The sequence below is a fragment of the Halalkalibacter nanhaiisediminis genome (assembly GCF_007830185.1).
In the GTDB taxonomy this organism is placed as follows: domain Bacteria; phylum Bacillota; class Bacilli; order Bacillales; family Bacillaceae_D; genus Halalkalibacter; species Halalkalibacter nanhaiisediminis.
In genome coordinates this window covers 173,015-230,685 of the sequence record NZ_VLKZ01000006.1, presented here as the reverse complement: position 1 = coordinate 230,685, position 57,671 = coordinate 173,015, and the positions used below count along the sequence as shown (strand labels likewise).

The window sequence follows — 57,671 nt, the reverse complement described above, 5'->3', positions numbered from 1 at the left end:
TCCTGACTAGAGGAGCATTCAGAGCTGCTGCTGAGAGCCAAAGTGGACCTAGTGAAACATTGACTGCGATGAATAATGCTCTTTATGAAGATTTAAGGGGACTTGGTTCCTTTGTAACGATTTTTTGTGCCGATTGGGATCCGAAAACAGGCATTCTGACTTTCTCAAGTGCTGGTCATAATTTACCATTAGTAGTTCGTAATCACGAAATCATCGACATTCCAAAAGTGTCAGGGGTTATGTTAGGTGGATTGCCTGATCAAAAATATGATGTACAAAAAATGCAGCTAGAAGATTTTGATACTGTTTTCTTCTATACAGATGGAATTATTGAAGCAGAGAATAAAAACAAAGAACAATTTAAGTTAGTTCGTTTAAAAGAAGTGTTAACAGAAAATATTTGTCTAAATGTCGATCAAATTAAGCAAAAAGTGATCCAAGCTTTGAAGAAGTATATAGAGGAAGTTCCTCAAAAAGATGATATTACGATGATTATTTTAAAGACAAAAAAAGAAGCACCAGATCTAGAACAAGGTAGTTCACCGAGATCAGATTAGTCATGGAAGGTGGTTTGTTTTATGAGTAGTATTCTATCAAAAGGAAAAGATGTGACGGAAGCAATAAACCTTGCATTGGAAATATTAGATACTACTAGGGAAGAAATAGATATAGAAATTATTGATCCTGGCAAAAAGAAGGCGTTTGGATTAGGAAACAAACCAGCAGTAGTGAAAGTAACGAAATTATCAAAAGTCTCGATGTCACTTGAAACGAAGCAAACTAAAACAAAAGAGCCTGAAACCAAGGAACTCGTAAAAAAGAAAACCGAAATGCTACAAGCTGAATTGGATTTGAAATCAATATTTGACGAAACGACATTGTTTGATGGTATTACAATAGATGATAACACTATAGATCCGATTCAGCATTCAACTGCTCCATTTATTCAAGACAAAAAAATAGATGTTGAATCATTAAATGGAAAGGTATGGGTAAAGGATGGCATCATTCAATGTAAAGACGATGAGCGTTCTTTTCCAATCATTGTTATCCCTGATGATATTAGTGCTTATCTTAATGAACAGCAAGTGTTTGGATCGATTTTAATTAAAGAAAAGGATTCAATTCGAGTTTTAGTGGAGAATATCGTCCAGGATACGACATGGGAGATTGAGGTCGATACGAGGGGGACACAAGCCTTATTAAGAGTAACCCCTGGTTTCACTAGGTATCGAACATTAGAGGATCAAGAGCCAGCACGTAAAATCACCTTTAGTATTGCAGAAAGTGTAGAAGTGAAAAATACGCTTAATAAAAATGATATCTTGAATGAATTAAAACAAATGGGTATTGTTTATGGAATTAACTATATTGAATTGGAGCTTGCTTGCCACGCAACAGAACCAAGTGTCTTTCAAATTGCCAAGGCATTACTTCCAATAGAAGGAACAAATGGACAATTTGTCGGGCGTATTAATGTAAACGAGTACAAGCACCAACCACAAGAACGATCTGATGGGACTGTTGATTTCCGTGAATCACAGCAAATCTCTATTGTTGAGGAAGGATTCGTTATCGGTGATGTCATCCCACCAGTACCAGGTAAACCTGGGATGAATGTAAAAGGAGAACCATTAGAACCAGCTCCAGTGTTTCCAATCTATTTAAAACCAGATAAGAGCGTCTTCTATTTGGAAGCGGAAGGGCAAGTCATTGCTACTGAATCTGGAAGGCCTAAAATTGACAAACAAGGGTTAATGGTCCGCGTTTCTGTTGTGCCAAAATTATATCACTCAGGGGATGTAGATTTGTCAACGGGAAATATTCGATTCATCGGTGATGTTGAAATTACTGGAAGTGTAGAAGAAAACATGATTGTTGAAGCTGAAGGTGATCTTTTCATTCATGAAAGTGTGAATAATGCAAAGTTATCTTCGGGTCAATCACTTTATATCAAACAAAACCTTATTGCGAGTGAAGTCACAGCAGGAAAAAGTAATTTAGTTCTTTCCGAATTAGCTCAAATGATAGGGGAGTTGAAAGATAAACTACAAACCATTATTTTTGCGATTGAGCAATTATATGAGACACCTTCTTTTAAAAAGTCAGACTTTTCGGTTATGGGCCTTAGCTCATTATTAAGAATATTAATGGAGAGAAAATTTAATTCATTTCAACCACAAGTGAAAAAACTAATAACAACAATAAATCTTGCCCGTGAATTTTTAGGTCAAGAATGGATTGAGTTAAGCGAGAGGTGTCAGAAAACATTTCTATTCATACATCCAGATATAGTAAGAAGTACAGAAGACTTACAAGAATTATATAGAAGTATGGATGATTTGTATCATATAAGTATTGTACCAACTCAAGAACAGGTATCTGTTTCAGCTAATTATGCTCTGAATTGCCGTATCTACTCTAGTGGTGATATTTCAATTATTCAAGGCTGCTATAATTCTAACCTTCATGCTGGTGGAATGTTACATGTAAAAGGTTATGTGTTAGGAGGTACTATTTTTGCTGGAGGTGGGGCAAACATTGCAGAAGTCGGTTCAAAGGCGGGCATTAGAACAAAAATCATTGTACCAATCAATCAATCAATCGTAATAGGTGTTGCAATGGAAGATACAGTCATTCAAATTGGTAAAAGAGTATACCAATTTCCAATTACAACTTATAATGTATCGGCAAAAATTGACAAGCAGGGTGAAATATTGATTCATTCTTAAAGAGGAGGCTACTAGTAGATGTTTACATATGATATAAACGTGGAAAGTCCTGACAAGGCAACAGTATTGTTTAGTGGCGATATAGATATTGATGGTACAGAAATCATGGCTGAAGAGATTCCATCAAAGCTTCATGGATATGATAAGATTGAGTTTAATTTTAAAGGTGTTTACTTTTTAGATTCAACGGGAATAGGATTGTTTATGAAACTTGTTGAACAAGTTAAAGAACAAGGAATTGAGGTTTCTATCACGAATATTAACGAAGATGTAAATGAATTATTTGAATTGCTACAGATTCCGAAAATTTTAGGAGAAGATTTATTTCAATAGAGATAATAAAATGGTGACTCAAGTTTCAATCTGAGTCACCATTTCTTTTTATTTCTTTTTAATTTTACCTGTCCATTTTTTAAAGCCACCTTGAAGTTCATAAAGATCCTCGACCCCACGCTTCTTTTTTAGAAACTGTGCCGCTTGTTTACTACGCGCTCCTGATTGACAATAAAGGTAGACTGGTTGATCATTACGGATTTCATTCATCCGTTGGCGTAGCTGAGACATGGGTATATTACGTGCACCTAAAATGTGTCCACCTTCGTATTCCCGTGGTTCACGAACATCAATGAGCTGAGCTTTCCGGTACCCCTTTACAAAATCTTCCTGTGATAAAGATGTTAAATATTTTGGTTTGTAAAAGCGTTTAAATACGAAATACACGACAAAACCTAGAAGAATAATCCATAAGAATTCCATTCGTTTATTACTACACTCCTTTACGTACTTCAATCCTTTGTGTTCGTTACTAAAGCCCATCCAGATACAAGCTGCTTCCACCTTTCTTATTATAAGGGGCGCCATCTAATTACGCAATGGCTTCACTTGTCGCTATGCAGATAGCTTGGCGAGATCTCATGACTTTGATAAAATGAATGAGTGAAAAAGATGACGGAAAGAAGCGATGTAGATGAAAGAAACATGGCGATTTATAGATTCGGGTGCCTGTTCACCTGCATATAACATGGCGTTGGATGAAGCTCTGCTTGATTGGCACAGTAAAGGCTTGATCCCACCCACGATTCGGTTTTATAGTTGGAATCCAGCAACATTATCCATTGGTTATTTTCAAAAAGTAGAAAAAGAAGTTAATCTTGATAAAGTTCGAGAATATGGACTAGGCTTTGTCCGTAGACCAACTGGTGGAAGAGGGGTTCTTCACGATCAAGAGCTAACCTATAGTGTCATTGTTTCGGAAGCTCACCCTGAGATGCCAGCAACAGTGACAGAAGCATATCGAGTAATATCAGAAGGGATTTTAGAAGGGTTTAAGGACGTGGGTCTAGATGCTCATTTTTCGATCCCGCGAACAGATGAAGAGAAAAGCGCTCTTAAAAATCCGCGTTCAGCTGTTTGTTTTGATGCTCCTTCTTGGTATGAATTAGTAGTTGAAGGGAGAAAGGTAGCTGGTAGTGCTCAAACAAGACAAAAAGGAGTCATTTTGCAACATGGCTCCATTATTCTCGATATTGATGAGGACAAACTGTTTGATTTGTTTAAATATTCAAGCGACCGTCTTCGTGAACGAATGCAAAAAAACTTCAAGAATAAAGCTGTTGCCATCAATGCTTTAAGAGATCAACCATTATCAATGGCCGAAGCAAAAGAAGCCTTTCGTAAGGGTTTTGAAAAAGGATTGAATATTGAGTTAGAGCCGTATACGCTAACAGCTCAAGAAGAAGAGCTTGTATGGAAAATTGCACACGATCGATATGAGCAGGATGAGTGGAATTTTAGAAAATAAAACAAGGCAGTGAGTTTATGTAAGCTCACTGCCTAATGTATTTTAAAAAGAGGTCACTTAACCTAGTTCTTTGGAAGAGTGTCATGGAACTTTGTTTGAAGATCTTTTGTTACAGGTCCAATGGAGTATGTTGTCTGGACTTGACCATTGATTGATGTGATTGGTGTGATTTCCATTGTTGTACTTGTGATAAAAGCTTCATCAGCATGAATAAGGACATCAACTGGAAACGGTTCTTCAATGACTTTGTACTGATGTGTTTGTGCTAGTTCAATCACTAGCTGTCTTGTTATTCCATTTAAGATTAAGTTTGTTGCTGGATGGGTGTATAGAACGTTATTTTTAACGAGAAAAAGATTCGATGATGAGCCTTCGGTTATTGTTCCGTCCCTATGCATCAATGCTTCTTGGCACTTGTTATCAGTTGCTTCACGTTTAGCCATAACATTGCCTAATAAATTAATCGTTTTAATGTCACAGCGAAGCCAACGAATATCATCTGTTAACCATGCGTTAATCCCTTTCGTTTGTACCACGTGATTTCTGGTGAACGGTTGTGTGAAGCCTGTTAATACGGGTGTGCTTTCTCTAGAATACAGGTGATTACGAGGCTCGATGCCACGAGTCATTTGAAGATAAATGAGCCCATCTGTTAGCTTATTTTTATGTAGAAGCAAGTCTATTAATTCATTAAGCTTAGCCTCCGTATACGGTAGATTCATATCAAGTTTTTTTGCGCTTGCAATAAATCGTTTGATATGGTGCCAAGATGCAAAAGCTTGCCCGTGATAAACACGAATGACCTCATATATGCCATCACCAAAATAATAGCCTCTGTCATCGATATGGACATAAGCGTCTTCTTTACGTACTAAATCTTGATTTTGTAAAATGTATGTCATTGTCATTTCTCCTTCTTATGTCGATAACAACATTCGAACACTTGGAAAATATTTTGTCAATGCTTTCGTCGAAAATCGTCAATCCATGACAGGGCAAGTAGTTGAAAATATCATCAATCTGGCAACAGACGAATTGATTCAATTTGTCGGGAAAACGTTCATTAAAATCTTTAAAACTCATGTATCCTTCCTTTTTTAGTCCCTTTCAAAGTTGACAAATTTAGTAGGAAGAAGATTTAACACTATATATGGGTGTTTTATTAAAAAACGAGTACAATATGTTGATTATTTGTTGATGATTATGGTAAGCTTACCGATGAAATTAATTAATACTAGATTAAACATGTCAAGAATTTTTAATTAGTTATGTGAAAACAGATAAACAAGTATAAAGAAAGAGGAGGAGAGGCGAATGGCGATGACGATGTCGAATGCGATGCGTCTAAATGTGGAAAGATTAAATAAGGATATTGCACAATTTCCACAAGTGCATCCTATTACGGAGGATATGCACATCACTAAGAAGGGCGTATCTCGTCTCGTAATGCTAGACCGCTATACATTTAAGGACACGGAAAAAAAGACTCTAAAAGAAGGGGATTTTGTCGTCTTAACGGTTAAGGCCGATCCAAAATTTCCTGCGAGAGGCTACGGATTTGTCGTTGAGCTTGATCGTGATCAAAACCGTGCGAAGGTGCTAGTCGATGAAGATTTCCGTGGGGTGTTAGAAGGCGAAGAAGCTGAAACTGGTCTCGTCAATCGTTCTCTTGATACGATTGAAAAGCCACTTGAGATGTATTATGAGCAAATTGCTAAGCGTAATGCGACAGGACTAGCTTCTGTTGAAACAGTTGAAGAAAAGCGTCAAGAAGCTTTTGAACAATTTTATGAGCAGCTTGTCTCGATGAATTTTATCCCTGCAGGACGTGTTTTGTACGGAGCGGGAGCACAAACGGATGTCACATATTTTAACTGCTATGTGATGCCATATGTGCAAGATTCTCGTGAAGGGATTTCTGAACATCGCAAGCAAGTCATGGAGATTATGAGTCGTGGTGGTGGTGTTGGAACGAATGGTTCGACACTTCGTCCGCGTAATACGCTGGCAAGAGGAGTTAATGGGAAATCTTCTGGTTCGGTTTCATGGCTTGATGATATTGCGAAATTAACGCATCTCGTCGAACAAGGCGGTTCAAGGCGTGGTGCCCAAATGATCATGCTTGCAGATTGGCATCCAGATATTTTGGAGTTCATTATCTCTAAAATGCAAAATCCACGTATTTTACGCTTTTTATTGGAAAATACAACGGATGAACACATCGAAAAACTTGTAAAAGACAAGTTAAAATTTACGCCATTAACAGTTGTTGAAGAATCAATGTATCAAGGAATTGTTAATTATAAAACGATTGAAGGACAAGGCGGATTTGATCCGAAAGTCATTCAAGACGCAGAAGAAAAGCTAAGTGTTGGCGGTACATATTCAGTGAATAATTCAGAATTCTTAACGGGAGCTAATATTTCTGTTTGTTTAACGAAAGAATTTATGGAAGCTGTTGAGAACGACGGTGAATATGAACTGCGCTTTCCAGATGTTGAGAATTATGGTGAAGCTGAGATGAAAGCTTATAACGAGACATGGCATGAAGTTGGCGATGTGCGTGAGTGGGTTAAGCGTGGTTTTGGCGTAAGAACGTATCGCATCATTAAAGCGAAAGAATTATGGAATTTAATTAATATTTGTGCAACATATAGTGCTGAACCAGGTATTTTCTTTATTGATAATGCAAATGACAAAACAAATGCAAAAGCGTACGGTCAAAGTGTCGTAGCTACGAACCCATGTGGTGAGCAACCACTTGCACCTTATTCTGTTTGTAACTTAGCTGCGATTAACTTAGCTGAAATGGCTAACAAAGAGATAAAACAAGTTAATTTTGATAAGTTGAAGCGAACAGTTGAAGTTGGTGTTCGTATGCAAGACAACGTCATCGATGCGACACCATATTTCCTTGAACAGAACACAAAACAAGCTAAAGGTGAACGCCGTGTAGGACTTGGTGTCATGGGCTTACATGATTTACTGATCTATTGTGAAACAGTTTACGGTTCAGAGCAAGGTAATCAGCTTGTTGATCAGGTCTTCGAAACGATCGCGACAACGGCTTATCGAACAAGCATTGAATTAGCGAAAGAAAAAGGAAGCTTTCCGTTTCTTATTGGAAAAACAGATGAGGAGACAGCAGAGCTTCGTAAAGCCTTTATTAACACAGGCTATATGAAGGAAATGCCAGAAGACATTCGTGAAGATATTCTGAAATATGGAATTCGCAACTCTCACTTATTGACGGTTGCTCCTACAGGAAGCACTGGAACGATGGTTGGTGTATCAACTGGCCTTGAACCATATTTCTCTTTCTCTTATTTCCGTAGCGGCCGTCTCGGTAAGTTTATTGAAGTAAAAGCAGAGATTGTCGACGAATACTTACAGGCTCATCCAGAAGCAGATGCGAATCAGTTACCTGAATGGTTCATTTCGACAATGGAACTTTCACCAGAAGCGCATGCAGATGTTCAATGTATCATTCAACGTTGGGTAGATAGTTCTTTATCGAAAACCGTTAATGCACCGCGTGGCTATACGGTTGAGCAAGTCCAAGGTGTGTATGAGCGCCTATATCGTGGTGGAGCCAAAGGTGGAACGGTGTATGTTGATGGAAGTCGTGATGCTCAAGTACTTTCATTAAAAGCAGAAGATAATATTTTTGACGAGCAGCCAACGGCGACAAAGGAGCAAAAAGTTGTTTTAGTTAACACTGTTACTGATGTGAGATCAACAGATGTTACGATTGGCTCTGAAGTTGGTAATACATGCCCAGTTTGCCGTGAAGGTACGGTTGAGGATATTGGTGGTTGTAACACGTGTACAAGCTGTGGTGCACAGCTGAAATGTGGATTATAAGGTTGGAGAAAAGCTTGGGGAGACCTAAGCTTTTTTTTCGCGTTATGTTTTTTTCATGATTAAGTGCACATGCTAAGAAAAAAGAGGTGTATGTGCATGAAGGCTTTTACGCCACAACTCGTCTATATCGAACCTGGTGCCCTAAAATATCCCCTTGGTCGACAATTAAAAGAAAAGTTTGAAGGTCAAGGGATCGAAATTCGTGAAACGACTTCGCACAATCAGGTTCGTAATATCCCTGGAAACAATGAGCTTCAGCAATATCGTAATGCAAAGTCGACCCTTGTCATCGGTGTTCGCAAAACATTGAAATTCGATACATCCAAGCCTTCTGCTGAATATGCGATTCCACTTGCTACAGGCTGTATGGGGCATTGTCATTATTGTTACTTGCAGACAACACTTGGAAATAAACCTTATATTCGTACCTATGTCAATCTCGATGAAATTTTTGAAGCTGCTAATCAATATATGAAAGAAAGAGAACCAGAAATAACACGATTTGAAGCAGCTTGTACATCAGATATTGTCGGTATTGATCATTTAACACATTCTTTAAAAAAAACGATTGAATTTATTGGCGAGACAAACTCAGGCAGGTTGCGTTTTGTGACAAAATATCAACATGTTGATCATTTACTTGATGCTAAACATAATGGCAAGACACGATTTCGTTTTAGTGTGAATTCTGATCATGTCATCAAACAATTTGAACCAGGGACTTCATCGTTTCTTGAGCGAATAGAAGCCGCTGGAAAAGTCGCAAAGGCAGATTATCCACTTGGCTTTATCGTTGCTCCGCTCATTTTGCATGATAAATGGAAAGAAGGATATCTTGAATTATTTGAACGATTAGAAGCCATCCTCCCTCCATATGCAAGAAAAGATTTAACGTTTGAGCTAATTCAACATCGCTTTACAAAAACAGCTAAAAATATTATTCAAAAACGCTATCCAAAGACGAAGCTGGAAATGAATGAGGATGAGCGAAAATACAAATGGGGACGTTATGGCCGTGGAAAGTATATTTATAAAGATGAAGAAGCAGGAGAATTAAAAGAAACCATTCAATCATACATTGATCGTTTTTTTCCAGAAGCGAAGATGGAGTATTTTACTTAAGGCATTATAACGAAGAAATTGAATTCATTTTATAATCATTATTGTCCAGCTCCTACATTTTGGTGTAGAATGAAAGTGTTGCACATTTTCAGATAAACACATGACAAATGACCAAGAATGGTCAACAAGTGTGGTAGCCGATTTATGCTTTTCTTGATTGGTGAACAAATTGGAGGGGACCCTATGCCAACACCTAGTATGGAAGATTATTTAGAACGAATTTATATGCTGATTGAGGAGAAAGGTTATGCACGTGTCTCCGATATCGCAGAGGCATTAGAAGTTCACCCTTCATCCGTTACAAAAATGGTTCAAAAGCTAGATAAAAGTGATTATTTAATTTATGAGCGGTATCGTGGGCTTATTTTAACGTCAAAAGGAAAGAAAATTGGTAAACGATTAGTATATCGACATGAATTACTTGAAAATTTCATGCGTATAATCGGTGTCGATGAGACGCATATTTATAAAGATGTTGAGGGAATTGAACATCATCTTAGCTGGGATGCGATTGATCGTATTGGTGATCTTGTCCAATACTTTGAGGAACAAGAAAAAAGAGTTGAGGATTTAAGATACGTTCAAAAACGAAATGAAGAAGTGGAATCATAAGAAAAGCGAAAGCGCCTTGACCAGCCGCGACAAGTGCTGGAGGCCTGTCAAATGTGTTGGTTGGTCTTTGGCAACTATTTACAGGCTGAAGCAACCTCGAGCGTCTCAGTCAATTTTCTATTTTTTTAAAAAGGGCATCCGTAAAATGCGGATGCTCTTTTAATGTGAAAAAAGAATAAAAAATATAGGCACGTCCTCCTTTTAATTTTACATAGGCTGTAAAAGGAGGCGATTTGGATGAAAATAGATGGGGTGTTTGCTGGTGGTGGTGTTAAGGCCTTTGCCTTCATTGGAGCATTGCAGGTCATGGAGGAGAAGGGATATGAATTTGAACGAATAGCAGGAACTAGTGCTGGTTCGATTATTGCAGCATTTATAAAGGCTGGCTACTCTAGTGCAGAAATGTTTTCTTTGTTAGATGATCTTGATGTAGAATCATTTAAAGATGAACGTATGTCTTTTCTCCCAGTCCCTATTGCAAAGTGGATTCATCTTTATTTTCGATTAGGACTATATAGAGGAGATGCTCTAGAAGCATGGCTTAGGCGTGTATTGCAAGCGAGAGGAATACAAACATTTGGAGACCTGCCAAAAGATTCTCTACGAATTATTGCCTCCGATTTATCAAAAGGCAGACTACTTGTTTTACCTGATGACCTAAAAAGTTACGGGATTATTCCAGAAAAATTTTCGGTAGCACGAGCTGTTCGAATGAGCTGCAGTATTCCATATTTTTTTGAGCCAGTTAAAATCTATGATCGAACAGGTGATGGGGAGAGCTCCTATGTTGTTGATGGGAGTGTGCTAAGTAACTTTCCGATGTGGCTTTTCATGGATGGTAAAGTAAAAAAGTGGAAAAGACCTGTTGTTGGATTCCAATTAACTCCTGAACTTAGTGAAATTCCAACGAATTCGATTTTTAATGCGATTTCAATGTTTCGAGCATTATTTGAAACGATGAGCTCAGCGCATGACTTACGTTATATTTCTAAGGATCATGCAGGGAATATTGTTTTTATTCCAGTTCTAGATGTAAAAGCAGCTGATTTTGAATTAACAGAAATGCAAAAAGAACAATTAATTGTTTTAGGTAGAGAAGAGACTTTGCAGTTTCTGACTACATGGGGACGTTAAAAAGAAAAGTCGAGCATTAAAAAAATGCTCGACTTTTCTTTTTGCTTTTTTTTCCCTCAATCACTGTTAAATGATGAGCTTCTTTTCGATTTTTAGCGGGGCGTGCAGATTTATGTTTCACCGCTTGATTAGGCTTTCGCTTTTGAATAAAAGCTGGAGCAGTAGCGGAACTAGAAGCAGATGTGTTAGCTCGCTTTGTACTTGTACGTTTGGCTTTACGTAACTGGGAACGAGTTGGACCTGAACGCTGTGGAAATAAGCTTGTTCCGTATCGCTTGGCCATAACCCAACGGTAAATGAGAAAAATCACGGCAATAAATCCAACAATCATTAGTATTCTTGTTAAAAAACCTAATGTGTTAAATAAAAGTTCGAACCCGAGTCCAACGAAAGCGAAAATCAGGATAACCGGAATGATGTACCTCATCAATGAACGTATCAATCTGCACACCTCCAAGTAGTAATGATAATCAAAGGTTAAACAACCTCAGTAGCTTCTTTATTTTCTTGCTCATAATTTGCTTCACGTTTAAGCATTTCATTAAATGATGCAATTGCTACCTCTACTTGATCGTCCTTTGGTTCTTTTGTTGTTAATAGTTGAAGAGATAATCCTGGGTAACCAAGCCATTTCAGCACTGGGATTTCTCTTACTTTATTCGTTAACTGCAGCACTTCATAAGAAATGCCAAGAACGACAGGGATCAAAGCTATCCGGTGAAGGAGTCTCTCCCAAATATTATCAAAAGGGACCATTAAATAAACAAACACCCCAACAATAACAGTAAACAAAATGAAGCTACTACCGCAACGGTAATGAAGTCTGGACTGACTTTGTACATTCTCAACCGTTAAAGGTAGATCACGTTCATACGCATTAATGACTTTATGTTCAGCCCCGTGATACTGAAAGACACGTCGAATGAGTGGCGTGAGTGAAATGAAATAAATATAAGCGAGTAGGAGTACGAGCTTAATTAATCCTTCTAATAAATTTTGTGCGACATGCCCGGGAAAGATAAAACTTAGACTCTCAGCAATCACTGCTGGAATGGCGGTGAAAATGAGCTTTCCAAATAGAAACGACAGGATTCCAATGACAGCAACACCAAATATCATCGTAAGCTTTGATGATTGCTCAGCTGGAACAATTTTATCATCATCAGCTGGATCAACATCATAACGGTCTGTCGAGAAATTTAAATGTCTTGTACCTACACTACTTGCTTCGATAATGCCCACAACACCGCGAAGGAACGGAATTTTTTTCAGTTTTTGCACCCATGGTTTTGGGGTTTTCTTAACTTCAAATGAATCATAAGATCCATCCTTCCGTCTAATCGTTGTAACGGTCGTATGCTTTCCGCCGAACATAACCCCTTCAACGACGGCTTGCCCACCGTAAGCGGGCTTTGTTTGATTTGACATGATGACACCAGCCTATCTACTACTATAATATATTCTCTATTCTACATGATTTCGAGAAAATCCTCTATTGTAAATACTCTGGTTCAGTTGTCAATAGACATTCTTACTTTAACTATACCCAATTAATAAGCATTTCATTCTTTGGGAATTTAGTAGATTGTCATGATTTTTCATCTTTTACACGGGACATACTACGACTGGAGGTGTTTCATCATGAAAAATCACGTACTTGAACAAAACAAACAAGAAGAACAAATGTCATTTGTTGCAAAAGTGGCTTTAATTGGATTGTATGGAGGGCTTATTTGGTCATTGGTTGGGTATTTCGCCTTCTTTTTTAATTTTATTCGCGTTGGACCTGCTTTAGTATTAATGCCTTTTGCATTAGGTGCGTGGAAGGACACCTATGTTGGTCAATTAGTTGGAGTCGCAGTTATCACTGTCCTTTCAATAGGTGTGGCCTATCTTTATAAATTAATTCTACAAAAATTTCATAAGCTTTGGGTTGGCGTAGCATTTGGTCTTACTTTGTGGATTCTCGTATTTTATCTGCTCAATCCAATCTTTCCTGGTCTTAAATCGGTCGCTAACCTTGATTCAAATACGATTATTACATCCATATGTTTGTATGTGTTATATGGTGTTTTCATTGGGTATTCGATTTCTTATGAGTACGCAGAGCAGCAACGTCATAAATAATAAATTAGTCTTCTCTCACTTCGATTCGTCAATCACTTTATGCTACAATAAGGAAAATACATGCAAAAGAAAGATTGGCAAATGTAAATAGAACGACATCATACTTGTTGGAGGAGAAAAAGATGAATCGAATCGAGAAGTTACGAGCTCAATTTCGTGAACGTGATATTGATGCTTTACTCATTACAAGCCAATACAATAGACAGTATATGACCGGATTTTTTGGAACGGCAGGTGTTGCTCTTATCTCCGAGAAAGCTGCGATTTTTATTACTGATTTCCGTTACGTGGAACAAGCGAAGGAACAGGCAAAAGGGTATGAGATCATTCAGCACACTGGACCTATATTTGAAGAAGTCGCAAAACAGGTTGAAAAACTAGGAATGAAAAAGCTAGGGTTCGAACAATCACATCTTACATATGAAGCATACCAACTTTATGCTAAATTTATTGAATCTGCTTCACTTGTTCCTATAGCTGGACTTGTCGAAGGGATTCGACTAAAAAAAGATGAAGATGAAATAAATTTAATCCAAGATGCTGCCAATATTGCCGATGCAGCTTTCGACCATATTACAACGTTTATTCGTCCAGGTATAACCGAACTAGACGTAGCAAATGAATTAGAATTTTTCATGAGAAAGCAAGGAGCTAGTAGTTCTTCTTTTGATACTATCGTTGCATCTGGTCTGCGCTCAGCCCTTCCACACGGTGTCGCAAGTGAGAAAGTGATTGAAAAAGGTGAACTCGTCACGCTTGATTATGGTGCGTACTATAAAGGATATTGTTCTGATATAACGAGAACTGTCGCTGTTGGAGAAGTGAGTGAAGAGTTGAAAGCTATTTATCAAACAGTGCTTGAAGCGCAACTTCGGGGCATGGCAGGGATTAAACCAGGATTAACTGGAAAGCAAGCAGATGCACTTACAAGAGATTATATTACAAAAAAAGGATATGGTGACTATTTTGGTCATTCAACTGGTCATGGTCTTGGTATGGAAGTTCACGAAGGTCCAGCTCTTTCGATGAAGTCAAGCACTGTACTTGAGCCAGGGATGGTTGTAACGGTGGAACCAGGGATTTATATTGCAGGTGTCGGTGGAACGCGAATTGAAGATGATACACTCATTACCGAGGATGGAAATCGCACGTTCACACATTCGCCTAAAGAATTATTGATCCTAGGTGAGTAGTCCCGAATTTTCTTGAGAAAGTTTTCCCAAGCTGTGGTATAGTAAGGGATATGACTGAACATCTGAACATATCAGATGGAAAGATGGAGGAATTAATAAATGATTTCAGTAAACGATTTTAAAACAGGTTTAACAATTGAAGTAGATAACGGACTTTGGCAAGTAATGGATTTCCAACATGTAAAGCCTGGAAAAGGAGCGGCATTTGTTCGCTCAAAACTACGTAACTTGCGTACTGGTGCAGTTCAAGAAAAAACATTCCGTGCTGGTGAAAAAGTTGCGAAAGCACATATTGAAAATCGTCGCATGGCGTATCTTTATGCAAGTGGCGATATGCACACATTTATGGACAATGAATCTTATGAGCAAATTGAGTTATCAACTGCTCAAATTGAACATGAACTTAAATTCTTAAAGGAAAACATGGTTGTTCAAATTATGACTTATCAAACTGAGACTCTTGGTGTAGAAGTTCCAAATACAGTAGAACTAGAAGTAACAGAAACAGAGCCTGGTATTAAAGGTGATACAGCTTCAGGTGGAACAAAGCCTGCAATACTTGAAACTGGTTTATCAGTTCAAGTACCTTTCTTTATTAACCAAGGTGATGTTCTCATTATTGACACACGTAGTAGTGCATATGTATCACGTGCTTAAGCACGTTCAAAATGAAAAAACGAGTTGGTTCAATGATGAACTGACTCGTTTTTTTGTTTGAAAGAAAATTTCACATGATGTCAAACGTCTTACTTTAGAAGAGTAAGATCACCTTTTAATATGAGAAGAGTGTCTCAATTGGTCAGCAATCACCTTTAGAGGCACTCTTTTTTGTTCTGAACTGGTTTGTCCGCTCATAAGGTTGTACAAAGCGTTTTTAGTTGAGGTGGCTCTATGAAAGCATGGTTTTATTCATTTGAAATGGCCCTACTTGCAATGGTCGGTTTAAGAGTTCTATCTGGTCTTATTGAATTAACAGCAGCGGGCCTGATGCTTCGGTTTAATAGCGTTGAAAAAGCAGTAGGTCTAAACGCAATGCTTGTCATAATAGGTCCAACGATTTTTATTACATCGATCGCGATTGGACTTGTTGGGATGTCTGATCGATTATCTTTATCAAAGTTAGGCTTTATTGCAGCAGGGGTCTTACTTATTTTGATTGGAATTCGAAAGTAATGAAGGGTGGTAGGGTGATGTTAACTGAAATTATCCCAATATTACCAGAAAGCATTCGTCAATTGTTAAGACAACTGAACCCTCATATCTGGGAACGAGTTGAAGAAATTCGTCTTCGTGTAGGCCGTCCGCTAGAAGTGATTGTAGCTGGAAAACCTCATTACCCTATTGAAAATAAAGACTACTATATCGTCAAAGCAGACGATGCTAAATATTTGCTAAGTCAGCTAAGCCAGTATTCCCTGTATGCGTTTGAAGAAGAGTTACGTCGGGGTTTTATCACGATCCAAGGTGGGCATCGTGTTGGTCTTGCAGGAAAAGTTGTACTAGAACATGGACAAGTGAAAACATTACGCGATATTAGTTCATTTAATATTCGAATCGCTCGTCAAACAATTGGTGTAGCAGAGATCCTTGTTTCGCAATTATATGATAGAAGATGGCTTAATACGTTGTTTATTGGCCCACCACAAGCAGGAAAAACAACGATGCTTCGTGATCTTGCGCGCTTAATTAGTGAAGGAATGCCTAGTAAAAATATTCCACCATTAAAAGTAGGCATTGTCGATGAGCGTTCAGAAATTGCGGCAAGCATGAAAGGCGTACCGCAGCTTGAACTTGGCATGAGAGTCGACGTACTCGATGGTTGTCCAAAGGCTGAAGGGATGATGATGTTAATCAGATCGATGAGCCCGGATGTTCTCATTGTTGATGAAATTGGTCGTAAGGAAGATGTCTTTGCTGTACAAGAAGCACTTTATGCAGGGGTGAAGGTGATGACAACAGCTCATGGTTTTACAGTTGAAGATATTGAACATCGACCAGAACTCAACGTTTTATTTAAGCTCCAGGCATTTGAACGATGTGTAGAATTGACTCGAACGACAAGACCAGGGGTGGTAAGGCGGATACGGAATCAACACCGAAAAGATGTGATGATGACGTGAAGCTCATTGGTGCTGTTATTATCATCCTTGCCACAACATGGGTGGGTTTTGAGTGGGCAAAAAGATTAAGTGAACGACCGAGACAGTTAAGACAATTAAAGGTAGCCATTCAATCACTAGAAGCAGAAATGATGTACGGGCTAACGCCTTTAGCAGAGGCGAGTAATCATATTTCTAAACAATTGCCAAAACCTATCTCTTTCTTATTTGCGCAATTTTCCGATCGACTATTGAATAAGCAAGAAACTGCATACGAGGCTTGGGAGGAGAGCATTCGTGAGGTGTGGCAGCACACCTCTTTGCTTGATAGCGAAAGGGAAGTAATGATGCAATTTGGTTCGACGCTTGGACAACATGACCGTGAGCAGCAGCAGAAGCAAATTAAATTGACGCTTGCTCATCTTGAAAGGGAAGAACAGGAAGCTAAAGATAGGCAAAACCGTTATGAGCGAATGATTAAAAGCTTAGGATTTCTAACTGGTTTGTTAATTGTCATCTTGATGCTTTAGAGATAAGGAGAGGAGGAGACGTCTTGGTGTATGATGTGAACACCATTTTTCAAATAGCAGGAATAGGAATCGTTGTAGCGATGATTCACACCGTATTGAAGCAAATGGGAAAAGAAGATTGGGCTCACTGGGTAACGTTAATTGGCTTTGTCGTTGTTCTTTATATGGTCGCAACTATTGTCGATGATCTGTTTCAAAAAATTAGAGCCGTTTTCCTTTTTCAAGGGTGAAGGAGTGAGTTGCAATTGACATTATCCAAATTGTCGGATTAGGGCTTGTTGCAACGTTCCTAGCCCTAGTTGTGAAAGAGCAGAAGCCATTATTTGCTTTCATGCTTACTGTATTTGTTGGTATTCTTATTTTCCTTTTTCTTATTGACGAAATTACAAAGATAATTGGCATGCTTGAAGGTATTGCAACTCAAGCAAATATGAATATGATTTATTTCCAAACGATTTTAAAGATCATTGGGATTGCCTATATAGCTGAATTTGGAGCACAAATTGCAAAAGATGCAGGACAAGCAGCCATTGCTTCTAAAATCGAGCTAGCAGGAAAAATTTTGATCTTAGTGATGGCAATTCCGATTTTAACAGCCGTTATCGAGATGGTCCTCTCGCTGCTCCCGAGTTAAAGAGTCCTGACAAGTTTATGAGTAGAGAGGAGGGAGAGTAAAGTGATTAGATGGTTCATAACACCAATCATTGTCATAATAACATTCATTGTTGCTTATGGTGAAGTTGCTTTAGCAAACGACGAGCCATTGAACGAGGATGGCTTTGTTGAACAACAAATAGAACAATTGCAACTAGATGAGATTCGTATGTACTGGGAAGAGATCTCAACAGAATATGGTGGCTTTCTTCCAGAAAGTCAAAAAGGATCATTTGTGGAGTTTGTTCGCGGTGATAAGCAATTTTCTTTTAAAGAATGGGGAATGGGACTCGTTCGTTTTTTATTACATGAACTGCTTGTAAATGGTAAGCTACTTGGCTCATTGATTTTGCTAACGGTATTTTGCATGATTTTGCAGTCGCTCCAAAATGCTTTTGAGCAGCATACGATTAGCAAAGTTGCTTATGCCATTACATATATGGTTTTAATGATTATTGCCTTAAATAGCTTTCATGTTGCGATCAGCTATGCATCATCAGCCATTAATAATATGATTCACTTCATGATTGCTCTCTTGCCTTTACTGCTCGCCATGATGGCTTCAATCGGTAATATCACATCAGCAACCTTGTTTCATCCGCTTATTATTTTTTTAGTTAATACAAGCGGCTTGCTCATAATGAATGTCGTTCTTCCACTCTTATTTCTATCCGCTGTTCTTGGTATCGTGAGTACATTGACTGATCATTATAAAGTGACAAAACTTGCGACATTTTTGCGTAATATCGCTGTCGGAACACTTGGTGTTTTTCTGACAGTGTTTCTTGGGGTCATCTCTGTTCAAGGAGCATCAACTGCTGTTGCAGATGGTATTACGGTTCGAACAGCTAAATTTATTGCTGGTAATCTTGTCCCTGTCGTCGGTCGAATGTTTACAGATGCAGCAGATACGGTCATGAGTGCCTCTCTTTTGCTAAAAAATACAATCGGGGTAGCTGGGCTTGGTATTTTACTTATGCTATGTGCATTTCCAGCGATGAAAGTATTGTCCCTGGCGATTATTTTTAACTTGTCAGCCGCTGTTCTTCAACCATTGGGTGGGGGGCCAATCATTGAATGTTTATCGATTATTGGAAAAGCTGTCATCTTTGTTTTTGCTGCTATGGCGATTGTCTGTTTAATGTTTTTCCTAGCAATCACCATTATGATCGCAGCTGGAAATGTATCATTAATGATGAGATAGAGAGGAGGAAGTCACCACGTGGGCTTTTTGACAGAATGGCTAACGAATATAATCCTTTTAATTTTACTTGCGACAATTCTTGAGTTAATGCTACCTAATTCTTCGATGCAACGATACGTGAAAATGGTCGTTGGCCTTTTGCTACTCGTCATTATGCTTCAACCGCTCTTATCTATCATGAGAGAAGATGTTGATACGTGGCTCTTTTCTTTATCAAATGACACAAGACAAACTGAACAATTAGTAGCAAATTCAATAAATTCACAAAAAAGAGAAATAGAGCTCGGACAGCGTGCATATATTTCTGAACAGGTGGCTGTCCAATTAATGAACCAAGTGGAAGAAGCACTTAGGGATGAATATGCTCTAATGATCGTCCATGCCAACGTCGAGCTTGCAAATAATGCGACAACGAGTGTAGAGGAACAGCAGATTAAAGCGGTTCATGTTTCTGTTCGGTCCAAAGAAGGTGAAGCAGATGGCAAAGTGAACGAAGAACTAGGTGGCATTCAATCCGTTGAAGTCGTTCATATTGACACATCCGAAAACAATCCAGCCAAACCAATGGAAATGAGCGAAGACTTAGAGCATGTACAAGAGTTTCTTGCACAGTATTGGCACATCCCTAAAGAAACGATCTTAGTTGCGTGGGAAGGGGGGAGAAGAGCAGGATGAATCATGATGAAAAGAAGGATCGACAGTGGCTGCAAACTCTATTTAAGAAGCCAGAGGATGGAAAGAAACGAAGATTGCCTCTTCACTATATATTGCTTCTGGGCTGTGTGGGCATTGCGCTCATGATTACTGGGAACCTTCTAACCACTCCAACAGAGGACATGTCACAAACCGTACCCGCTTTTAATGAAGAAAAAGAAGAAGATGAACCAGTTTTTAAATCAAATACTCAAGCTGAACCGTATTCCATGGAAGACTATGAAATTCGCTATGAAAATCAGTTGAAAGAAACGTTAGAGCAAATTGTTGGGTTATCTGATGTATCTGTCATGATTAATTTAGCAGAGACAGAGAGACATGTGTATGAAAAAAATGTCAATTCAAATCAACAAAATACCGATGAAACGGATCGAGAAGGTGGAACACGAAAAGTAGAAGATCATTCTCGTGATGAGCAACTTGTTATTGTCCGTAATGGTGATAAAGAAGAACCAATCCTTATTCAAAAAAGAAAGCCTGATATTCGTGGAGTCCTTGTTGTTGCAAAGGGAGTAGAAAATGCCCAAATAAAAGGGTGGGTTGTTGAAGCGGTTAGTCGTGTACTAGATGTACCATCTCATAGAGTTTCGGTCATGCCGAAGAAAACAAAGGAGGATTTATAATGGTATTAAAAAAGCAAACAGTATGGTTATTAACGATGCTAAGTCTTATTGTTGTCCTTTCCGTTTATTACGTGACATCGCCTGAGCAAATTCCAGGTGAGGAAGTAGCATTGGTTGGTGAAGAAAATCAAGACATTAGTGCCGAGATCGAACAAGTAACAGATGGAACGAATGAAGTAGTGGTGAATATGGCTGACGAATTAGAGAAAGCTACACTAGAAACTGTTCCTGATGCGAATGAAATGCCAGCACCAAATGCTGATGGAAGTGTGATTTCAAATATCTCTTCCAATGATGCTTTTGCGACGATTCGTATGGATTTACAAGCTTCGCGTGACCGAATGGCTGAAGAGTTAACTCAAATCGTCGCATCTGCAGAAACTTCTGCTGAAATGAAAAGTGAAGCTCACGATAAGAGTATGGAATTACAACGTTTGGCCCAAAATGAAGCAACGCTTGAAACATTAATTAAAGCAAAAGGATATGATGATGCTTTAGTTATGGCAGAAGAGGATCAAGTACGCGTTATTGTACAAACAGAAGAATTGTCAAAAGCTGAAGCAAATGAAATTATGCACATGACATTTAATCAATTAGGTCAAGGGTTAAATGTAGCAGTTAGTCACACAGTGTCAGCGCAATAAGAGTTAAATTGATGTATGCTCTCAGCGGGTGATTTTGACTTATGGCTGAGGGCCATTTCTTTCTTTATCATAGCTGCTTAAAAAGAGAAAGAAAGAAATGAAGATGCAACTCCTCATTTGTCTGTGATATAATACGCAAAGTAACTTACACATGAGGAGCGATTGTAATGGAATGGAATGATTTAACCGAGGGAGCGAAAGCTGTCCTTGAACAAACACGTAATATGAAGAACGATAATATTCAAATTGTAGAATTTGAAATTGGCTTTGAACAAGAATTTGAAACTGGAGACGGTGATACCTACGTAGTCTCTATTCAAGAAGAAGATTATGAAAGTTTAAAACGTTATACAAAGGAAAATGAGTATGGCGATAAATATCACATGGCGCGAAATAAAGACATCGTTAAAATCATCCTACTTGAGAATGGAAAAATTCCTGATAACTTATCTGAATTTCCTGTATTCCGTCAATACAAAAAAGATGCATTAATCAAAACGGAGGTAGAAGGCGAAGAAATCTCAGAATCAACAGAAGAATAAGTGTTACCCTCCAAGTATGGAGGGTTTTTCTTATAATGACGAGAAGGAATGAAAGCATCTTTATCGAAGATAGTTATGGTATAATATGAAAAAATGAAATAGGAGTGTACATATATGTTGAAAGTTCAAGAATTAAAGGAGCTAATTAGAGCTCTTGATCAATCGAGCATAGACGAGCTCAAAATCGAGCAAGATGGTGCGAAGCTTTTGTTAAGAAAGAATCAAACAACGACTGTAGTAGCAGAAAAAAGTGTGAAATCAAGTGAAGTGCTTCCAAGTCCTACCGAACAACCAGAAAGCCCAAAAGCTTCTTTAGAAGTGGTTTCTACGCCGAGCAAAGAAGAGAGTAAGTTAGAAGATAAGCCAGTTGCTGAAAATGTACATACAATTAAATCTCCTATGGTGGGGACATTTTATGCGGCTCCGTCCCCAGATGCTGATCCTTATGTGAATAAAGGTGATCAGGTTAAGGAAGTATCCATTGTTTGTATCGTGGAAGCAATGAAATTAATGAATGAAATTGAAGCGGAAGTAAACGGTAAAATCATCGAAGTTCTTGCTGAGGACGGAGAGCTTGTAGAGTATGGACAGCCATTGTTTGTTGTAGAACTGACTTAATAGGAGAGATACAATGATAAAAAAAGTATTAATTGCAAATCGTGGGGAAATTGCGGTCAGAATCATTCGTGCTTGCCGTGAGTTAGATATTGAAACTGTTGCGATTTATTCAGAAGCTGACAAAGATTCTTTGCATGTTCGTTTAGCTGATGAAGCATATTGTATTGGACCGACTGCGTCGAATAAGAGCTATTTGAATGTGACAAATATTATGAGTGTTGCAACCTTAACAGAAGTGGATGCCATTCACCCTGGGTATGGATTTTTAGCTGAAAATGCTGATTTCGCTGAAATTTGTGCAGCTTGTAATATTACGTTTGTCGGACCGAGTCCATCAGCGATTAATCAAATGGGAACAAAGGATGTTGCAAGAGATACAATGGCAAAAGCTGGTGTTCCAATTGTTCCTGGTTCAAAAGGAATCGTTGAAAATACGGAAGCTGGATTAAAGGTTGCAGAGGAAATAGGCTACCCAGTCATTATTAAAGCAACTGCTGGTGGAGGTGGTAAAGGGATTCGCGTTGCTAGAACACCAGAAGAATTGAAAAAAGGGATGAACATTACGCAGCAAGAAGCAGCAACTGCATTTGGTAATCCAGGTGTCTATATTGAAAAGTTCATCGAAGATTTTCGTCATGTAGAAATTCAAGTGTTAGCTGATAATCATGGCAATGTGATTCATCTCGGTGAGCGTGATTGTAGTATTCAACGTCGTCTGCAAAAGTTATTAGAGGAAACACCGTCTCCTGCTATTACTCCAGAAAAACGTGCAGAAATGGGTCTAGCTGCTGTTAATGCTGCAAAAGCTGTTGCTTATTCAGGTGCTGGAACGGTTGAATTCATTTATGACCATAACAATGGAGATTTTTATTTTATGGAAATGAATACGCGCATTCAAGTTGAGCATCCTGTTACGGAGATGGTGACAGGAATTGACTTAATTAAAGAACAGCTACACGTTGCAAGTGGTGAGGTACTTTCCCTCACACAAGAAGACGTGACGTTTTCTGGTTGGTCGATTGAATGCCGAATTAATGCTGAGAACCCGTCGAAGAAGTTCATGCCTTCTCCTGGAAAGATTACGAATTATCTAGCTCCAGGAGGGCTTGGCGTTCGAATTGACTCTGCAGCCTATCCAGGATATGTGATCTCGCCGTTTTATGACTCGATGATTGCGAAGGTCATTACGCATGGAGCTACTCGCGAGGAAGCGATCGCAAAAATGAAACGCGCCCTTGAAGAGTTTGAAGTTGAAGGCGTTGATACGACTATTCCGTTCCATTTACGACTTCTTAATCATGAAACATTTGTATCAGGCGATTTTAATACGAAATTCCTTGAAGATCATGATGTCATGTCTGTAAAATTAAAGTCAACTATTGATAAATAGGAGGGAAAATAATGAACGAGAATCATATTTTAGAGCTTGAAGAAGAGAAATCAGAACTCGGAAAAGTAGAAATTTCCCCAGAAGTGATTGAAGTGATTGCAGGAATTGCAGCTTCAGAGGTAGATGGAGTTGCAACGATGCGTGGTAATTTTGCGGCTGGTGTAGCAGAGAAGCTTGGTCGAAAAAATCATGGAAAAGGCGTAAAAGTTGAACTTGGTGAAGACGGAATTACTGTCGATGTATCTGTTATAATTACGTACGGTGTAGCTGTACCAGAAGTAGCAAAGCTGATTCAAACGAATATTAAACAAGCTCTTCAAACGATGACGGCTATTGAAATCCAAGCTGTTAATGTTCATGTTGTCGGTGTTCAATTTGAATCAGTGGAGTTAGCTGAAGAAGAGTAATCAAAGGTTTTAGTTTGAAAACAGTTAGAATTGTTCATTTTCATTCTTGCCTATACTTTTGTTTAATCTGACAGTCAAAGCATGATGCTTTGACTGTCTTTTCGTCTTTTCTGGTTATAATACAAGAAAACGAAAGTTCTAATCAATTGAAATCTAAATTGTTCTGTTTTAGGTTAACATGTTATGCTATTATCAACATATTAAACGTGCAGTATTGCATAGTTAAAGGAGTTTGACAAGATGAATCGAAGAGTAGCAAGGTTAAGAGCAGCACAAGCGCTCTATCAAATTGACTTAACGGAAGGTGATATTGAGTCTGCAATTGAGAGCGTGCTAGATGAAGGAGAAAAGCCTAGCTCGTTTATGCTTGATCTTATACATGGCACGATTAATAAAAAAGCTGTCATTGACCCAGTTATTTCTGAAAGTCTGCAAGGGTGGACACTTGATCGAATGGGACTTGTTGACCGTGCGATTGTACGTATGACATTGTATGAAATGAAGTTTATAGAAGATATTCCTGTTAACGTTACATTTAACGAAGGCATTGAATTAGCAAAGGCATTCGGTGGAGAAGAATCTGGCCGCTTTGTAAATGGTGTGTTATCAAAGGCAATGGAGAGATTGCAAGAATTAAACGAATAACAAAATGAGGAGTGAAGATCCATGTCAGCTGTATTATTAAATGGAAAAGAGTTAGCTGCAAAAAAAAGAGAGCAGCTTAAGAAAGATGTAGAAGAACTTTCAACAAAAGGGATTACGCCAGGACTCGCAGTCATTCTTGTTGGTGAAGACCCAGCTTCAAAGACCTATGTTGGGGCGAAGCAAAAGGCTTGTGAGCAAGCAGGTATTCATTCTGTACTAATTAAAAAGCCTGATACGATTAGCGAGGAAGAGTTGTTAGCGGAAATTGATCGTTTGAACAAGGATGAAATGATTGATGGTATTTTAGTGCAGTTACCAATTCCTAAGCATATCTCAGAGCAAGCGGTGATTGAGCGAATTGCTCCGAATAAGGATGTAGATGGTTTCCATCCAATTAATATCGGAAAAATGATGACAGGTGAAGATACATTTCTTCCATGTACGCCTCATGGGGTATTAGTTATGCTCAAAGAAGCAGCGATCGAACTAGAAGGAAAGCATGTTGTTGTTGTTGGGCGAAGCAACATCGTTGGTAAACCAGTGGGACAACTTCTTCTAAATGAAAATGCAACCGTAACATATACTCATTCTCGTACAAAAGACTTACGTGCGATGACAAAGCAGGCAGATATTCTGATTGTTGCGATTGGTAAGGCTAATTTTATTTCAGCAGAGGATGTTAAGCCTGGAGCTGTTGTTGTTGATGTTGGTATTAATCGTGTCGATGGCAAGCTTTGTGGGGATGTTGACTTTGAAAGTGTGAAAGACACAGCATCATATTTAACACCTGTTCCTGGCGGGGTTGGCCCAATGACGATTACAATGCTTCTTGAGAACACGGTTCAATCTGCGCGAAATAGACAATAGGAGTGAGGGGATGGCAGCTGAACATATCCTAACGATTTCTGAAGTGACTCGGTATATTAAATCACTTATGGAAGAAGACGTGGTTCTCCAAGAAGTATGGTTGCGTGGGGAACTCTCAAATGTGAAGCTACATAGTCGAGGACATTTGTATTTCACTGTGAAAGACGATAAATCACGGATGCAGTCTGTTATGTTTGCAGGGCACAATCGCTACTTATCATTTAAGCCTGAAAATGGAATGAAGGTTTTGCTTCGTGGTGAGGTAAATGTATACGAGCCTTATGGTCAGTATCAATTTTACGCAAAGGAAATGCAGCCTGATGGTGTCGGAAGCTTATATTTAGCATATGAAGCGTTAAAAGCAAAGCTTGAAGAGGAAGGTTTGTTTGCAGCTGAGCGAAAAAAAGCTATTCCGATTCACCCAGCGCGAATTGCTGTCGTGACTTCGCCAACAGGTGCGGCGATTCGTGATATTGTTACAACTCTTAAGAGAAGGTATCCAGTAGCTCAAATTACCTTACTCCCAGTACTTGTTCAAGGAGAACAGGCACCGTCCTCGATTATTTATGCTATCAAACAAGCTGTCGCTGCAAATTGCTTTGATGTGATGATTGTTGGACGTGGAGGCGGTTCGATTGAAGAATTATGGGCATTTAATGATGAAGGTGTCGCTAGAGCAATTGCTGCCTCAAACATCCCAGTTATTTCAGCAGTCGGTCACGAAACAGATTATACAATTAGTGACTTCGTTGCTGATCTCCGTGCACCTACCCCAACGGGAGCTGCTGAATTAGCGGTTCCTGACCAAAATGAAATTGTACGTACAATTATGACTTTACGTAAGAGATTAACTCTAGCGATGAAGGAACAAATAACGAGAGAGGGTTCAAAGCTCGAACGATTGAAACGTTCATATGCCTTCAAATATCCAGAACAACTTGTGAGGCAAAAAGAGCAAGAACTTGATGGTTTACTTGACCGCCTCAAACGTGTCGCAAAACGAGCTCTACAAGATCCAGCAAATCAATTGTTGCACTTAGAAAAGAGTCTTAAACGATTGCATCCCGATATTCAAGTGAAGCAAGCGCAAGAAAAAACAAGTCAGCTCCATGTAGCGTTAGTAAAAGCAATGAAGGAACAACTGAACACGAAGCGTCAGCCTTTTCAAAAAGCAGTGAGCGAATTACAACTGCTTAGCCCCTTGAGGTTAATGGAGCGTGGATATAGCTTAGCTTATGACAAGGATCAGCAAATGTTAATAAAGTCAACAAAGCAAGTTGAAGTTGGGTCGGAACTCCAGATTCGCCTAAAAGACGGAAAACTCTACTGTCGTGTTGAGGAAAAACAACCTTTTGAATAAGGAGGGGACGAAAATGACTGAAAAAACTGAGTTAAGCTTTGAAGAAGCAATGGCTGAACTTGAAGAAGTCGTTGAGAAATTAGAACAAGGTGATGTACCGTTAGAAAAAGCTATTTCAATGTTTCAAGAAGGAATGGCTTTATCAAAGCAATGCCACGAAAAACTGGAACAAGTCGAGAAACAAATGGACCAAATTCTTCACGTAGATGGAGAAATAGAGCTGTTGGATTTCCAGGAGGACGAGTAAACGTGAATGCAGAGCTTAAGGACTTCTTGAATGAAAATAAACAGGAAATTGAACAACGGCTTCCAAAGTATTTAGAACAATTGCCTGCACCAAAGACATTAAAAGAAGCGATGATTTATTCCTTAAATGCAGGAGGGAAACGAATTCGACCTGTGCTACTCCTCGCTACCCTTCATAGCTTTGGAAAACCAGTTGAATTAGGGTATGATGTAGCTTGTGCAGTTGAAATGATTCACACGTATTCATTGATTCATGATGATTTACCTGCGATGGATGATGATGATATGAGAAGAGGCAAACCGACCAATCACAAGGTCTATGGTGAAGCGATTGCTATATTAGCGGGTGATGCCCTGTTAACTTATAGCTTTGAGCTTATTACGAAAGCAAATGTGGGTGACTTGTCTGCTGAGCAGAAGCTGTTGCTTATTCAGGAATTAGCTAAAGCTTCAGGTCCTGAAGGAATGGTTGGGGGTCAAGTGGCTGATTTAGAAGGGGAAAATAAAGCATTAACACTAGATGGACTTGTCTACATCCATCATCATAAAACAGGAGATTTGCTAACAGTATCAATTGTGGCGGGGGCCATTATTGCGGGAGCGAACGAGAAGGATATTACTAATCTTCGCTTATTTGCAAAAGAACTAGGATTGCTTTTTCAAATTAAGGATGACATCCTTGATGTTGAAGGTGATGCTATAACAATTGGCAAGCCTGTCGGAAGCGATGATGGGAACAATAAAAGTACATATCCAAGTCTTTTAGGATTGGACGGAGCAAAAAAGAAGCTTGAAGAGCATAAGTTACGAGCAAAAGAATATTTATATGAAGTAGAGATGAATCATCATTTACTAGAGGCCTTAACCGATTACGTCGCTGAACGTGATCACTAAAGCGTAGTAGGGTTTTCCATTGAGCAAGATTCTTACACATGTTATAATTAATGTTAGATAAGAGTGGTGCAGTATTCTAGTCGGTCCTCCTTTCTTGAAGGCGGGGCTAAAAATCCGCCAAAGGGCACATCGATGAAGCTCCTTGTGTTGGCTTGAGGCGCCCAGCCTTGGGTCGATGCTGGGAGAAAAGGTAGTAGGGCGATCCGCAAAGGCATGTGGGCGATGACCCTCCTACTGTGGAGGCCTTTTACTCGGTCTATACACGTGTATAGTTCCAGGGTAAAGGGTATGAACCTGTAAGGGCAAGTTAGGGAGCTTGTCTGCAGCGTAGCCTGCCTTGAGTGGAGGAAGAGGGGATTATAGACAAAGGGTTCAGAAGCTGGAGGCCAACAGATTGTGAATCTTACCTATATGAAATCTACTCTGCAAAAGAGGATAAAAGACTGGCAAGGGACTGTTGAGGAAATCTCCTAGACTGTTCGATAGACATTTAAAGAGGATTACAGTGTAGACTAAGTGGTAATCTAGTCTGACGTTTGGTGACAGCGTCAACTTCAGTATAAAGGGAAACCGCCACTGCGGCGACGCGGTGGAACTGATTTGGGAAATCCTACTGGACCTAAGCTACAGAGTTTACTCTTTAAATGACCACTCCATATTTTTACATACTTGTGGCGAATCTATAGATAAAGGTGATACAGTAACGCTTATGAAACCTCTTCAGAAATCAATACAATGGAGCTTGGGAATAGCCGTTATCACTTTGGTGTTAGCGGCTATTTTTTCGATTATCTCCACGTTTGTACTAAGTGGAGTTACGTGGGCGATCGGAATGTTGATTGTTTTAATCATCGTTTTTATTGGGGTATTCTTTGATACAATAGGAGTAGCCTCAACAGCTGCAAATGAAAAACCTTTTCATGCTATGGCTTCAGAACGTCTGCACGGAGCTAAACACGCTGTCTTGATTACAAGAAACGCGGATAGATTTGCGAATTTTTGTAATGATGTGATTGGCGATATATCTGGTATTATTAGTGGTACTGCCTCTGCCTACGTTGTCCTACAACTGTCTTTACAGCTTGGTTATAGTGAGACTTCAAGCCAACAATTTGCTATTTCAATTCTTTTTACAAGTGTAGTGGCTGCGCTAACAGTCGGTGGAAAGGCGCTTGGTAAAACGTTCGCCATTCATTACGCAACACCAATCATTTATCAAGTTGGTAGATTATTATACATTTTAGAGGTAAAATTGAAAATAAAATTGTTTTCAGCAAATGGAAAGATGAAGAAAAAAGACAAAATGACTCGAAAGTGAGGGTTCTCTCATGAAGCTAGAGGAATATAATGACCCAAGCATACTGAAGAACTATTCAAAAGCACAATTAGAAGAGCTTGGTGAGGATATTCGCCACTTCTTAATAGAAAAACTATCTGTTACAGGTGGTCACCTAGGTCCGAATCTAGGTGTAGTAGAGCTAACATTAGCCTTGCATCACTTGTTTGATAGTCCAAAGGATAAGTTTCTTTGGGATGTTGGTCATCAAGCCTATGTACACAAGATTTTAACTGGACGAGCTGACCAGTTTGATAAGTTACGTCAGTACAAGGGACTATGTGGGTTCCCAAAGAGAAATGAGAGTGAACATGATGTTTGGGAGACAGGTCATAGTTCGACGTCTCTTTCTGCTGCAATGGGTATGGCAACAGCTAGAGATTTAAAAGGAACCGATGATCACATTGTTGCCATTATTGGAGATGGTGCCCTAACAGGTGGTATGGCACTTGAGGCTCTCAATCATATTGGACATGAGCAAACAGATCTAATCGTTATATTAAATGATAATGAAATGTCAATTGCCCCTAATGTTGGTGCTCTGCATAGCGTACTAGGACGTTTGCGTACAGCTGGCAAATACAAAAAGGCAAAGGAAGAACTTGAACAGTTAATCAAGAAAATTCCAACATTTGGTGGGAAGCTTGCTTCAACAGCAGAGCGTGTAAAAGACAGCTTAAAGTATTTACTCGTTTCTGGAATTTTCTTTGAAGAGCTGGGTTTTACTTACTTGGGACCGGTTGATGGACATGACCTTGATGATTTAGCAGAGAATTTAAAATATGCTAAGAAAACTAAGGGACCAGTTCTTGTTCATGTGTTAACGAAAAAAGGGAAAGGCTATGAACCAGCAGAAAACGATGCAAAAGGGACATGGCATGGTCTTGGACCGTACAAAATTGAATCAGGTGAAGTTGTTACAAAACCTGGACCACCGAGCTATAGTGGTGTGTTTGCTGAAACATTAAAGAAAGTCGCTCGTGAAGATAAGCGTATCGTTGCCTTAACAGCAGCAATGCCAGGTGGTACGAAACTCGATGTCTTTGCAAAAGAGTTTCCAGAGCGAATGTTTGATGTTGGTATTGCAGAACAGCATGCAACGACAATGGCAGCTGGCCTAGCAACACAAGGAATGAAGCCTGTTTTTGCTGTTTATTCTACGTTTTTACAACGTGGCTATGATCAAGTTGTTCACGATGTTTGTCGTCAAAATTTAAATGTTGTCTTTGCCATTGATCGAGCTGGTCTTGTTGGAGCCGATGGTGAAACGCATCAAGGTGTCTTTGATATTGCCTTCCTTCGTCACCTTCCGAATATGAAGATTTTGATGCCGAAGGATGAAAATGAATTACAGCATATGATCTATACAGCGACTCAATATGATGATGGTCCAATTGCTGTTCGCTATCCTCGCGGTAATGGCTATGGTGTGAAAATGGATGAAGAGTTGCAACGTCTTCCGATTGGCAAATGGGAACAATTACAGGATGGAACGGATGCCTGTATTTTAACGTTTGGGACAATGTTACCAGTAGCAGAAGAGGCGATTACTCAGCTTAATTCTCAAGGATATTCAATAAAGCTAGTCAATGCGAACTCAGCTAAGCCTTTAGATGAAGAGCTTTTACATGATCTCGCTAAGCAAGGTGTACCGATTTTGACTTTGGAAGAAGCTGCTCTTCAAGGAGGATTTGGAAGTGCTGTCCTTGAGTTCTTTCATGACAACAGCTATCACAATATAGAAGTAAAACGCATGGGTGTTCCTGATGAATTTATTGAGCATGGTGGCGTTTCCCAATTGCTTGAAGAAATTGGACTTACGTCTGCAAATGTTTCTGAGCAGCTGATGATGATGCTTCCTAAAAAAAGACAAAGGGCTTAAACATTATGACGAAGAAAGAACGTGTAGATGTATTACTTGTTGAGCGAGGCCTGCTTGAAACAAGAGAGCAGGCGAAACGCTCAATCATGGCGGGTCTTGTCTTTTCGGGAACGGAGCGTATAGATAAGCCAGGCTTGAAAATAGACAGAGAACTGCCTCTAGCTGTTAAAGGAAATCCATTACCATATGTGAGTCGGGGTGGATTAAAGCTTGAGAAAGCGATTGATGTCTTTGATCTTTCCTTAAAGGATAAAATTGTCTTGGATATTGGAGCCTCAACAGGTGGATTTACAGATTGTTCACTCCAAAATGGTGCTAAGGCTGTTTATGCGCTTGATGTTGGCTATAATCAATTAGCATGGAAATTGCGTCAAGATGAACGTGTTGTCGTCATGGAACGTACCAATTTTCGTTACGTGAAACCAGAAGACCTTACAGAAGGCTTACCGCAATTTGCAACAATTGATGTCTCCTTTATCTCGTTGACGCTTATTCTTCCTGTTTTAAAGACAATCCTTGTTCAAAAAGGAGACGTGCTTGCGCTTGTGAAGCCGCAATTTGAAGCAGGTCGTGAGCAGGTCGGAAAAAAGGGAATTGTTCGTGATAAAAAAATTCATGAAGATGTGCTCAAGCGAATTTGTGAATTTTCTCTTGAACAAGGCTATGATGTCTGTGCTCTAAGCTTTTCGCCAATCAAGGGCGGAGAAGGAAATATTGAATTTTTAATGCACCTCCGTCTCGATCGCGAGAAAGAGCGTGGTCAAATGTTTGAAACGAGTTCGATTGAGGATATCGTTGCGATCGCTCATGAAGAACTTAAAGCAAGAACCGAAGAATAATGAAAAAAAGCGTCTCTTTCTCAACTCGAGAATGAGGCGTCTTTTTGTCTATATACATTCGTTACGTAATGTTTCATTATAGATGTGCTAAAAGGCTGTAGCGGGTTGTGTGAAAGTGGATGTTTGGTATAAGATAAATAAAACGCATAATTATACAGGCTGACTATTTGTTGTATTGTAGAACAAATACGTAGATAATATAGTATGAAAAGGGAAGAAACAGGTGGTTAAAGATGAATAAAGGGCAACGACATATTAAAATCCGAGAAATCATTACAAATAATGAGGTAGAGACTCAAGATGATTTAGTAGAACATTTAAGAAAATCCGGTTACAACATTACACAAGCAACCGTTTCACGAGATATTAAAGAACTACATCTTGTGAAAGTTCCGATGATAGATGGCCGCTATAAGTATAGCTTACCAGCGGATCAGCGCTTTAATCCATTACAAAAATTAAAAAGGGCTTTGATGGATAGTTTCGTTAGTATCGATTGTGCGGATAATTTAGTGGTGATGAAAACATTACCTGGAAATGGGAATTCAATTGCTGTCTTAATTGACAACCTCGATTGGGAAGAGATTATTGGAACGATTTGTGGAGACGATACCATTTTGATTATTTGTAAGGATAAAGAAAAAGGACCAGTTATTACAGAGCGTTTTTTAGAAATGCTATAAGGGTGGGAAATACATGCTAATCGAATTATCGATCAAACATTTTGCGATTATCGAAGAGCTAACAATCCCGTTTGAAAAAGGTTTGACCGTTTTAACGGGAGAGACAGGTGCTGGTAAATCAATCATTATTGATGCAATTGGCTTAATACTCGGTGGACGTGGATCTGCTGAATATGTGAGATATGGGGAGAATAGAGCAGAGATAGAAGGACTCTTTATTATTGAAGACGATCATGTAGTCATTGAAAAAGCTCGTGAACTAGGCATTGACGTTCGAGATTCAATGTTTATTTTAAGGCGTGATATTACGTCGCAAGGGAAGAGTATTTGCCGAGTCAATGGTAAGTTAGTCACATTGGCCATCCTAAGAGAAATCGGACAAGCGCTAGTAGATATTCATGGACAACATGAACACCAAGCATTGATGCAACCAGAGCATCACCTATCGATGTTGGATGGATTTGCACAAAAGGAATTAGTCCAAACACAAGCTGAATATCAAGCCATTTACGGTGAAGCTTTGCAATTGCAAAAGCAAGTGCGTAATTTAAGTGAAAATGAACAAGAAATGGCTCAGAAGCTTGATTTATATCAATATCAGCTCGAAGAAATTGAGAAAGCGCAGTTAGAACCAAATGAAGATGAGCAATTATTAGAAGAACGTCATAAGTTAGCTCATAGTGAGAAATTATTTTCACTTCTTGAAGATAGCTACCAGAGCTTATATGGAGAAGGAAGAGGCTTGGATTATCTTACAACATCAGTCTCTCACCTTGAAGAAGCTGCTACAATCGATAAAGAATTACAAGAATTACATGAATCTGTTAGTAATAGTTATTTTTTACTAGAGGAAGCTGCGTTTGCTTTGAGAGATCGAATCGAGAAAATTGAATTTGATCCGAGTCGTCTTGAATTTATTGAAAGTCGCTTACATGATATCCAACGATTAAAGCGTAAATATGGCTCATCAGTTAATGAGATCCTTGAATATGCTGCAAAAATTGAAGAAGAATTAGATTCCATTATTCATAAAGATGATCGAGTTGAAAAGTTACAAGTACAATTAGAGGCATTATGGCAGGATCTTCTTGTAGAGGCGAAAGCATTAACAGCAATACGAAAAAATGCAGCGGAAGCGCTAACTGAAGCGATTCATGATCAGCTTCGCTCGCTATATATGGAAAAGACGATATTTGAAGTACGTTTGCAGGAACGTTCTTTAGGGAAAATGGCACCAGTTGTTAATGGACAAGCTGTTCCATTTGGACCAGAAGGGCTTGATGCAGTTGAATTTTATTTGTCGACTAATCCTGGTGAGCCAATGAAACCACTTGCTAAAGTTGCTTCAGGCGGTGAAATATCTCGAATTATGCTTGCATTAAAGTCGATTTTCTCTAATCAACAAGGAATTACATCGGTCATTTTTGATGAAGTGGATACTGGCGTAAGTGGTCGTGTAGCACAAGCGATTGCCGAAAAAATTCATGGAATTTCAATTGGTTCCCAAGTTCTTTGTATTACTCATTTGCCTCAAGTTGCAGCAATGGCAGATACGCATTTATTTATTGCAAAGCATGAAATGAATGAGCGTGTGATAACATCTGTGACACCTTTATCGATTAATGAGAAAGTGGATGAAATTGCGCGTATGATTTCAGGAGTTGAGATCACTGATTTAACGAGGGAACATGCTAAAGAATTACTTGAATTAGCAGAAAAACATAAGCAGCCTGTATGAAAAGCTAGCCAATTAAGGGTAGCTTTTTTTCTTTGGCATAAGTTATAAATGTTGTGCTGCAAGGCAACATTAGTAATACAGCCATTACGGAGGTGTGGGCAAGGAGCTAGGAGAGTGAAGTGAGTGAGAGGCGATTTATTACGAAAAACAATCGGTGTCTTTCTTCTTGTGGTTGTCGCAAGTTTGGGATTTTCAGAAGGGGTTCGAGAATGGATCAAAATTCCAACAAGCATGGTCATTTTTGAAGGAAATTATGCACCAATAACAGAAACAACACAGTCACTAAAGGCTATGACCGTTTCCACAGTCCCTACAACAAATTTTCAATCAATGTCGGGATCTAATGAGAAACAAATTACATTAGAAGTTGCTGGTTTTCCTGTTAAAAATATTGATGTAAATGTGCTACCAAAGATAGAAGTAATTCCAGGAGGGCAATCCATTGGTGTGAAATTGAATACAGAAGGGGTTCTTGTGGTCGGTCATCATTTAATTCAGACTGATTTAGGAAACGAGTCACCTGGTGAAGGTGCTGGTATTGAAGTAGGGGATATGATTACGAAAATTGATAAGCATGATATTCAACGAATGAGTGAAGTAGGAGAGTACGTACAAGCAGCGGGCGAAGAAGGACGTAAACTTGTCATTGAAATAAGGCGGAATAAGGAAAAGCTTATTAAAGAATTAACGCCATTAAAAGCAAAAGGGGAACATTCTTATCGTCTTGGACTCTATATACGGGATTCAGCAGCAGGGGTTGGCACTTTAACATTTTATGACCCCATTTCAAAAAAATACGGGGCACTAGGTCATGTAATTTCTGATGTCGACACACAAAAGCCGATCATTGTTCATGACGGACAAATTATACGTTCATCTGTTACATCGATTGAAAAAGGCAGTAATGGTGATCCAGGTGAAAAGCTAGCGAGCTTTTCGGCCGAGCGAGATATTCTAGGATCGATTGAAAAAAACAGTTCCTTTGGCATTTTTGGAACGTTAAACAATGCAAATGTAAAAAATAATATTTATGATAAACCAATGCCTATTTCTGTATCCACTCAAGTAAAGGAAGGCCCTGCTAAAATTCTTACTGTCGTTAATGGTGAGGATGTTGAGGAATTTGATATTGATATCATTAGTTCAGTCCCTCAAAAACAGCCAGCAACAAAAGGCATGGTTATAAAAGTAACTGATCCAAAATTACTTGAAGCAACAGGAGGTATTGTACAAGGAATGAGTGGAAGTCCAATTATTCAAGATGGAAAAATAATTGGTGCTGTAACTCATGTTTTTGTTAATGACCCAACATCAGGCTATGGTTGTCATATAAGCTGGATGCTAGAAGAAGCAGGTGTCATTCATTCCATTGAAAAGCAGATAGGAGCCAAAGCGAGTTAAATCGTTTTGGTTTTTTATGTTATAATAAAGAAAATTCGACAAAACCACCCTGACATTTTTGTCAAATATCGAATTAGGTCGAATAAGGAAGGAAAGAAGAGAAATCACCAGAAAAACTTTAATAATCAAATAAATATTAAAAATTAAAAAGGATATTCTAAATCGCTGTCGAAATGATAAACTATGACAAACTAACAGGAATTTGAGGAGGATTATTTGTGCAAAAAATAAATGTATGTATTGCTGATGATAACCGTGAATTAGTGAATTTATTAAATGAATATATTTCAACTCAGAATGATATGCAGGTGATTGGTACGGCTTATAACGGTCAAGAGTGCCTAGGCTTAATCGAGGAAAAAGAACCCGATGTATTGATTTTGGATATTATTATGCCTCATTTAGATGGGCTGGCAGTCCTTGAGCGAATTAGTCAAATGAAATTGAGTAAAAAGCCTAATATCATCATGTTAACAGCATTTGGACAAGAAGATGTAACAAAAAAGGCTGTTGATTTAGGAGCGTCATACTATGTCTTGAAGCCTTTTGACATGGAAGTATTAATCTCAAATATTCGTGAAGTAAGTGGACAAAAACGGTCGTTTATTCAGCAGTCATCCTCGCATTCGTATACTTCTCAGACACGTTTGGAAAATCGTGGTTTTAATCTGGATGCAAGTATTACGAGTATTATTCATGAGATCGGTGTACCAGCTCACATTAAAGGGTATATGTATTTACGTGAAGCGATTACAATGGTTTATAATGACATTGAACTTCTTGGATCGATTACGAAAGTACTTTATCCAGATATTGCGAAGAAATTCAATACAACGGCAAGTCGTGTTGAAAGGGCTATTCGTCATGCCATCGAAGTTGCTTGGAGCAGAGGGAATATTGACTCGATTTCTAGCTTATTTGGCTATACAGTCAGTCACTCAAAAGCAAAGCCGACTAATTCAGAATTCATCGCAATGGTAGCTGACAAGCTTAGAATTGAGCATAAGGTTTCTTGAAAGGGTAAGGAGTAAGATAAAGACACATGGATAAGACTGACTCATTGATTGATTCATGAGTCAGTCTTATTTCATTTAAAAGAGAGAAGGAAAAGCGATATAGGTGCTAATATCGTTTGAATCTATTCAGTGAAACGAATTTTCTAACATAATTATTAAGAAACTGCTTATATTATGATCAAACGGTGCAAAGAGGGTTGTCAAATGGCTGAAAGAATTAAAGGACCTATTTATGAGCATAAAAAGACAAAAAGACTCCTTCATTACTTACCTAAGGAAAGCATAGTGTTTCTTTGGCATGAAGATTTGGACGGGGTGGCCGTCGAGGGGTTAATTGAAGCGCAAGTGAAGGCTGTCATAAATGGTAAGGCATCGATGAGTGGTCAATATACACATCATCATGTCAATACACTACTACAAGCTGGAATTGCGGTTTTTGATGTAGTTAATCTTTCTTGTAAGAACTCGGAGTATCATGGGGAACAAGCACTTATTCAAACGAATAAGCTCTTTATACTTAGTAAGGATCGTCCTATTTATGCAGCGGAACTACTTGCTTATGACCAACGATTGATTAATGAAAAGCTTTCCTTTGCGAGGCTTTATTATGCTAAGCAGTTTGATCGTTTTGTAGATAACACTCTAACGTATGCAAAACGAGAGTGTGAGTGGTTTCAGAAGTGCCCACAATTTCCTACTGTACTTAAGAGTTTAGAGGGAAAAGATGTATTTATTATTGCAAGAAATACGAATTATGAACAAGATATTTGCGCAATCCAATACATCCTTAAGCAAAAATCCACGATTGTGATTGCTGTTGACGGGGCTGCTGATGGACTGTTGAAACATAAAATTTGTCCAAATTTTATTATTGGTGACATGGATTCGATTAGCGAGAAAGCATTACACTGTGGTGCCATTTTATTATGTCATGAACATCCAAATGGTCATTCACCAGGGAAAGAGACTCTAATGACAATGGGTATTGAGGCGGAAACCATTCGCTTTGTCGGAACAAGTGAAGATGTAGCGGTTGCTGCTTCCTATTGGTCAGGAGCTAAACATCTTTATTTAATTGGTTGTCGAATGGGAATGACAGAATTTCTTGAGAAAAGTCGAGCGGGAATGGGAGCAACCTGGTTATGTCGGATGCAGGCAGGTGAAAGAATTACTGATTTAAAAGGAATTCATAAGCTCATAAACCGAAATCGACTTTTATCAAATAAATGGATTTCTTTGAAGGTGATTAATTCATTCAGACTAAAAACATTCTATCAGGTTTTGAATGATCGGTTTGATCGGTTGTCGTTATCAAAGAAAAAGGAGGTTCTTCGCCATGATTAATGTTTCCTTTGTCATTCCAGCTTATAATGAAGCGGATCGAATTGGCTCTACATTAAAATCGTTAAAACATTTTTCATCAAACGCTGAAATCATCGTTGTGAATGACGGTAGCACGGATCAAACAAAGCGTATTGCAGAAAAATATGCAAATAAAGTGATCACACTGCCCATTAATCATGGAAAAGGCTTTGCTCTGCAAATTGGCTGGCGTGAAGCGAAGGGAACGTATATTGCTTGTTTAGATGCTGATTTAGAAGAAAGTGCTAATGAAGTGACGTCGCTGTTAAGTCCACTGGAAAAACAGCAGGCTGATGTGGCCATTTCAATCGTAAAGGCAGGAAAACATGCTGGGTTGGGTTTTGTGAAAAAACGTGTACAAGCTCTTATCTATCAACAAACAGGAGTAAAGTTGGAAGCACCTTTATCAGGCCAAAGGGCTTTTCATCGTAAATGGCTGTCTGTTTTACTAGCTAGGGCGTATCAAGGGTTCGGTGTCGAAGCACAAATGACAATAGATTTGCTTAAAGCTGGGGCGAAGTGTGTTGAAATTCCAACAACGATGACGCATCGAGAAATGGGGAGAAACATGAAAGGATTTGTTCATCGATTGAAGCAATGGGTGGACATTGAGAGACAGTGTCGAGGAACGCTCTTATGATTCCTCTTCTGATTACATTGCCAGTTATCGCCTACTTCAGTATGATTGCGTTCCATTCAATGAATTTAACGGTCGTTAATTATGAAGGGAAATTGGTACCGTATAGTTTAGGTGTTATCGTTTTGTATAGTTATGCTGTCCTTTACGCGTTTCCACCTTACCCTTTAGAAGCCTTATCACTTTCAGCTTTTTTATATATAATTGGAATTTGGTTGCTTGGTTTTATTGATGATCGTTTTGGAAAACCTTATCCAAAGGGTTTAAGAGGACATATTCGCTATGTAACGGAAACACGTAAGATCACAACAGGGCTCTTAAAAGCCATAGGAACGATTGGTTTTGCCCTGCTTTATCTTTGGACAAAGCAGCCAAACTCTTTTTTGCTAAATTTACTTTCCTTCTTCTTGTTAACAGGTCTTCCACATACCATGAATTTGTTTGATACAAGACCATTACGTGTTTGGAAGGCTTCCTTAGTTATGACAATTGTTATATTTATTGGATCACCCCTTCCATCTTTTTACTTTGTTGTAACAATAATTGCAGTTTATTATATATTGTTTGTGTTAGAAGGACATAGGAAAGCGATGCTTGGAGACAATGGGGCAACGGTTATTGGAGCGATGTTAGCAATTGTTTTCATTCATCATACGGATCTTTTTGTTCAAATCGGGGTATTCTTTAGTATCCTGTTTTTTATCCTACTTGCAGAAAAATGGTCGATATCTACTTTAATTGAGAGCTGGTCGATGCTTCGGGTAATTGATCAAATTGGTATTGTGAAAAAATGAGTAAGGTATGTGTCAATAAGTCATAGTAAAACTTTTTTAGAGCTAAAGAATAGATGTGACATGATTTTAAAGCCCACTACGAGTAATTTTCTCATAGTGGGCTAGTGGCGTGCAAATTAATTCATTATTTAGTAAGATAGTTTTTACTATTAAATTTTTCCTGCTGTGTTCATTAAGGTTTTGTTTTTTTTCTTTGAAAACGTGGAGCGATTTTGCCATTTTTACGGTCGCGATAAAAAATAAAGCCGCCAATAAAACTAAGGCCTGCTAGAAAGAGCAAAAATCCAACTGAAAACTGTAATGACAGGTTAGGATAGGGGCTATTTAATAACTGGAATATTGTATCTCTCATCAATTTTATGCCATAACCAGCGATTATTATAGGAATAATTAAAATCATAAGTGCAATAAAACGTCCCATCTTGATTCCTCTTTCATCTATAGTCTGTTTCTTTCTAGTTTAGCGGAAATTTTCCGTTGTGTACATCTTAGGAGTTGCATCTTTGTGTCATTTGCGTAATAGTGAAGATAAAGAATTGTTAGTAGCAATTAGGACCCAGTCCTAATTTTGAGGGGGAGTATGAATGAAGCGGGCGATTATCATCGGCGCTGGTCAAGGAGGAACAGCGTTGTTTCATATGCTCATGAACATGGAACACATTCATATTGTTGCTATATTCGATCATTTCGAGCATGCTTCTGGCTTAAAGTTGGCACAAAAGCATAAAGTCAAAACAGGTAACGATTGGAAAGCTGTGGATTATGATGATATCGATTTTGTGTTTGAAGCAACAGGTGACCCAGCTTTGTTAATCGAGTTGAAAAGGGAGTGTAGCAATCACACAATCATTGTTCCATCCCAACTTGCTTGGCTTTTCTTTTCATTAATGAAAGAGAAGGATGAACTCATACTGCAATTAAATAAACAAACTTCATTGCAAGAAACCATCTTAAACTCGACACATGACGGTATGATTGCGATCGATAATAAAGGTCGAGTGCTTATATATAACGAAGCTGCTGCACGTATATCAGGCGTTGATGCGACAGAAGCAATAGGTCAACTAATTAATGATGTATTGCCATCAAGTGGCCTTACGCGAGTCGTGCAGACAAAAATGGTAGAGCATAACCGCAGGCAGCAGCTAGAAAACGGTACAAGTATTGTGACAACGAGAGTGCCTATGATGGAAGAAGGACGCTGCATCGGTGCTCTTGCTGTATTTAAAGATGTTACAGAACTCGTTGAAATGACGGATCAAGTCATGAGTTTAAAAAGGATCCAAACAATGCTTGAAGCGATCATTCAATCATCAGATGATGCGATATCAGTGGTTGATGAGCATGGTAATGGATTAATGATTAATCCAGCTTATACACGTCTAACAGGGCTTTCACCAGCTGAAGTGATCGGGCATCCAGCGACAGCGGATATATCCGAGGGAGAAAGCATGCATATGCAAGTACTCAAAACAGGCAAAGCAGTTCGCGGTGTACCTCTAAAAGTCGGAACCCATAAAAAAGATGTCGTCGTCAATGTTGCCCCAGTTATTGTTGATCGGCAAACAAAAGGCAGTGTAGGAGTCATTCATGATGTATCAGAGCTCAACTCCCTACATGCTCAGCTTGAAAGAGCGAAAAAACGAATCCGAACGTTAGAAGCAAAGTATTCGTTTAATGATATTATTGGGTCGTCAGCAGAGATGAAGCTTGCGATTGAACAAGCAAAGCTGGCTGCTTCCACTCCTGTTACAATTCTTCTTCGGGGAGAGTCTGGGACAGGGAAAGAATTATTTGCCCATGCTATACATAATGAGAGTCTTAGGAGAACCCATTCTTTTGTCCGGGTTAATTGTGCTGCACTCTCTGAGCATTTACTTGAAAGTGAGTTATTTGGATATGTTGAAGGTGCTTTTTCAGGTGCGAAACGTGGGGGAAAGAAAGGTTTATTTGAGGAAGCTGATAAGGGAAGTATTTTTTTAGATGAGCTTGGTGAACTTACTAGCGCCATGCAGGCGAAGTTACTTAGGGTTTTACAAGAACAAGAAATTGTTAGAGTTGGTGGAACGAAGCCAGTTTCAATTGATGTTCGGGTCATTGCAGCAACAAATGCTAATTTAGAAAAAGCCATTAAAGAAAACCGTTTTCGTGAAGATTTATATTATCGCTTGAATAAAATGCCGATTTCAATCCCTCCTCTAAGGGAAAGAGAAGGGGATCTTGAACCATTGTCTGTCCATTTGCTTGCAAAGTTAAGTCAAGATTATGGTCGTTACGTGCATTCGATTTCAAATGACGCACTTCATTATTTGAAATCTTATCACTGGCCTGGTAATGTCCGAGAGTTAGAAAATGTCTTAGCGAGAACAATGATTTACATGGAGCCGTCAAAACAAATGGTGGAAAGAACTGATATCCCTTCCCTCTTTGATGTATTAACCCCTGTTGTGAAGAAAGAATTTGAGGATGAATTATTTGAAGGCAGCTTGCAAGAGATGTTAAATAAACAGGAGAAGCAGGTCATTAGCCGTGCACTAAGGATTAACGAAGGAAATCGGACAATGACAGCCAAGGCTTTAGGCATCTCGTTAAGATCGCTTTATTATAAATTGGAGAAATATAACCTTGCATGATATTGCATGCAACTTCTTGCACTATATGATAAATCTTGCATGGTGTTGCGTTGAAATGTACCTAATTTGTTAAGAATAATAACGATTTGTACTATTTCATTAATATGGCACAAAACTTGCAATACTAAATGTAGAAGGGTTCATCTAGAAATTAGATGACACATCAAGGAGGTGCATTATGGAATTGTTTTCTTATATGGAAAAATATGATTATGAACAAGTGGTTATTTGTCAAGATAAATTATCAGGATTAAAGGCGATTATTGCCATACATGATACAACACTCGGTCCTGCACTTGGCGGTACGAGAATGTGGATGTACGAGACAGAAGAAGATGCGTTTGAAGATGCGCTCCGATTAGCTAAAGGGATGACGTATAAAAATGCTGCAGCAGGCTTAAATCTAGGCGGAGGAAAAACGGTTATCATTGGTGATCCGCGTAAGGACAAAAATGAAGAGATGTTCCGTGCTTTCGGTCGCTATATTCAAGGGTTAAATGGTCGCTATATTACGGCTGAGGATGTCGGGACAACGGTTCAAGATATGGATATTATTCACGAAGAAACAGATTATGTGACGGGTATTTCTCCAGCTTTTGGTTCATCTGGTAATCCATCTCCTGTCACTGCTTACGGTGTTTATGTTGGGATGAAGGCGGCTGCTAAGGAAGCATTTGGAACAGATGATTTAGCGGGGAAGACAGTAGCTGTTCAAGGAGTCGGTAATGTTGCCTATCATTTGTGCAAACACCTTCATGAAGAAGGGGCTTCGCTTATTGTCACTGATATTAATAAAGAATCCGTTCAGCGCGCTGTAGTTGATTTTGGTGCTAAGGCAGTTGGTGTAAACGATATTTACGCGGTTGATTGTGATATTTTTGCTCCTTGTGCTCTTGGAGCGGTCATCAATGATCATACGATTCCGCAATTAAAAGCAAAAGTAATAGCAGGAGCTGCAAATAATCAGTTAAAAGAAGAACGTCATGGTAACCTGATTCACGAAATGGGCATTGCATATGCTCCAGATTACGTAATTAATGCAGGTGGTGTCATCAATGTCGCTGATGAATTAAATGGCTATAATCGTGAACGTGCGCTTAAGAAAGTAGAAGGAATTTATCAAAATGTTGCAAAGGTATTCGACATTTCAAAGCGAGACCAGATTCCAACATTTTTAGCTGCTGATCGAATGGCGGAAGAACGGATTGAACGAATGAGCAAGTCTCGTAGTCAGTTTTTACAAAATGGTCATCATATTTTATCTCGACGTAAATAAAAGTTAAATTCGATAAATGGCTAACGACAAAGTGAAGAGTTCTATGTATGGTAACAGGAAACGTTGCTAAGAACGTCTACAACGTGTAGGTAACGTCAAATACTCACGTACGTGGGCAGGGAGGGTTTATTTGAATGGCTGAAGAATATGATCTTGTTATTTTAGGGGCAGGAACGGGTGGTTATGTAGCTGCCATTCGTGCCGCGCAGCATGGTTTGAAGGTAGCTGTTGTTGAAAAAGAAAAGCTTGGTGGAACGTGCTTGCATAAAGGTTGTATCCCGAGCAAAGCATTGCTCAGGAGTGCAGAGGTTTTTGCAACAGCAAAGCGTGCAGATGAATTTGGAGTTGTCACAGGTGATGTAACGCTTAATTTTAAAAAGGTGCAGGAACGTAAAGAAGCGATTGTCGAACAACTGCATCGTGGTGTCATGCATTTAATGAAAAAAGGTAAAATTGATGTATTTAAAGGAAAAGGTCGAATTCTTGGTCCGTCTATTTTCTCACCAACTCCTGGAACGATTTCGGTGGAACGGGCAGATGGTCAAGAAAACACGATGCTAATTCCACAATATGTCTTGATTGCTACAGGATCCACTCCTCGAACGTTACCAGGTCTTGTACCAGATGGCGAGTTTGTGCTGACATCTGATGAAGCACTTTCTCTTGAAACATTACCTTCATCGATGATTATTGTTGGTGGAGGGGTGATTGGAATTGAATGGGCGTCGATGCTGAATGATTTTGGTGTCGAAGTGACTGTCCTAGAGTTTGGTTCGCAAATTCTTCCGACTGAGGATGCAGATATTGCGAAAGAAGCTGCGAAGATCCTTAAGAAAAAGGGAATTCATTTAATTACGAATGCAAAAGTGTTGCCTGAAACATTGGAAAAAGGGCAAGGTGTGACCATTCGTGCTGAATTGAACGGAGAAGAACAAATATTTCAAGCTGATCAATTGCTATTATCTGTTGGTCGCAAGCCGAATGTCGAAGATATTGGCCTTGAAAACACAGATATCGTTGTCGAGAATGGGGCAATCGCGGTTAATGAATTCCATCAGACGAAGGAATCTCATATGTATGCGATAGGCGATGTCATTGGTGGATTGCAGCTTGCCCATGTTGCTTCTCATGAAGGAATTGTTGCTGTTGATCATCTTGCTGGAAAGAAGCCTGAACCAATTAATTATGACACTGTGGCAAAATGTATCTACAGTCATCCAGAAATGGCTAGTGTTGGTTTAACGGAGATAGAAGCAAAGGAGCGCGGTTTCGATGTGAAAATTGGAACTTTCCCTTTTAAAGCCATTGGAAAGGCTCTTGTTTACGGGGAAACGGATGGAATGGCCAAAATCATTGTCGATGCGAATAATGACGATGTCCTCGGTGTTCATATGATTGGTCCTCACGTCACAGATATGATATCGGAGGCGGCACTTGCTAAAGTATTAGATGCGGCACATTTTGAGGTTGCGCGTACCATCCATCCACATCCGACCTTATCAGAAGTGATTGGGGAAGCAGCTCTTGCTGTAGATGGTTTAGCCATTCATTCATAATATGAAGATTAATGAAAGAGGAGGAACGATGATGACAGAGAATAGACACCGTACATTAGGTCTTTCTGATGAAACCGTTCTAGAAATGTATGAAACAATGTTACTTGCACGAAGGCTTGATGAGCGTATGTGGCTCCTTAATCGTGCGGGGAAAATTCCATTTGTGATTTCGTGTCAAGGGCAGGAGGCAGCACAAGTAGGTGCTGCATTCGCCCTTGATCGTCAAAAAGATTATATTCTGCCTTACTACCGTGATATAGGTGTTGTTTTATCATTTGGTATGACAGCTCGTGATTTGATGCTCTCAGGTTTCGCGAAAGCGGAAGATCCGAATTCAGGTGGTCGTCAAATGCCTGGTCACTTTGGACAAAAGAAAAATCGGATTGTGACTGGATCATCGCCTGTTACAACACAAGTTCCCCATGCTGTAGGTATTGCACTGGGAGGGAGAATGGAAGGAAAAGACTTTGTCACCTTTACCACATTTGGTGAAGGATCATCTAACCAAGGTGATTTTCATGAGGGAGCTAACTTCGCTGGCGTTCATAAGCTACCTGTTATTTTTATGTGCGAGAATAATAAATATGCGATCTCTGTCCCAATTGAAAAGCAGCTTGCTTGTGAAAAAGTATCAGACCGAGCAATTGGATATGGAATGCCTGGTGTAACGATAGATGGGAATGATCCCCTTGCAGTCTATGAAGCTGTTAAGACTGCGGCTGACCGAGCTCGTCGTGGCGAAGGACCATCGTTAATTGAAGCTGTTTCCTACCGTTTAACACCACACTCAAGTGATGACGATGATCGTGCGTATCGGCCGCGTGAAGAGGTCGAAGAAGCGAAGAAATTAGATTCGATTTATACATTTGCTGCTTACTTAAAAGAGGTTGGTCTTTTAACTGACGACGTGTTAAAGGAAATGGAAGAGCGCATGGCAATTATTATTGATGAAGCAACAGAATACGCTGAACAAGCTCCGTATGCAGATCCAGAAGATACGATGTTGCATGTGTATGCGAAGTAGAGAGGAGGAGAAACAAAATGGCAGTTATTTCATACATTGATGCCGTTACACAGGCATTACGAGAAGAAATGGAACGAGATGAGAAAGTATTTGTTCTTGGGGAAGATGTCGGTGCCAGAGGAGGAGTGTTTCGTGCAACAAATGGGTTGTATGAGCAATTTGGAGAGCAGCGAGTCATAGATACTCCTCTAGCAGAATCGGCAATTGCTGGTGTTGGCATAGGAGCAGCGATGTACGGTATGCGTCCAGTTGCCGAAATGCAATTCGCTGATTTTATTATGCCTGCAGTTAATCAAATCATTTCTGAAGCTGCAAAAATTCGCTATCGCTCAAATAATGATTGGCATTGTCCAATTACGATCCGTGCCCCGTATGGCGGTGGTGTGCACGGTGCTCTTTATCATTCACAATCAGTAGAAGCGATCTTTGCGAACGTTCCTGGTCTAAAAATTGTTATGCCTTCTACTCCTTATGATGTCAAAGGATTACTAAAAGCAGCGATTCGAGATGAAGACCCTGTCCTATTTTTCGAACACAAACGAGCCTACCGTTTAATTAAAGGTGAAGTGCCTGATGAAGATTATACGTTGCCAATTGGAAAAGCTGATGTAAAGCGAGAAGGGGATGACATTACTGTTATCACATATGGCTTGGCTGTTCACTTTGCTCTTCAGGCAGCTGACCGTTTAGAGAAGGATGGTATATCAGCTCATATTCTTGATTTGCGCACAGTATATCCGTTAGATAAAGAGGCAATTATTGAAGCGGCGAGTAAGACGGGTAAAGTATTGCTTGTCACAGAGGCAAATAAAGAAGGAAGTATTATGAGTGAGGTTGCGGCAATCATTGCTGAGCATTGTTTATTTGATCTGGATGCTCCGATTCAGCGTCTTGCAGGACCAGATGTACCAGCAATGCCATATGCACCAACAATGGAAAAATACTTTATGATTAACCCTGATAAAGTCGAAAAAGCAATGCGCGAGCTTTCGGAATTTTAACAGAGTAGGAGGAATACGATGGCGACAGAAATGACGATGCCCCAGCTCGGGGAGAGTGTAACAGAAGGCACGATTAGCAAATGGCTTGTAAGCCCAGGAGACCATGTCAATAAATATGATCCGATTGCTGAGGTTATGACGGATAAAGTGAACGCTGAAGTTCCATCATCATTTTCAGGAACGATTAAAGAGCTTCTCGTTCAGGAAGATGAAACGGTTGAAGTTGGAGTTGTGATTTGCACCATTGAGGTAGACGGCGAAGCAAGTTCCGATTCTGCTCAACCTCATCAAAGTCATAACGAACAAGAAGCGCAAGAAGAATCATCAGTGCAAACTGGTGGTCAAGACCAGTCGCAAAAGCGTCGCTATTCGCCAGCTGTTCTTCGTATGGCCCAGGAACATGATATCGTTCTTGAACATGTAACAGGATCAGGGAAAGGTGGGCGCATTACTCGTAAAGACCTTCAAAGTCTGATTGATAGTGGAGAAAAACCTACTGCTCCAGCTCCAGCTTCTATAAAGACAGCAGAGAAATCAAAGAAAACAGAAGGGTCTACATCAATCCCAACACATATCCCAGCTCTTGTCTCAAAAGAATCGGAGGCACCAGTGGCGGCGGGAGATACGGAAATTCCTTTATCTGGCGTTCGTAAAGCGATTGCAGCGAATATGGTGAAGAGCAAGCATGAAGCCCCTCATGCTTGGATGATGGTTGAAGTTGATGTCACCAATCTTGTAAATTATCGTAATCAGGTAAAGCAAGATTTTAAGGAAAAAGAAGGCTTCAATTTAACGTTCCTTCCGTTTTTTATTAAAGCAACCGTAGAAGCATTAAAAGAGTTCCCGCAGTTAAATTCGATGTGGGCTGGAGATAAAATTATTCAGAAGAAGGACATTAATATTTCGATTGCTGTTGCAACGGATGATGCGTTATATGTTCCTGTCATTAAGCATGCAGATGAGAAATCGATTAAAGGGATATCACGAGAAGTTCATGAGCTTGCCAAGAAGGTACGTTCAGGAACATTAACTGGTGCTGATATGCAGGGTGGAACGTTTACAGTCAACAATACTGGTTCATTTGGGTCAGTTTTATCGACACCCATTATTAATCATCCGCAAGCAGCTATCTTATCGGTTGAATCCATTGTGAAGCGTCCTGTCGTGATTGAAAGTGGTGCAGGTGATATGATAGCCATTCGTAGCATGGTTAATCTTTGCCTCTCGCTTGATCATCGTGTATTGGATGGTCTCGTTTGCGGACGTTTCCTTGCTCGCGTGAAAGAAAAGCTCGAACATATGACAGCAGAGATAACGTCGATTTATTAACACTTATTTGGAGGATAGCTTAGCTGTCCTCTTTTTTGTTATTTAGGAAACTTTGCTATGATGACCCACGATCTATAGTTGAAATTTCAAATTATTTACATAGAATTAATTGATGTGGTTACCCTAGCAGTATGAGAAAAGAAAGGGTGACGACATAATGAAACGTTTTTATCAGGGGTTTATGTTCCTTCAAATGGCCGCTGTGCTTGCCCTTGCCGTTACTTTTCTGGCACCAGTCCAAGCTGAAGATGTAGAGCAAGAACAAGAAAGAAATTGCCATCAATGTGAAATGAAAGTTCGCAATGAGCTAAAGGTGCACCTTGATTACTATTATGAAATGTTGGTGGAAAAATATGCTCCTACTAAAAGCGAGAAGTGGCAAGACGTTCGCAATGAGCGAGATCTCTTACAGAAGAAATTAAAAGAAGCTAAGCAGCGCGGTGAGCTTTCAAGTGAAAAAATGATTGATAAAGAGTGGATGGAAGAACATCGCAATCTTCAACAATTATTTAATGCGGCTGTGGAAAAACGAGATGAAAACCAACTTCAGCAACTCCTTCCGCAAATGATTGAGCACTATGAAAAGCTAAATGATCTTTATAAGCAACGTTTAAAGATGTCTAATTCTTTGTAAGTACTCTATTTTTAGAGTGCTTTTCTTTTTTAGTCTTTTTTATTTACAAATCAGAAGAATTCCGATATACTTCATTACTGTGATAAAACGTAATGATTACGAAAGGGGATTGCTATGAAATTTAAATCAAGTTTATTTGCTATGTTGCTTGTTCTTTCTATGATTCTTGCGGCGTGTGGTAGTAATGAAGAGGCTGGAGAAGAACAAACTGAGACAGAAGAGCCAGCTGAAACAGGAGAGGTATTAGAATTATACACAACGATTTTTCCACTTGAAGATTTTGCAAATAAAATTGGGGGAGAGTATGTTAACGTAACAAATCTTGTTCCTGTTGGTGCTGATGCACATACATTTGAGCCTACTGCACGTGAAATGATCAATGTCGCAGAAGGGGATGCGTTTATTTATAACGGTGCTGGTCTAGAAGGATTTGTTGATGCTTTAATTGAAACAGTAGAAGGAGAAGGAGTAGCTATCGTTCAAGCTTCGGAAGGTATTGAACTAATTGATTATGATGATGATCACTCTGCTCATAGCGAAGAAGGTCACGATGATCATGGACACGAGGAAGAAGCACATGATGATCATGCGCATGAAGAACAGGGACATGAAGAAGAAGCACATGATGATCATGCGCATGAAGAACAGGGACATGAAGAAGAAGCACATGATGATCATGCACATGAAGAACAGGGACATGAAGAAGGAGCGCATGATGCTCATGCACACGATCAAGATCCTCATGTTTGGTTAGATCCAATCTTATCAATTTCGTTAGCTGAGTCGATTAAGGATACTCTTATTGAATTAATGCCTGAGCAAGAAGAGACGTTTACAGCTAATTTTGAACAATTAAAAGCAGACCTTGAAGACATTGATACTGAATTTCAAGCAATGGTGGATGCTGCAGAGAAAGATACATTCCTCGTTTCTCATGCTGGTTACGGGTATTGGGAAGAACGTTATGGATTGAAGCAAGTTGGTATCACTGGTTTATCGCCAACAAATGAGCCATCTCAGCGCCAATTACAGGACATTATTGAATTTGCAAATGAATATGGTGTGAACTACGTCATGTTTGAACAAAACATTTCAACACAAGTAGCTGAAATGGTAAAGGATGAAGTAGGAGCGGAGCCTCTGTATCTTCATAACCTAGAGGCACTTGTTGAAGAAAATGTTCAAAATGGAGAAGATTATCTCAGCCTAATGAGAAAAAACATTGAAGCACTTGGCACAGCTCTACAATAGGATTTCAAAAATAATTGGGATTAATGGCATTTAATTTATTGAAACGTCTATCTACTTTCTGTAGGTAGGCTTTTTTTTTGCTTCTACATTCATTTCATCATGAATAAAGTTAGGTAGTATGTATTTACATCTTCGGAGGTGTGCAGATGAGTGAGTTTACACAAAGAAAGTATTTTTATCCGTATGTCGGTCCGTTTGATCCATGTCCTCCGATTACAGTGAAGTCTTATGAAACACCACCTAATCTATACATGGGGTTTCAACCTTATGGACTGCCGCAATTTCAGCCACATGAAGCTTTGCGCTGTGGCACGCTCTGGCCAGCTCTTTATTCCCCTTATAGTAACCCTTATCATTCTGAAAGGGAGTGACCACTATGAATCAAAAGAAACTGCCCATGGAATTTTATCCACTAATGGAGCAGCTTCAAGCTGTCGATTTTGTGTTAGTTGAGTTGACTCTTTATCTTGATACCCATCCAAATGATCAGGCAGCAATACAGCAATTTAATGAAATGGCTCAATACCGCCAGCAAGTGAAGCACCAAGTTGAACAATATTATGGACCATTACAACAATTTGGTAATAGCTATAGTGGTTATCCTTGGAATTGGAGCGATTCACCGTGGCCATGGCAACTATGATGGAATAAGGGGAGGATGTTATGTGGATTTATGAAAAAAAGCTTCAATACCCAGTAAAAGTAAGCACATGTAATCCGACACTCGCGAAGTATTTAATCGAACAATACGGGGGTGCTGATGGTGAGTTATCGGCAGCTCTTCGTTACTTAAATCAACGATATACAATCCCTGACAAAGTCATTGGTTTGTTAACAGATATAGGTACGGAAGAATTCGCTCATCTTGAAATGATAGCGACAATGGTTTATAAATTAACGAAAGATGCCACGCCAGATCAATTGAAAGAAGCTGGTCTTGGGGATCATTATGTGAATCATGGTGAAGCTCTCTATTACCAAAATGCAAGTGGAGTGCCCTGGACGGCTTCTTACATTCAAGCAAAGAGTGATCCGATTGCTGACCTTTACGAAGACATTGCAGCAGAAGAAAAAGCGAGAGCGACCTATCAATGGATTATTAATGTATCAGATGATCCAGACTTAAATGATGGATTGAAGTTTTTGAGAGAACGAGAAGTCGTTCACTCGCAACGATTTAGAGAAGCGGTTGAGATGTTGAAAGACGAAAGAGGGAAAAAGAAAGTTTTTTAGTCTAAATAGTTCAAAATGATGTACCCTTCTCTCTACCCTTCAAACTTTTTCTATTGCTTTTTTAAGCAAAAAAATTGGTTTTCTCTTTGAAACGAGTTACAATATAGACAGATGACATGTTTGAGGGGTGAAGAGAAATGGAATTCAATATGTTTATGAATGATGTTGTGAAAGTAGCTCGTCAAGAAATGGTTGAGGCTGGCTACGAACAACTTACTACGCCTGATGAAGTTGATGAGGTAGTAAAGCAAGAAGGTACAACGCTTGTGATGATTAACTCTGTTTGTGGTTGTGCTGGTGGAATCGCTCGTCCTGCTGCAGCTTATATGAAAAATTATGAAACAAAGCCTGATCGTTTTGTAACGGTTTTTGCAGGTCAGGATAAGGAAGCTACAGCAAGAGCTAGAGAATATTTCACTGGGTATGCTCCTTCATCACCATCATTTGCGCTATTAAAAGATGGCCAAATTGTAACGATGGTTGAGCGTTTTGAAATTGAAGGACATGAACCGATTAAAGTTGTTCAAAAGCTAGAAAAAGCCTTTGATGAATACTGCGCTAAATAATAGAAACAAGGTCTGATTCTTTGAGTCAGGCCTTTTCAAATGGTCACAAAATGAATCTAGTTCGCTCTCCTTGCTAAACTGTGCTATAATAACCCAGAAATTGAAAAAGGGGTGTGCACTACATGCAAGCGTTATATGATCAAATTCAAGTGTATTTGAATATGGATGAAGAAATTTCATTTAAAGAATTCAGTGACTTTTACAAAAAATTGTTAGACGAGCTTGGAAGCAATCACGAGTCTTATGATGAAGAAACGGTTTGGAAAAGCCTATTTATCATTGAAAATGTGATGTCTAATGCAGAAGGACGTGCCAAGGAAACAAAAGGTGCTGAATCAAAGAAATATACGAAAATGGCTCAACGTCTTCAGCTTTGGGCGAAGAACTTCGCAGGTCGTCTTGGCGCGGCTGGTTATACAGAAGAAGACATTAACGAACGCTTTAATAAAATGTTTGAAGAAGGCGCTTCTGCCACAAAAGCATAATCAACTGATACAAGGGAGAAAGATGCTTGACATCTGTTCTCTCTTGCTATAAATTAGAAGATGTTGCTTATCTATATGCGTCTATGGTGAAAGGGATATCATTCGAGATTCCGGTTCTCGCGTTGTAGGTTCGAGTCCTACTAGGCGCGTCCATTTTTGACTATTTAACCTCTTTTATTTTTGATTAAAAGAGGTTTTTTCTAGTTCTATTGTGGTAATATATTCTTTACTTGTGTCACTAAGAATTTTTGTTAAGAAATAAATTGGATGATTAGTTTAAGTAGCTAAAGCTAATAATAACGTTTATCTATTACTACAAATAAGGTTGGTGTAACTTAATGACATACATACTTTTAATAATTGGTTTTGGATTATTAATATTTGGAGCTAACTATTTTGTCGATGGTTCATCTAAAATTGCAGCGTTACTCAATGTACCACCCATTTTAATTGGTTTAACGATTGTAGCGTTTGGAACTAGTTCACCTGAAGCAATCGTTAGTATAATGGCTGCGCTTCAAGGAAGTCCAGATGTAGCAATAGGAAATGTCGTAGGGAGTAATATTTTTAATGTCACTTTAGTTATCGGTATTACCGCAATCATTTATTCTTTGAAAGTCGAAGATGAAACGATAAGAAAAGAAATACCATTTACTTTATTAGCTAGTGCTGCTCTTTTAATAATGATCAGTGACACGGCTTTACAGTCAACAAGCAGTAACGTCATTACACGAAGTGAAGGGCTTGTCTTATTACTGTTTTTTGTTGTCTTTATGTATTATATTTTTGAAGTAGCTAGAAAAAGTCGAAATGAAAACCCTGTAGAGCAAGTAGACAGTAGTGGTAATACATGGGGTAAGCAAATATTTATCACAATAATGGGCCTAGCAGCCATTATATTTGGTGGGAATTTAGTAGTTAGTAGTAGCACAGACATAGCTTATTCACTTGGGATGAGCGAAACACTAGTTGGTTTAACAATAGTAGCTGTCGGGACTTCATTACCCGAATTAGTAACGTCTATTTCTGCGGCTTTGAAGAAACAAAGTGAAATAGCACTTGGAAACATTGTTGGGAGTAATATTTTTAATATCTTTTTTATCCTTGGTATTTCTTCAGTGATAACACCGCTTACTGTAGATAATAAGATTTTTATTGATGTCACAGTGATGATATTGTTAACAGTGTTATTATTATTCTTCTCAAGAACTCATTTTAAAGTGGGTAAGTACGAAGGAATGATCCTTGCTGGTGCATATATCCTTTATTTGATTTATATCATTATCAGAAACTAACTTCCTACTGAAAAGCACTTGCTCAAATGCTTGTGATCACTTACAATTGGTTTATAATCTCATACTACCTAAATAAAGGGGAGTAGCTGTACAATGAAGTCGTCATTACGGGATCAAGATCCTTGGCTTTATTGGCAACGCAATGTTGTTAGCCAGACCTTTACCATTAAGTTGAGGTCTTTTTCTATGTATTGATTAGACCGTTACCTTAGTGGTAAAGGTCTTTTTTTGCGAAATGAGCGAGCGTTATTCTGGTTAAAACCACACTTTTACACTTGAGAGTTAATCTCTTTTTTGTATAAAGTGAAATAAGGGAAACATGAGTAGTAATAAGTACATATGAAGAGGGTAAACTATTTAGGAAATGAATGGAGAATGTGGAGTTGGAGTTAAGTCAAGAAATTATTTTATTGTTAAAGTATTTACTGTTAGGTATTTTCCAAGGATTTACTGAGCCTATTCCAGTTTCTTCAAGTGGACACCTAGTGTTTTTGCAACACTTTCTAGGTGTTGAAATTGAAGGTTTGAGCTTTGAGGTGTTTGTGAATTTTGCATCTTTGTTTGCGATTTTAGTCATTTATAGACATGATTTAAAACAGCTCATTTCTGGATTTTTTCGTTATTTGTTAAAGAAAGACGAGGATTCTAAGAGCGATTATCGATTTGGTATATTTATTATTATTGCGACAATTCCAGCAGTCGTCATTGCGTTATTATTTGAAGATTGGATTGCGGGTGAGCTTAAACAGATTCATGTTATTGCGGTTACGCTTTTGATAACAGGTGCTGCACTATTTTTGATTCGTAATTTAAAAGGATGGAAAAATGATCATGAAATCTCGTTAAAAGAAGTCATCATTGTCGGGTTGGCTCAAGCGATTGCGTTAATTCCGGGGATCAGTCGTTCTGGTGCAACGATTGTTGCAGCGATGGGGCTTGGATGGAAGCAAGAAACAGCTCTACGTTTCTCGTTTTTCCTGTTCATTCCAATTAGTGTAGGAGCGGGGATTCTAGCTGTTTCTGATCTGCTTCAAGATCCTAATTTAGCAGATTTAGCTGTTCCGTATTTACTTGCTTTTGTTGGTTCATTTATTGCGTCCTACTTCTCTTTGAAGTGGTTTATGAACATCATGAGAAGCGGTAAACTGATTTACTTTGCATTGTATTGTTTTGTTGTAGGTACTCTTGTTTTGGTGATTCTATAATAGAGGGGGACTAGGGAGTGTTTAACAATAAATTGCTTCAGGTCATTGTCCGCATTCTTATTGTCTCTCTAATTGTTGTGCTTGGATGGTTTGTGTTTTACCATTTTGTTGCATTAACTTATCCGTTTTTAATAGCGGCTGTCTTTGCATTTTTAATTAATCCAATTGTGACGTTTTTCGAACGAAAAGGAAAGCTCCCAAGACCTCTTGCTGTTTTTAGTGGTATTTTGTTTTTATTTGGAATGGTTGGTGGAATCCTTACGTTGATTATTTTTAAAGTCATTGATGGATTTCAATATTTATCCCAGCTCGTTCCTAGACAGATTGAGCGAATTTCGATCAGTATTCAATCTTATGTGAATGAGCAACTATTTCCGCTTTGGAATCAAGGGATTGGATTAATCGATAATTTAGATGAATCTCAACGGAGTGCTATTGAAGATGGTATTCAGCAGGTTGGCGGTCAATTAGCTTCTTTACTTGGCAGAATTGGTCAAGCTGTAGCAAATGGTCTTTCTTCTTTTGTTGGAGCTCTTCCAATAACACTAACGATTTTGGTTTTTATTGTTCTTGGGCTATATTTTATTAGTAAAGATTGGAACAAATTTCGGATGCAGGCTAAGAAAAAGCTCCCGAATCACATTACGTTGCGCATCGTAAATATTTTAATAGACCTAAAATCTAAGGTCATTGGCTTTCTCACTGCTCAACTTATCTTAATAAGTTTGACTGCAGGAATGAACTTCATTGGTCTCTTAATTCTTGGGGTCGAGCAGCCTTTGACGATTGCGCTAATTATCGGCTTAGTTGATTTAATGCCTTATCTAGGTACAGGTATTATTCTCATCCCTTGGGCAATTTACAGTTTGGTGATAGGTGATCTTTTTTTAGGCTTTGGCTTGTTAATTTTATATGGGTTAACGGTCTTACAAAGGCAGTTGGCAGAACCCAAAGTGCTTTCATCAAACTTAGGCCTTAATCCATTAGCAACGCTTATTTCGTTGTTTGCTGGCCTTCAACTCTTCGGTGTGCTCGGTCTTGTCATCGGACCAGTTGTATTAGTCATTTTAATCTCTTTACACCAAGCGAATGTTCTAGAAGGGATATGGCGCTATATTAAAGGGGAAGCCACATCCTAAAACAAAGTCTGGATGAATAGCGTTTGGAACGTGTTCATCTAAAATCTGATATACAATTAGAAAAGTTAACCGTACAATAGTATTTTAAGCTTTAAAATTCAATGGTTTAAAGGAGTTTGAAAATTGTTTCAATGGCGTAATGCATTTAAAGGAATGGTCATAGGGGTTACTGATTTAATTCCTGGTGTAAGTGGAGGAACAATTGCTCTCTTACTTGGTATTTATCAGTCGCTAGTTGCATCTATAAATGGTTTACTGACGAAAGATTGGAAAAAAAGCATTCTCTTTTTATTACCTATTGGACTGGGAATAGGGATTGCTTTAATAACGGTTAGTCGTTTAATTGAATGGTTGTTAGTAGAGCATCCTCAACCTACGTTTTTCTTCTTTCTTGGCTTGATTATCGGAATTATTCCGACATTGTTAAAAGACATTAACTATAAACAATCATTTCGCTCTAGTCATTATGTTTTGCTTGCTCTAGCAGCTGTGCTAGTGGCGGTTACCGTATTTGTGAAAGATAATGAGTTGGCTGCGGTGATGAGCGAATTAACATTAGGTGATTATACCCTATTATTTTTTGCGGGATGGCTTGCTAGCTCTGCGATGATTTTACCGGGGGTTAGTGGCTCGTTTATGCTTCTATTATTAGGTATGTATCCGACCGTTATTAATGCCTTATCTACATTTAATATTCCAGTCATCATCACAGTTGGACTGGGAGTTGCAATCGGACTTATCCTTACGAGTAAACTAATATCATTTTTATTAACAACGTATAAGACAAGTACGTATGCGGTGATGATCGGTTTTGTTATTGGTTCTATGGTCGTTATCTATCCTGGAATTGCTTCGAACGGGCTACTTCTGTTTGTCAGTATCTTGACGTTTTTAGTAGGGATTGTTGTAGCTACTTTATTAAGTCGTGTTGAAAAAGGAAAAACATCAGCAAAATTAATTGCTTAACAAATGACGTTACTTCTATCCAAGGGGAGTAACGTTTTTTTTGTTGTTTTTTTCAAGTTATTACCACTTATATTCGACCGTGTATTCGTATATAATGAGAACAAATGTTCTGAGTGGGTGCTGGACGTGAAACAAAAGGTTATTTTTATGGTTGATATGGAATCATTTTATGCGTCGATCGAAAAGGCGAAAATTATTAATAATTCTGGGAGGCCACTTGTTGTTTCCGGAGATCCAGAACGACGGTCAGGTGTTATTTTAGCTGCATGTCCGATTGCGAAGAAACACGGGGTAAAGAATGGAGAACGAATGTGGGAAGCAAAACAAAAATGTCCAGAATTGATTGTCGTCAAGCCTCATATGCAGGA

At 38.9% G+C, this 57,671-nt stretch carries 62 protein-coding genes and 1 tRNA gene (2 of these 63 running past the window's edge); 58 read left to right on the top strand and 5 right to left on the bottom strand.

Annotation, left to right across the window (positions count from 1 at the left end):
• The 3 genes in view from IQ10_RS12395 to IQ10_RS12385 are tightly spaced (at most 21 nt apart) and all read left to right on the top strand, a layout consistent with a single transcriptional unit that may run on beyond the window.
• On the top strand, nt 1–557 hold the 3' portion of the coding sequence (locus IQ10_RS12395; RefSeq protein WP_144450826.1) for a PP2C family protein-serine/threonine phosphatase. It extends 292 nt beyond the left edge of the window; only the last 557 of its 849 coding nucleotides appear in the window; its start codon lies off the left edge, out of view; the stop codon is at nt 555–557.
• 21 nt (nt 558–578) lie between these two features.
• Complete coding sequence (locus tag IQ10_RS12390; protein WP_144450825.1) at nt 579–2,732, top strand: FapA family protein; 2,154 nt, start codon at nt 579–581, stop codon at nt 2,730–2,732.
• A gap of 18 nt (nt 2,733–2,750) precedes the next feature.
• Nucleotides 2,751–3,065: an STAS domain-containing protein gene (locus tag IQ10_RS12385; protein WP_144450824.1), complete on the top strand. Its 315-nt coding sequence runs from the start codon at nt 2,751–2,753 to the stop codon at nt 3,063–3,065.
• Between the two features lie 48 nt (nt 3,066–3,113).
• On the opposite strand, the gene IQ10_RS12380 is transcribed toward IQ10_RS12385, so the two are convergent.
• Entirely contained in the window at nt 3,114–3,488 is a 375-nt protein-coding gene (locus IQ10_RS12380) for a rhodanese-like domain-containing protein (protein WP_144450823.1), read from the bottom strand.
• A 211-nt stretch (nt 3,489–3,699) separates the two neighbouring features.
• Here IQ10_RS12380 and IQ10_RS12375 point away from each other — a divergent pair, with 211 nt between their 5' ends.
• Nucleotides 3,700–4,533, top strand: coding sequence for a lipoate--protein ligase family protein (locus IQ10_RS12375; protein WP_144450822.1), 834 nt, complete (start codon nt 3,700–3,702; stop codon nt 4,531–4,533).
• Nucleotides 4,534–4,595: 62 nt separating this feature from the next.
• On the opposite strand, the gene dat is transcribed toward IQ10_RS12375, so the two are convergent.
• Nucleotides 4,596–5,435: a D-amino-acid transaminase gene (gene dat, locus IQ10_RS12370; RefSeq protein WP_144450821.1), complete on the bottom strand. Its 840-nt coding sequence runs from the start codon at nt 5,433–5,435 to the stop codon at nt 4,596–4,598.
• A 412-nt stretch (nt 5,436–5,847) separates the two neighbouring features.
• Here dat and IQ10_RS12365 point away from each other — a divergent pair, with 412 nt between their 5' ends.
• The 4 genes from IQ10_RS12365 (at nt 5,848) to IQ10_RS12350 (ending at nt 11,265) form a co-directional block, all read left to right on the top strand.
• A complete protein-coding gene (locus IQ10_RS12365; RefSeq protein ID WP_144450820.1) occupies nt 5,848–8,397 on the top strand; it encodes a vitamin B12-dependent ribonucleotide reductase in 2,550 nt (849 codons plus the stop codon).
• A 96-nt stretch (nt 8,398–8,493) separates the two neighbouring features.
• Nucleotides 8,494–9,519, top strand: coding sequence for a spore photoproduct lyase (gene splB / locus IQ10_RS12360; RefSeq protein WP_144450819.1), 1,026 nt, complete (start codon nt 8,494–8,496; stop codon nt 9,517–9,519).
• A 183-nt stretch (nt 9,520–9,702) separates the two neighbouring features.
• On the top strand, nt 9,703–10,131 hold the full coding sequence (gene mntR, locus IQ10_RS12355) for a transcriptional regulator MntR (RefSeq protein WP_144450818.1): 429 nt from the start codon (nt 9,703–9,705) through the stop codon (nt 10,129–10,131).
• 237 nt (nt 10,132–10,368) lie between these two features.
• Entirely contained in the window at nt 10,369–11,265 is an 897-nt protein-coding gene (locus tag IQ10_RS12350) for a patatin-like phospholipase family protein (RefSeq protein ID WP_144450817.1), read from the top strand.
• A 16-nt stretch (nt 11,266–11,281) separates the two neighbouring features.
• Here the strand turns inward: IQ10_RS12350 and IQ10_RS12345 are convergent, their stop codons facing one another.
• Nucleotides 11,282–11,707 carry an AtpZ/AtpI family protein gene (locus IQ10_RS12345; protein ID WP_144450816.1) on the bottom strand — a complete coding sequence of 142 codons (426 nt, stop codon included), beginning with the start codon at nt 11,705–11,707 and terminating at the stop codon, nt 11,282–11,284.
• 35 nt (nt 11,708–11,742) lie between these two features.
• Nucleotides 11,743–12,693, bottom strand: a complete 951-nt coding sequence (locus IQ10_RS12340; RefSeq protein WP_144450815.1) for a DUF1385 domain-containing protein — start codon at nt 12,691–12,693, stop codon at nt 11,743–11,745.
• Nucleotides 12,694–12,906: 213 nt separating this feature from the next.
• Here IQ10_RS12340 and IQ10_RS12335 point away from each other — a divergent pair, with 213 nt between their 5' ends.
• The 31 genes from IQ10_RS12335 to IQ10_RS12185 all read left to right on the top strand — a co-directional run bounded on the left by IQ10_RS12335 (nt 12,907) and on the right by IQ10_RS12185 (nt 39,710).
• Complete coding sequence (locus tag IQ10_RS12335; protein ID WP_144450814.1) at nt 12,907–13,392, top strand: YqhR family membrane protein; 486 nt, start codon at nt 12,907–12,909, stop codon at nt 13,390–13,392.
• A 122-nt stretch (nt 13,393–13,514) separates the two neighbouring features.
• Nucleotides 13,515–14,585, top strand: a complete 1,071-nt coding sequence (locus tag IQ10_RS12330; RefSeq protein WP_144450813.1) for a M24 family metallopeptidase — start codon at nt 13,515–13,517, stop codon at nt 14,583–14,585.
• A gap of 99 nt (nt 14,586–14,684) precedes the next feature.
• Nucleotides 14,685–15,242: an elongation factor P gene (gene efp, locus IQ10_RS12325; protein WP_144450812.1), complete on the top strand. Its 558-nt coding sequence runs from the start codon at nt 14,685–14,687 to the stop codon at nt 15,240–15,242.
• Between the two features lie 234 nt (nt 15,243–15,476).
• Nucleotides 15,477–15,758: a YqhV family protein gene (locus IQ10_RS12320; protein WP_144450811.1), complete on the top strand. Its 282-nt coding sequence runs from the start codon at nt 15,477–15,479 to the stop codon at nt 15,756–15,758.
• Nucleotides 15,759–15,775: 17 nt separating this feature from the next.
• Nucleotides 15,776–16,705 (top strand): stage III sporulation protein AA, encoded by a 930-nt coding sequence (spoIIIAA, locus tag IQ10_RS12315; RefSeq protein WP_144450810.1) that lies wholly within the window; start codon nt 15,776–15,778, stop codon nt 16,703–16,705.
• A complete protein-coding gene (spoIIIAB, locus tag IQ10_RS12310) occupies nt 16,702–17,214 on the top strand; it encodes a stage III sporulation protein SpoIIIAB (RefSeq protein WP_199757424.1) in 513 nt (170 codons plus the stop codon). Before spoIIIAA ends, spoIIIAB begins: the two co-directional genes overlap by 4 nt.
• Before the next feature lie 23 nt (nt 17,215–17,237).
• The gene (gene spoIIIAC, locus IQ10_RS12305; RefSeq protein ID WP_144450808.1) at nt 17,238–17,444 is read left to right on the top strand and encodes a stage III sporulation protein AC; all 207 of its coding nucleotides are present in this window, start codon (nt 17,238–17,240) and stop codon (nt 17,442–17,444) included.
• 14 nt (nt 17,445–17,458) lie between these two features.
• Nucleotides 17,459–17,848 (top strand): stage III sporulation protein AD, encoded by a 390-nt coding sequence (gene spoIIIAD, locus IQ10_RS12300; RefSeq protein WP_144450807.1) that lies wholly within the window; start codon nt 17,459–17,461, stop codon nt 17,846–17,848.
• A gap of 78 nt (nt 17,849–17,926) precedes the next feature.
• The gene (gene spoIIIAE, locus IQ10_RS12295) at nt 17,927–19,072 is read left to right on the top strand and encodes a stage III sporulation protein AE (RefSeq protein WP_437177689.1); all 1,146 of its coding nucleotides are present in this window, start codon (nt 17,927–17,929) and stop codon (nt 19,070–19,072) included.
• Between the two features lie 18 nt (nt 19,073–19,090).
• Nucleotides 19,091–19,747, top strand: coding sequence for a stage III sporulation protein AF (gene spoIIIAF / locus IQ10_RS12290; RefSeq protein ID WP_144450805.1), 657 nt, complete (start codon nt 19,091–19,093; stop codon nt 19,745–19,747).
• A complete protein-coding gene (gene spoIIIAG / locus IQ10_RS12285) occupies nt 19,744–20,409 on the top strand; it encodes a stage III sporulation protein AG (RefSeq protein ID WP_144450804.1) in 666 nt (221 codons plus the stop codon). The genes spoIIIAF and spoIIIAG overlap by 4 nt, the downstream gene beginning before the upstream one ends.
• Nucleotides 20,409–21,053: a SpoIIIAH-like family protein gene (locus tag IQ10_RS12280; RefSeq protein ID WP_144450803.1), complete on the top strand. Its 645-nt coding sequence runs from the start codon at nt 20,409–20,411 to the stop codon at nt 21,051–21,053. The genes spoIIIAG and IQ10_RS12280 overlap by 1 nt, the downstream gene beginning before the upstream one ends.
• Nucleotides 21,054–21,220: 167 nt before the next feature.
• Nucleotides 21,221–21,595: a hypothetical protein gene (locus IQ10_RS12275; RefSeq protein ID WP_144450802.1), complete on the top strand. Its 375-nt coding sequence runs from the start codon at nt 21,221–21,223 to the stop codon at nt 21,593–21,595.
• A gap of 114 nt (nt 21,596–21,709) precedes the next feature.
• The gene (gene accB / locus IQ10_RS12270; RefSeq protein WP_144450801.1) at nt 21,710–22,213 is read left to right on the top strand and encodes an acetyl-CoA carboxylase biotin carboxyl carrier protein; all 504 of its coding nucleotides are present in this window, start codon (nt 21,710–21,712) and stop codon (nt 22,211–22,213) included.
• Between the two features lie 13 nt (nt 22,214–22,226).
• Nucleotides 22,227–23,603, top strand: coding sequence for an acetyl-CoA carboxylase biotin carboxylase subunit (accC, locus tag IQ10_RS12265; RefSeq protein WP_144450800.1), 1,377 nt, complete (start codon nt 22,227–22,229; stop codon nt 23,601–23,603).
• Between the two features lie 11 nt (nt 23,604–23,614).
• Complete coding sequence (locus tag IQ10_RS12260; RefSeq protein WP_144450799.1) at nt 23,615–24,010, top strand: Asp23/Gls24 family envelope stress response protein; 396 nt, start codon at nt 23,615–23,617, stop codon at nt 24,008–24,010.
• Nucleotides 24,011–24,250: 240 nt separating this feature from the next.
• The gene (gene nusB, locus IQ10_RS12255; protein ID WP_144450798.1) at nt 24,251–24,655 is read left to right on the top strand and encodes a transcription antitermination factor NusB; all 405 of its coding nucleotides are present in this window, start codon (nt 24,251–24,253) and stop codon (nt 24,653–24,655) included.
• Between the two features lie 21 nt (nt 24,656–24,676).
• Nucleotides 24,677–25,522 carry a bifunctional methylenetetrahydrofolate dehydrogenase/methenyltetrahydrofolate cyclohydrolase FolD gene (folD, locus tag IQ10_RS12250; protein ID WP_144450797.1) on the top strand — a complete coding sequence of 282 codons (846 nt, stop codon included), beginning with the start codon at nt 24,677–24,679 and terminating at the stop codon, nt 25,520–25,522.
• Nucleotides 25,523–25,532: 10 nt separating this feature from the next.
• Nucleotides 25,533–26,882, top strand: a complete 1,350-nt coding sequence (gene xseA / locus IQ10_RS12245) for an exodeoxyribonuclease VII large subunit (RefSeq protein ID WP_144450796.1) — start codon at nt 25,533–25,535, stop codon at nt 26,880–26,882.
• A 13-nt stretch (nt 26,883–26,895) separates the two neighbouring features.
• Nucleotides 26,896–27,129, top strand: coding sequence for an exodeoxyribonuclease VII small subunit (xseB, locus tag IQ10_RS12240; protein WP_144450795.1), 234 nt, complete (start codon nt 26,896–26,898; stop codon nt 27,127–27,129).
• A 2-nt stretch (nt 27,130–27,131) separates the two neighbouring features.
• Nucleotides 27,132–28,022 (top strand): polyprenyl synthetase family protein, encoded by an 891-nt coding sequence (locus IQ10_RS12235; protein WP_242009821.1) that lies wholly within the window; start codon nt 27,132–27,134, stop codon nt 28,020–28,022.
• 709 nt (nt 28,023–28,731) lie between these two features.
• Nucleotides 28,732–29,340: a hypothetical protein gene (locus IQ10_RS12230; RefSeq protein ID WP_144450793.1), complete on the top strand. Its 609-nt coding sequence runs from the start codon at nt 28,732–28,734 to the stop codon at nt 29,338–29,340.
• A 10-nt stretch (nt 29,341–29,350) separates the two neighbouring features.
• The gene (gene dxs, locus IQ10_RS12225; RefSeq protein WP_144450792.1) at nt 29,351–31,240 is read left to right on the top strand and encodes a 1-deoxy-D-xylulose-5-phosphate synthase; all 1,890 of its coding nucleotides are present in this window, start codon (nt 29,351–29,353) and stop codon (nt 31,238–31,240) included.
• Nucleotides 31,241–31,245: 5 nt separating this feature from the next.
• Nucleotides 31,246–32,079 carry a TlyA family RNA methyltransferase gene (locus tag IQ10_RS12220; protein WP_437177687.1) on the top strand — a complete coding sequence of 278 codons (834 nt, stop codon included), beginning with the start codon at nt 31,246–31,248 and terminating at the stop codon, nt 32,077–32,079.
• A 233-nt stretch (nt 32,080–32,312) separates the two neighbouring features.
• Nucleotides 32,313–32,762, top strand: coding sequence for a transcriptional regulator AhrC/ArgR (gene ahrC, locus IQ10_RS12215; RefSeq protein ID WP_144450790.1), 450 nt, complete (start codon nt 32,313–32,315; stop codon nt 32,760–32,762).
• Between the two features lie 13 nt (nt 32,763–32,775).
• Entirely contained in the window at nt 32,776–34,500 is a 1,725-nt protein-coding gene (recN, locus tag IQ10_RS12210; protein ID WP_144450789.1) for a DNA repair protein RecN, read from the top strand.
• 123 nt (nt 34,501–34,623) lie between these two features.
• Entirely contained in the window at nt 34,624–35,901 is a 1,278-nt protein-coding gene (gene spoIVB, locus IQ10_RS12205) for a SpoIVB peptidase (RefSeq protein WP_144450788.1), read from the top strand.
• A gap of 218 nt (nt 35,902–36,119) precedes the next feature.
• Complete coding sequence (gene spo0A / locus IQ10_RS12200; protein WP_144450787.1) at nt 36,120–36,917, top strand: sporulation transcription factor Spo0A; 798 nt, start codon at nt 36,120–36,122, stop codon at nt 36,915–36,917.
• Between the two features lie 204 nt (nt 36,918–37,121).
• Nucleotides 37,122–38,261, top strand: a complete 1,140-nt coding sequence (steA, locus tag IQ10_RS12195) for a putative cytokinetic ring protein SteA (RefSeq protein ID WP_144450786.1) — start codon at nt 37,122–37,124, stop codon at nt 38,259–38,261.
• Nucleotides 38,254–38,919 carry a glycosyltransferase family 2 protein gene (locus IQ10_RS12190; RefSeq protein WP_144450785.1) on the top strand — a complete coding sequence of 222 codons (666 nt, stop codon included), beginning with the start codon at nt 38,254–38,256 and terminating at the stop codon, nt 38,917–38,919. Before steA ends, IQ10_RS12190 begins: the two co-directional genes overlap by 8 nt.
• Nucleotides 38,916–39,710 carry a hypothetical protein gene (locus IQ10_RS12185; RefSeq protein WP_144450784.1) on the top strand — a complete coding sequence of 265 codons (795 nt, stop codon included), beginning with the start codon at nt 38,916–38,918 and terminating at the stop codon, nt 39,708–39,710. Before IQ10_RS12190 ends, IQ10_RS12185 begins: the two co-directional genes overlap by 4 nt.
• Before the next feature lie 172 nt (nt 39,711–39,882).
• On the opposite strand, the gene IQ10_RS12180 is transcribed toward IQ10_RS12185, so the two are convergent.
• Nucleotides 39,883–40,131 (bottom strand): DUF2627 domain-containing protein, encoded by a 249-nt coding sequence (locus tag IQ10_RS12180; protein ID WP_144450783.1) that lies wholly within the window; start codon nt 40,129–40,131, stop codon nt 39,883–39,885.
• Between the two features lie 163 nt (nt 40,132–40,294).
• Between IQ10_RS12180 and IQ10_RS12175 the strand changes: the two genes are divergently transcribed.
• The 19 genes from IQ10_RS12175 to IQ10_RS12085 form a co-directional block, all read left to right on the top strand.
• Complete coding sequence (locus IQ10_RS12175; RefSeq protein ID WP_144450782.1) at nt 40,295–42,343, top strand: sigma-54 interaction domain-containing protein; 2,049 nt, start codon at nt 40,295–40,297, stop codon at nt 42,341–42,343.
• A 178-nt stretch (nt 42,344–42,521) separates the two neighbouring features.
• Entirely contained in the window at nt 42,522–43,619 is a 1,098-nt protein-coding gene (gene bcd, locus IQ10_RS12170; RefSeq protein WP_144450781.1) for a branched-chain amino acid dehydrogenase, read from the top strand.
• A gap of 134 nt (nt 43,620–43,753) precedes the next feature.
• Nucleotides 43,754–45,175, top strand: a complete 1,422-nt coding sequence (lpdA, locus tag IQ10_RS12165; RefSeq protein WP_144450780.1) for a dihydrolipoyl dehydrogenase — start codon at nt 43,754–43,756, stop codon at nt 45,173–45,175.
• Between the two features lie 31 nt (nt 45,176–45,206).
• Nucleotides 45,207–46,199: a thiamine pyrophosphate-dependent dehydrogenase E1 component subunit alpha gene (locus tag IQ10_RS12160; RefSeq protein ID WP_144450779.1), complete on the top strand. Its 993-nt coding sequence runs from the start codon at nt 45,207–45,209 to the stop codon at nt 46,197–46,199.
• 17 nt (nt 46,200–46,216) lie between these two features.
• Nucleotides 46,217–47,200, top strand: coding sequence for an alpha-ketoacid dehydrogenase subunit beta (locus IQ10_RS12155; RefSeq protein WP_144450778.1), 984 nt, complete (start codon nt 46,217–46,219; stop codon nt 47,198–47,200).
• 18 nt (nt 47,201–47,218) lie between these two features.
• On the top strand, nt 47,219–48,529 hold the full coding sequence (locus IQ10_RS12150; RefSeq protein WP_144450777.1) for a dihydrolipoamide acetyltransferase family protein: 1,311 nt from the start codon (nt 47,219–47,221) through the stop codon (nt 48,527–48,529).
• Nucleotides 48,530–48,686: 157 nt separating this feature from the next.
• Complete coding sequence (locus tag IQ10_RS12145) at nt 48,687–49,163, top strand: hypothetical protein (RefSeq protein ID WP_144450776.1); 477 nt, start codon at nt 48,687–48,689, stop codon at nt 49,161–49,163.
• A gap of 114 nt (nt 49,164–49,277) precedes the next feature.
• A complete protein-coding gene (locus IQ10_RS12140) occupies nt 49,278–50,414 on the top strand; it encodes a metal ABC transporter solute-binding protein, Zn/Mn family (protein WP_144450775.1) in 1,137 nt (378 codons plus the stop codon).
• A gap of 146 nt (nt 50,415–50,560) precedes the next feature.
• On the top strand, nt 50,561–50,785 hold the full coding sequence (locus IQ10_RS12135; RefSeq protein WP_144450774.1) for a spore coat associated protein CotJA: 225 nt from the start codon (nt 50,561–50,563) through the stop codon (nt 50,783–50,785).
• Nucleotides 50,786–50,790: 5 nt separating this feature from the next.
• Nucleotides 50,791–51,057 carry a spore coat protein CotJB gene (locus IQ10_RS12130; RefSeq protein WP_144450773.1) on the top strand — a complete coding sequence of 89 codons (267 nt, stop codon included), beginning with the start codon at nt 50,791–50,793 and terminating at the stop codon, nt 51,055–51,057.
• A 20-nt stretch (nt 51,058–51,077) separates the two neighbouring features.
• Nucleotides 51,078–51,647, top strand: a complete 570-nt coding sequence (locus IQ10_RS12125) for a manganese catalase family protein (protein ID WP_144450772.1) — start codon at nt 51,078–51,080, stop codon at nt 51,645–51,647.
• Nucleotides 51,648–51,784: 137 nt separating this feature from the next.
• A complete protein-coding gene (locus IQ10_RS12120; protein WP_144450771.1) occupies nt 51,785–52,213 on the top strand; it encodes a BrxA/BrxB family bacilliredoxin in 429 nt (142 codons plus the stop codon).
• 122 nt (nt 52,214–52,335) lie between these two features.
• Entirely contained in the window at nt 52,336–52,698 is a 363-nt protein-coding gene (locus tag IQ10_RS12115; protein WP_144450770.1) for a hypothetical protein, read from the top strand.
• Between the two features lie 77 nt (nt 52,699–52,775).
• A tRNA-Arg gene (locus IQ10_RS12110) sits at nt 52,776–52,847 on the top strand.
• 189 nt (nt 52,848–53,036) lie between these two features.
• Nucleotides 53,037–53,993, top strand: a complete 957-nt coding sequence (locus IQ10_RS12105; protein ID WP_144450769.1) for a calcium/sodium antiporter — start codon at nt 53,037–53,039, stop codon at nt 53,991–53,993.
• A gap of 383 nt (nt 53,994–54,376) precedes the next feature.
• Nucleotides 54,377–55,198 (top strand): undecaprenyl-diphosphate phosphatase, encoded by an 822-nt coding sequence (locus IQ10_RS12100; RefSeq protein ID WP_242009820.1) that lies wholly within the window; start codon nt 54,377–54,379, stop codon nt 55,196–55,198.
• A 17-nt stretch (nt 55,199–55,215) separates the two neighbouring features.
• A complete protein-coding gene (ytvI, locus tag IQ10_RS12095) occupies nt 55,216–56,337 on the top strand; it encodes a sporulation integral membrane protein YtvI (RefSeq protein WP_144450767.1) in 1,122 nt (373 codons plus the stop codon).
• A 153-nt stretch (nt 56,338–56,490) separates the two neighbouring features.
• A complete protein-coding gene (locus IQ10_RS12090; protein WP_144450900.1) occupies nt 56,491–57,303 on the top strand; it encodes a DUF368 domain-containing protein in 813 nt (270 codons plus the stop codon).
• 126 nt (nt 57,304–57,429) lie between these two features.
• Nucleotides 57,430–57,671, top strand: the 5' end (the start) of a protein-coding gene (locus tag IQ10_RS12085) for a DNA polymerase IV (RefSeq protein ID WP_242009819.1). 994 nt of this gene lie beyond the right edge of the window; the window shows 242 of its 1,236 coding nt (coding positions 1–242); the start codon lies at nt 57,430–57,432; its stop codon lies beyond the right edge, outside the window.

Coding starts and splice junctions, on each gene's coding strand:
- IQ10_RS12260 (WP_144450799.1), top strand. CDS start 23,615: ATGAACGAGAATCATATTTTAGAGCTTGAAGAAGAGAAATCAGAACTC.
- IQ10_RS12180 (WP_144450783.1), bottom strand. CDS start 40,131: ATGGGACGTTTTATTGCACTTATGATTTTAATTATTCCTATAATAATC.
- steA (WP_144450786.1), top strand. CDS start 37,122: ATGGCTGAAAGAATTAAAGGACCTATTTATGAGCATAAAAAGACAAAA.
- IQ10_RS12365 (WP_144450820.1), top strand. CDS start 5,848: ATGGCGATGACGATGTCGAATGCGATGCGTCTAAATGTGGAAAGATTA.
- dxs (WP_144450792.1), top strand. CDS start 29,351: ATGAAGCTAGAGGAATATAATGACCCAAGCATACTGAAGAACTATTCA.
- accC (WP_144450800.1), top strand. CDS start 22,227: ATGATAAAAAAAGTATTAATTGCAAATCGTGGGGAAATTGCGGTCAGA.
- dat (WP_144450821.1), bottom strand. CDS start 5,435: ATGACATACATTTTACAAAATCAAGATTTAGTACGTAAAGAAGACGCT.
- IQ10_RS12175 (WP_144450782.1), top strand. CDS start 40,295: ATGAAGCGGGCGATTATCATCGGCGCTGGTCAAGGAGGAACAGCGTTG.
- IQ10_RS12390 (WP_144450825.1), top strand. CDS start 579: ATGAGTAGTATTCTATCAAAAGGAAAAGATGTGACGGAAGCAATAAAC.
- IQ10_RS12380 (WP_144450823.1), bottom strand. CDS start 3,488: ATGGAATTCTTATGGATTATTCTTCTAGGTTTTGTCGTGTATTTCGTA.
- IQ10_RS12160 (WP_144450779.1), top strand. CDS start 45,207: ATGACAGAGAATAGACACCGTACATTAGGTCTTTCTGATGAAACCGTT.
- mntR (WP_144450818.1), top strand. CDS start 9,703: ATGCCAACACCTAGTATGGAAGATTATTTAGAACGAATTTATATGCTG.
- IQ10_RS12350 (WP_144450817.1), top strand. CDS start 10,369: ATGAAAATAGATGGGGTGTTTGCTGGTGGTGGTGTTAAGGCCTTTGCC.
- bcd (WP_144450781.1), top strand. CDS start 42,522: ATGGAATTGTTTTCTTATATGGAAAAATATGATTATGAACAAGTGGTT.
- recN (WP_144450789.1), top strand. CDS start 32,776: ATGCTAATCGAATTATCGATCAAACATTTTGCGATTATCGAAGAGCTA.
- IQ10_RS12385 (WP_144450824.1), top strand. CDS start 2,751: ATGTTTACATATGATATAAACGTGGAAAGTCCTGACAAGGCAACAGTA.
- xseA (WP_144450796.1), top strand. CDS start 25,533: ATGGCAGCTGAACATATCCTAACGATTTCTGAAGTGACTCGGTATATT.
- IQ10_RS12220 (WP_437177687.1), top strand. CDS start 31,246: ATGACGAAGAAAGAACGTGTAGATGTATTACTTGTTGAGCGAGGCCTG.
- ahrC (WP_144450790.1), top strand. CDS start 32,313: ATGAATAAAGGGCAACGACATATTAAAATCCGAGAAATCATTACAAAT.
- lpdA (WP_144450780.1), top strand. CDS start 43,754: ATGGCTGAAGAATATGATCTTGTTATTTTAGGGGCAGGAACGGGTGGT.
- IQ10_RS12155 (WP_144450778.1), top strand. CDS start 46,217: ATGGCAGTTATTTCATACATTGATGCCGTTACACAGGCATTACGAGAA.
- IQ10_RS12115 (WP_144450770.1), top strand. CDS start 52,336: ATGCAAGCGTTATATGATCAAATTCAAGTGTATTTGAATATGGATGAA.
- IQ10_RS12320 (WP_144450811.1), top strand. CDS start 15,477: ATGAAAGCATGGTTTTATTCATTTGAAATGGCCCTACTTGCAATGGTC.
- IQ10_RS12375 (WP_144450822.1), top strand. CDS start 3,700: ATGAAAGAAACATGGCGATTTATAGATTCGGGTGCCTGTTCACCTGCA.
- IQ10_RS12130 (WP_144450773.1), top strand. CDS start 50,791: ATGAATCAAAAGAAACTGCCCATGGAATTTTATCCACTAATGGAGCAG.
- accB (WP_144450801.1), top strand. CDS start 21,710: ATGTTGAAAGTTCAAGAATTAAAGGAGCTAATTAGAGCTCTTGATCAA.
- xseB (WP_144450795.1), top strand. CDS start 26,896: ATGACTGAAAAAACTGAGTTAAGCTTTGAAGAAGCAATGGCTGAACTT.
- IQ10_RS12340 (WP_144450815.1), bottom strand. CDS start 12,693: ATGTCAAATCAAACAAAGCCCGCTTACGGTGGGCAAGCCGTCGTTGAA.
- efp (WP_144450812.1), top strand. CDS start 14,685: ATGATTTCAGTAAACGATTTTAAAACAGGTTTAACAATTGAAGTAGAT.
- spoIIIAA (WP_144450810.1), top strand. CDS start 15,776: ATGTTAACTGAAATTATCCCAATATTACCAGAAAGCATTCGTCAATTG.
- IQ10_RS12275 (WP_144450802.1), top strand. CDS start 21,221: ATGGAATGGAATGATTTAACCGAGGGAGCGAAAGCTGTCCTTGAACAA.
- IQ10_RS12125 (WP_144450772.1), top strand. CDS start 51,078: ATGTGGATTTATGAAAAAAAGCTTCAATACCCAGTAAAAGTAAGCACA.
- folD (WP_144450797.1), top strand. CDS start 24,677: ATGTCAGCTGTATTATTAAATGGAAAAGAGTTAGCTGCAAAAAAAAGA.
- IQ10_RS12120 (WP_144450771.1), top strand. CDS start 51,785: ATGGAATTCAATATGTTTATGAATGATGTTGTGAAAGTAGCTCGTCAA.
- splB (WP_144450819.1), top strand. CDS start 8,494: ATGAAGGCTTTTACGCCACAACTCGTCTATATCGAACCTGGTGCCCTA.
- IQ10_RS12150 (WP_144450777.1), top strand. CDS start 47,219: ATGGCGACAGAAATGACGATGCCCCAGCTCGGGGAGAGTGTAACAGAA.
- IQ10_RS12330 (WP_144450813.1), top strand. CDS start 13,515: ATGAATCGAATCGAGAAGTTACGAGCTCAATTTCGTGAACGTGATATT.
- IQ10_RS12090 (WP_144450900.1), top strand. CDS start 56,491: ATGGTCATAGGGGTTACTGATTTAATTCCTGGTGTAAGTGGAGGAACA.
- IQ10_RS12135 (WP_144450774.1), top strand. CDS start 50,561: ATGAGTGAGTTTACACAAAGAAAGTATTTTTATCCGTATGTCGGTCCG.
- IQ10_RS12335 (WP_144450814.1), top strand. CDS start 12,907: ATGAAAAATCACGTACTTGAACAAAACAAACAAGAAGAACAAATGTCA.
- IQ10_RS12185 (WP_144450784.1), top strand. CDS start 38,916: ATGATTCCTCTTCTGATTACATTGCCAGTTATCGCCTACTTCAGTATG.
- IQ10_RS12145 (WP_144450776.1), top strand. CDS start 48,687: ATGAAACGTTTTTATCAGGGGTTTATGTTCCTTCAAATGGCCGCTGTG.
- IQ10_RS12105 (WP_144450769.1), top strand. CDS start 53,037: ATGACATACATACTTTTAATAATTGGTTTTGGATTATTAATATTTGGA.
- IQ10_RS12190 (WP_144450785.1), top strand. CDS start 38,254: ATGATTAATGTTTCCTTTGTCATTCCAGCTTATAATGAAGCGGATCGA.
- IQ10_RS12230 (WP_144450793.1), top strand. CDS start 28,732: ATGAAACCTCTTCAGAAATCAATACAATGGAGCTTGGGAATAGCCGTT.
- spoIIIAG (WP_144450804.1), top strand. CDS start 19,744: ATGAATCATGATGAAAAGAAGGATCGACAGTGGCTGCAAACTCTATTT.
- nusB (WP_144450798.1), top strand. CDS start 24,251: ATGAATCGAAGAGTAGCAAGGTTAAGAGCAGCACAAGCGCTCTATCAA.
- IQ10_RS12280 (WP_144450803.1), top strand. CDS start 20,409: ATGGTATTAAAAAAGCAAACAGTATGGTTATTAACGATGCTAAGTCTT.
- IQ10_RS12140 (WP_144450775.1), top strand. CDS start 49,278: ATGAAATTTAAATCAAGTTTATTTGCTATGTTGCTTGTTCTTTCTATG.